51 protein-coding genes, 1 other RNA gene, 2 pseudogenes and 1 riboswitch are annotated in these 48,765 nt (G+C 32.1%); of the genes and pseudogenes, 24 read left to right on the forward strand and 30 right to left on the reverse strand.

Annotated elements, in window-relative coordinates; genetic code table 11:
* Positions 1-177: 177 nt before the first annotated feature.
* The 6 genes and pseudogenes from minC (at position 178) to tnpA (EV697_RS03620) (ending at position 4,497) form a co-directional block, all read left to right on the forward strand.
* The gene (gene minC, locus EV697_RS03595) at positions 178-849 is read left to right on the forward strand and encodes a septum site-determining protein MinC (protein ID WP_132022739.1); all 672 of its coding nucleotides are present in this window, start codon (positions 178-180) and stop codon (positions 847-849) included.
* A gap of 41 nt (positions 850-890) precedes the next feature.
* Complete coding sequence (locus tag EV697_RS03600) at positions 891-1,214, forward strand: TenA family protein (protein WP_132022741.1); 324 nt, start codon at positions 891-893, stop codon at positions 1,212-1,214.
* Between the two features lie 76 nt (positions 1,215-1,290).
* Positions 1,291-2,355 (forward strand): DNA polymerase IV, encoded by a 1,065-nt coding sequence (dinB, locus tag EV697_RS03605; protein ID WP_132022743.1) that lies wholly within the window; start codon positions 1,291-1,293, stop codon positions 2,353-2,355.
* Between the two features lie 108 nt (positions 2,356-2,463).
* A complete protein-coding gene (gene htpX, locus EV697_RS03610) occupies positions 2,464-3,333 on the forward strand; it encodes a protease HtpX (RefSeq protein WP_132022745.1) in 870 nt (289 codons plus the stop codon).
* 68 nt (positions 3,334-3,401) lie between these two features.
* Positions 3,402-3,659, forward strand: coding sequence for a hypothetical protein (locus EV697_RS03615; protein WP_132022747.1), 258 nt, complete (start codon positions 3,402-3,404; stop codon positions 3,657-3,659).
* Between the two features lie 357 nt (positions 3,660-4,016).
* Positions 4,017-4,497, forward strand: a pseudogene (gene tnpA / locus EV697_RS03620) (IS200/IS605 family transposase).
* A gap of 110 nt (positions 4,498-4,607) precedes the next feature.
* Here the strand turns inward: tnpA (EV697_RS03620) and tpx are convergent.
* From tpx to EV697_RS03640, 4 genes are all read right to left on the reverse strand, one after another.
* Positions 4,608-5,105, reverse strand: a complete 498-nt coding sequence (tpx, locus tag EV697_RS03625; RefSeq protein WP_132022749.1) for a thiol peroxidase — start codon at positions 5,103-5,105, stop codon at positions 4,608-4,610.
* Between the two features lie 83 nt (positions 5,106-5,188).
* The gene (gene ppnN, locus EV697_RS03630; protein WP_132022751.1) at positions 5,189-6,556 is read right to left on the reverse strand and encodes a nucleotide 5'-monophosphate nucleosidase PpnN; all 1,368 of its coding nucleotides are present in this window, start codon (positions 6,554-6,556) and stop codon (positions 5,189-5,191) included.
* Positions 6,557-6,577: 21 nt separating this feature from the next.
* Positions 6,578-7,420 carry an NADPH-dependent 7-cyano-7-deazaguanine reductase QueF gene (queF, locus tag EV697_RS03635; RefSeq protein ID WP_132022753.1) on the reverse strand — a complete coding sequence of 281 codons (843 nt, stop codon included), beginning with the start codon at positions 7,418-7,420 and terminating at the stop codon, positions 6,578-6,580.
* Positions 7,421-7,498: 78 nt separating this feature from the next.
* Entirely contained in the window at positions 7,499-8,287 is a 789-nt protein-coding gene (locus EV697_RS03640) for a Zn-ribbon-containing protein (protein ID WP_132022755.1), read from the reverse strand.
* A gap of 89 nt (positions 8,288-8,376) precedes the next feature.
* Between EV697_RS03640 and EV697_RS03645 the strand changes: the two genes are divergently transcribed.
* Positions 8,377-8,697 carry a YqcC family protein gene (locus EV697_RS03645; protein WP_132022757.1) on the forward strand — a complete coding sequence of 107 codons (321 nt, stop codon included), beginning with the start codon at positions 8,377-8,379 and terminating at the stop codon, positions 8,695-8,697.
* On the forward strand, positions 8,694-9,416 hold the full coding sequence (gene truC, locus EV697_RS03650) for a tRNA pseudouridine(65) synthase TruC (protein ID WP_132022759.1): 723 nt from the start codon (positions 8,694-8,696) through the stop codon (positions 9,414-9,416). The genes EV697_RS03645 and truC overlap by 4 nt, the downstream gene beginning before the upstream one ends.
* 42 nt (positions 9,417-9,458) lie before the next feature.
* Here truC and EV697_RS03655 read toward each other — a convergent pair whose 3' ends face one another.
* Positions 9,459-10,400: a gluconeogenesis factor YvcK family protein gene (locus tag EV697_RS03655; RefSeq protein WP_132022761.1), complete on the reverse strand. Its 942-nt coding sequence runs from the start codon at positions 10,398-10,400 to the stop codon at positions 9,459-9,461.
* A gap of 175 nt (positions 10,401-10,575) precedes the next feature.
* Positions 10,576-10,723: riboswitch (molybdenum cofactor riboswitch) on the forward strand.
* Here EV697_RS03655 and moaA point away from each other — a divergent pair.
* The gene (gene moaA, locus EV697_RS03660) at positions 10,712-11,728 is read left to right on the forward strand and encodes a GTP 3',8-cyclase MoaA (protein WP_132022763.1); all 1,017 of its coding nucleotides are present in this window, start codon (positions 10,712-10,714) and stop codon (positions 11,726-11,728) included. Its footprint overlaps the riboswitch before it by 12 nt.
* Before the next feature lie 14 nt (positions 11,729-11,742).
* On the forward strand, positions 11,743-12,219 hold the full coding sequence (moaC, locus tag EV697_RS03665; RefSeq protein WP_132022765.1) for a cyclic pyranopterin monophosphate synthase MoaC: 477 nt from the start codon (positions 11,743-11,745) through the stop codon (positions 12,217-12,219).
* A 56-nt stretch (positions 12,220-12,275) separates the two neighbouring features.
* Here the strand turns inward: moaC and EV697_RS03670 are convergent, their stop codons facing one another.
* Positions 12,276-12,833 carry an NAD(P)H nitroreductase gene (locus tag EV697_RS03670; RefSeq protein ID WP_132022767.1) on the reverse strand — a complete coding sequence of 186 codons (558 nt, stop codon included), beginning with the start codon at positions 12,831-12,833 and terminating at the stop codon, positions 12,276-12,278.
* A 135-nt stretch (positions 12,834-12,968) separates the two neighbouring features.
* On the opposite strand from EV697_RS03670, the gene sppA reads away from it, so the two are divergent.
* Positions 12,969-14,837, forward strand: coding sequence for a signal peptide peptidase SppA (sppA, locus tag EV697_RS03675; protein WP_132023173.1), 1,869 nt, complete (start codon positions 12,969-12,971; stop codon positions 14,835-14,837).
* Positions 14,838-14,920: 83 nt separating this feature from the next.
* Here sppA and uspE read toward each other — a convergent pair whose 3' ends face one another.
* Positions 14,921-15,847 (reverse strand): universal stress protein UspE, encoded by a 927-nt coding sequence (uspE, locus tag EV697_RS03680; RefSeq protein ID WP_132022769.1) that lies wholly within the window; start codon positions 15,845-15,847, stop codon positions 14,921-14,923.
* Positions 15,848-16,071: 224 nt separating this feature from the next.
* Entirely contained in the window at positions 16,072-16,845 is a 774-nt protein-coding gene (locus EV697_RS03685) for an FNR family transcription factor (protein WP_132022771.1), read from the reverse strand.
* Positions 16,846-17,285: 440 nt separating this feature from the next.
* Here EV697_RS03685 and infC point away from each other — a divergent pair, with 440 nt between their 5' ends.
* The 3 genes from infC (at position 17,286) to rplT (ending at position 18,570) form a co-directional block, all read left to right on the forward strand.
* On the forward strand, positions 17,286-17,864 hold the full coding sequence (gene infC, locus EV697_RS03690; RefSeq protein WP_472841076.1) for a translation initiation factor IF-3: 579 nt from the start codon (positions 17,286-17,288) through the stop codon (positions 17,862-17,864).
* A 106-nt stretch (positions 17,865-17,970) separates the two neighbouring features.
* A complete protein-coding gene (rpmI, locus tag EV697_RS03695) occupies positions 17,971-18,168 on the forward strand; it encodes a 50S ribosomal protein L35 (protein WP_005596065.1) in 198 nt (65 codons plus the stop codon).
* Positions 18,169-18,216: 48 nt separating this feature from the next.
* Positions 18,217-18,570: a 50S ribosomal protein L20 gene (gene rplT / locus EV697_RS03700; protein WP_132022773.1), complete on the forward strand. Its 354-nt coding sequence runs from the start codon at positions 18,217-18,219 to the stop codon at positions 18,568-18,570.
* A 70-nt stretch (positions 18,571-18,640) separates the two neighbouring features.
* On the opposite strand, the gene EV697_RS03705 is transcribed toward rplT, so the two are convergent.
* The 3 genes from EV697_RS03705 to purE all read right to left on the reverse strand — a co-directional run bounded on the left by EV697_RS03705 (position 18,641) and on the right by purE (position 21,600).
* Positions 18,641-19,909 carry an O-acetylhomoserine aminocarboxypropyltransferase/cysteine synthase family protein gene (locus EV697_RS03705; RefSeq protein ID WP_132022775.1) on the reverse strand — a complete coding sequence of 423 codons (1,269 nt, stop codon included), beginning with the start codon at positions 19,907-19,909 and terminating at the stop codon, positions 18,641-18,643.
* Between the two features lie 21 nt (positions 19,910-19,930).
* On the reverse strand, positions 19,931-20,839 hold the full coding sequence (locus tag EV697_RS03710) for a LysO family transporter (protein WP_132022777.1): 909 nt from the start codon (positions 20,837-20,839) through the stop codon (positions 19,931-19,933).
* Positions 20,840-21,102: 263 nt separating this feature from the next.
* Positions 21,103-21,600, reverse strand: a complete 498-nt coding sequence (purE, locus tag EV697_RS03715; protein WP_132022779.1) for a 5-(carboxyamino)imidazole ribonucleotide mutase — start codon at positions 21,598-21,600, stop codon at positions 21,103-21,105.
* Between the two features lie 224 nt (positions 21,601-21,824).
* Between purE and EV697_RS03720 the strand changes: the two genes are divergently transcribed.
* The 3 genes from EV697_RS03720 (at position 21,825) to EV697_RS03730 (ending at position 25,662) form a co-directional block, all read left to right on the forward strand.
* A complete protein-coding gene (locus EV697_RS03720) occupies positions 21,825-22,889 on the forward strand; it encodes a 3-deoxy-7-phosphoheptulonate synthase (protein WP_132022781.1) in 1,065 nt (354 codons plus the stop codon).
* A 76-nt stretch (positions 22,890-22,965) separates the two neighbouring features.
* Positions 22,966-24,090: a bifunctional chorismate mutase/prephenate dehydrogenase gene (tyrA, locus tag EV697_RS03725; RefSeq protein WP_132022783.1), complete on the forward strand. Its 1,125-nt coding sequence runs from the start codon at positions 22,966-22,968 to the stop codon at positions 24,088-24,090.
* Between the two features lie 24 nt (positions 24,091-24,114).
* On the forward strand, positions 24,115-25,662 hold the full coding sequence (locus EV697_RS03730; RefSeq protein WP_132022785.1) for a DUF2813 domain-containing protein: 1,548 nt from the start codon (positions 24,115-24,117) through the stop codon (positions 25,660-25,662).
* 154 nt (positions 25,663-25,816) lie between these two features.
* On the opposite strand, the pseudogene tnpA (EV697_RS03735) reads toward EV697_RS03730, so the two are convergent.
* Both tnpA (EV697_RS03735) and EV697_RS03740 read right to left on the reverse strand, forming a co-directional pair.
* Positions 25,817-26,210, reverse strand: a pseudogene (gene tnpA / locus EV697_RS03735) (IS200/IS605 family transposase).
* Between the two features lie 257 nt (positions 26,211-26,467).
* Complete coding sequence (locus EV697_RS03740) at positions 26,468-27,865, reverse strand: Do family serine endopeptidase (RefSeq protein WP_132022787.1); 1,398 nt, start codon at positions 27,863-27,865, stop codon at positions 26,468-26,470.
* Positions 27,866-28,067: 202 nt separating this feature from the next.
* On the opposite strand from EV697_RS03740, the gene EV697_RS03745 reads away from it, so the two are divergent.
* Positions 28,068-28,271 carry a cation transporter gene (locus EV697_RS03745; RefSeq protein WP_132022789.1) on the forward strand — a complete coding sequence of 68 codons (204 nt, stop codon included), beginning with the start codon at positions 28,068-28,070 and terminating at the stop codon, positions 28,269-28,271.
* 29 nt (positions 28,272-28,300) lie between these two features.
* The gene (locus EV697_RS03750; RefSeq protein ID WP_236824051.1) at positions 28,301-30,565 is read left to right on the forward strand and encodes a copper-translocating P-type ATPase; all 2,265 of its coding nucleotides are present in this window, start codon (positions 28,301-28,303) and stop codon (positions 30,563-30,565) included.
* Positions 30,566-30,660: 95 nt separating this feature from the next.
* Here the strand turns inward: EV697_RS03750 and purR are convergent, their stop codons facing one another.
* On the reverse strand, positions 30,661-31,668 hold the full coding sequence (gene purR, locus EV697_RS03755; RefSeq protein WP_132022791.1) for an HTH-type transcriptional repressor PurR: 1,008 nt from the start codon (positions 31,666-31,668) through the stop codon (positions 30,661-30,663).
* 336 nt (positions 31,669-32,004) lie between these two features.
* On the opposite strand from purR, the gene rnpB reads away from it, so the two are divergent.
* An RNA gene (rnpB, locus tag EV697_RS03760) (RNase P RNA component class A) lies at positions 32,005-32,406 on the forward strand.
* A 118-nt stretch (positions 32,407-32,524) separates the two neighbouring features.
* Here rnpB and tnpA (EV697_RS03765) read toward each other — a convergent pair.
* The 14 genes from tnpA (EV697_RS03765) to moeA all read right to left on the reverse strand — a co-directional run bounded on the left by tnpA (EV697_RS03765) (position 32,525) and on the right by moeA (position 42,797).
* Positions 32,525-32,989, reverse strand: a complete 465-nt coding sequence (gene tnpA / locus EV697_RS03765) for an IS200/IS605 family transposase (RefSeq protein WP_132022793.1) — start codon at positions 32,987-32,989, stop codon at positions 32,525-32,527.
* A 202-nt stretch (positions 32,990-33,191) separates the two neighbouring features.
* Positions 33,192-33,689 carry a non-heme ferritin gene (ftnA, locus tag EV697_RS03770; RefSeq protein WP_132022795.1) on the reverse strand — a complete coding sequence of 166 codons (498 nt, stop codon included), beginning with the start codon at positions 33,687-33,689 and terminating at the stop codon, positions 33,192-33,194.
* A gap of 18 nt (positions 33,690-33,707) precedes the next feature.
* Positions 33,708-34,193 (reverse strand): non-heme ferritin, encoded by a 486-nt coding sequence (ftnA, locus tag EV697_RS03775; RefSeq protein WP_132022797.1) that lies wholly within the window; start codon positions 34,191-34,193, stop codon positions 33,708-33,710.
* Positions 34,194-34,357: 164 nt separating this feature from the next.
* Complete coding sequence (gene acuI, locus EV697_RS03780; protein ID WP_132022799.1) at positions 34,358-35,338, reverse strand: acrylyl-CoA reductase (NADPH); 981 nt, start codon at positions 35,336-35,338, stop codon at positions 34,358-34,360.
* A gap of 124 nt (positions 35,339-35,462) precedes the next feature.
* A complete protein-coding gene (nfsB, locus tag EV697_RS03785) occupies positions 35,463-36,125 on the reverse strand; it encodes an oxygen-insensitive NAD(P)H nitroreductase (protein WP_132022801.1) in 663 nt (220 codons plus the stop codon).
* Between the two features lie 24 nt (positions 36,126-36,149).
* Positions 36,150-37,202 carry a Gfo/Idh/MocA family oxidoreductase gene (locus tag EV697_RS03790; protein WP_165906465.1) on the reverse strand — a complete coding sequence of 351 codons (1,053 nt, stop codon included), beginning with the start codon at positions 37,200-37,202 and terminating at the stop codon, positions 36,150-36,152.
* A gap of 79 nt (positions 37,203-37,281) precedes the next feature.
* Positions 37,282-37,458, reverse strand: coding sequence for a zf-HC2 domain-containing protein (locus EV697_RS03795; protein WP_132022805.1), 177 nt, complete (start codon positions 37,456-37,458; stop codon positions 37,282-37,284).
* A complete protein-coding gene (locus EV697_RS03800) occupies positions 37,459-38,040 on the reverse strand; it encodes a sigma-70 family RNA polymerase sigma factor (RefSeq protein WP_132022807.1) in 582 nt (193 codons plus the stop codon).
* Positions 38,041-38,060: 20 nt separating this feature from the next.
* A complete protein-coding gene (locus EV697_RS03805) occupies positions 38,061-38,786 on the reverse strand; it encodes an HvfC family RiPP maturation protein (protein WP_132022809.1) in 726 nt (241 codons plus the stop codon).
* Positions 38,776-39,699, reverse strand: coding sequence for an HvfB family MNIO-type RiPP peptide maturase (locus EV697_RS03810; RefSeq protein ID WP_132022811.1), 924 nt, complete (start codon positions 39,697-39,699; stop codon positions 38,776-38,778). The genes EV697_RS03805 and EV697_RS03810 overlap by 11 nt, the downstream gene beginning before the upstream one ends.
* Before the next feature lie 75 nt (positions 39,700-39,774).
* Positions 39,775-40,140: an HvfA family oxazolone/thioamide-modified RiPP metallophore gene (locus EV697_RS03815; RefSeq protein ID WP_132022813.1), complete on the reverse strand. Its 366-nt coding sequence runs from the start codon at positions 40,138-40,140 to the stop codon at positions 39,775-39,777.
* Between the two features lie 30 nt (positions 40,141-40,170).
* On the reverse strand, positions 40,171-40,650 hold the full coding sequence (locus EV697_RS03820) for an HvfX family Cu-binding RiPP maturation protein (protein WP_132022815.1): 480 nt from the start codon (positions 40,648-40,650) through the stop codon (positions 40,171-40,173).
* 208 nt (positions 40,651-40,858) lie between these two features.
* Positions 40,859-41,578 carry a molybdopterin-synthase adenylyltransferase MoeB gene (moeB, locus tag EV697_RS03825; RefSeq protein ID WP_418883939.1) on the reverse strand — a complete coding sequence of 240 codons (720 nt, stop codon included), beginning with the start codon at positions 41,576-41,578 and terminating at the stop codon, positions 40,859-40,861.
* Positions 41,579-41,582: 4 nt separating this feature from the next.
* Positions 41,583-42,797 (reverse strand): molybdopterin molybdotransferase MoeA, encoded by a 1,215-nt coding sequence (gene moeA / locus EV697_RS03830; RefSeq protein ID WP_132022817.1) that lies wholly within the window; start codon positions 42,795-42,797, stop codon positions 41,583-41,585.
* A 174-nt stretch (positions 42,798-42,971) separates the two neighbouring features.
* On the opposite strand from moeA, the gene folE reads away from it, so the two are divergent.
* Genes folE through moaE form a run of 3 tightly spaced genes read left to right on the forward strand, consistent with a single transcriptional unit; the run spans position 42,972 to position 44,389 of the window.
* Complete coding sequence (gene folE, locus EV697_RS03835; RefSeq protein WP_132022819.1) at positions 42,972-43,628, forward strand: GTP cyclohydrolase I FolE; 657 nt, start codon at positions 42,972-42,974, stop codon at positions 43,626-43,628.
* A 56-nt stretch (positions 43,629-43,684) separates the two neighbouring features.
* Positions 43,685-43,930, forward strand: a complete 246-nt coding sequence (gene moaD / locus EV697_RS03840; RefSeq protein WP_132022831.1) for a molybdopterin synthase sulfur carrier subunit — start codon at positions 43,685-43,687, stop codon at positions 43,928-43,930.
* A 6-nt stretch (positions 43,931-43,936) separates the two neighbouring features.
* Positions 43,937-44,389 carry a molybdopterin synthase catalytic subunit MoaE gene (moaE, locus tag EV697_RS03845; RefSeq protein WP_132022832.1) on the forward strand — a complete coding sequence of 151 codons (453 nt, stop codon included), beginning with the start codon at positions 43,937-43,939 and terminating at the stop codon, positions 44,387-44,389.
* Positions 44,390-44,460: 71 nt separating this feature from the next.
* On the opposite strand, the gene EV697_RS03850 is transcribed toward moaE, so the two are convergent.
* Both EV697_RS03850 and tdeA read right to left on the reverse strand, forming a co-directional pair.
* Positions 44,461-45,192, reverse strand: coding sequence for a cyclase family protein (locus tag EV697_RS03850; protein ID WP_132022834.1), 732 nt, complete (start codon positions 45,190-45,192; stop codon positions 44,461-44,463).
* A 125-nt stretch (positions 45,193-45,317) separates the two neighbouring features.
* Positions 45,318-46,691, reverse strand: coding sequence for a toxin/drug exporter TdeA (gene tdeA, locus EV697_RS03855; RefSeq protein WP_132022836.1), 1,374 nt, complete (start codon positions 46,689-46,691; stop codon positions 45,318-45,320).
* A gap of 213 nt (positions 46,692-46,904) precedes the next feature.
* On the opposite strand from tdeA, the gene glnS reads away from it, so the two are divergent.
* A complete protein-coding gene (gene glnS / locus EV697_RS03860; RefSeq protein ID WP_132022838.1) occupies positions 46,905-48,572 on the forward strand; it encodes a glutamine--tRNA ligase in 1,668 nt (555 codons plus the stop codon).
* Positions 48,573-48,765: the final 193 nt, after the last annotated feature.

Genomic DNA, 48,765 nt, shown 5'->3' on the forward strand with positions numbered 1-48,765 from the left:
TTCTCTATTCTCTATTCTCTATTCTCTATTCTCTATTCTCTATTCTCTATTCTCTATTCTCTATTCTCTATTCTCTATTCTCTATTCTCTATTCTCTATTCTCTTATAAAAAAGTTTGATGATTTTAACGTAATTCTTTATCATCTTACCAGTATAATTTTTATTTAGGGTGATGTTATGTCGCAAGATATTATTGAATTAAGAACTGGGCAGTTTTCATCAATTTTTTTAGTATTTAAAAGTGCAAATTTGACGATAATTAAACGGGCTTTGGCAAGAAAGGTAAAAAAATCACCCACTTTTTTTCATAATATTTCTGTTATTTTAAAATTTGATGATATTTTACAGAAAATAGATCTTGTAGCTTTAAAAAAACTTTTAGCTGAATTTAATATACAAGTAGTCGGTATCAGTGATTGGCAGAATAGTTTACAAAAAGAACTGATTTTATCATCTGGATTCTTATTACTTGGCAAAAGCGAAGAGCTAGGTGAGGTTATTCCTGAACCCAATTATTTACCAACAAAAGTTATTGAGGGTAATGTGGTAAAAGGTCAAGTTATTTTTGCGAAAAATAGCGATTTAATTATTCATGGAAATGTGGAAAGTGGGGCTGAAGTTGCAGCAACAGGTAATATTCATATTTATGGAAAATTAAAAGGACGGGCTATGTCTGGTGTGAATACTAATATTGGTTGTCTTTATGTTCAGCATTTAGATGCTGAATTTATTTCTGTTAATAGTCGCTGTTTGTATAAAGATAACATTCCCACAGAATTTTTAAAAAGAGCAGTAAGAATTTTTGCAGAAAAAAATCAATTAGAAATAAGGATATTAGGGGAGTATTGAGTGTTGTATAAATAGAATTTTAGAATCATATTTTTAATTCTATGAGGCAAGGTTTTGCTGAAACCATAAAAAAGGCAACAGAAACAGGATACTATGATTGTATTGTGGTATTAGCTTGTGCAGAATGGACTTATTGGACATGGGGAAATGCTTGTCGAAATGCCAAGCCAAAGAAATTTCATTTTGATGAATGGATTACGTTGCATAATAATCCTGAATTTGAGCAATTTGTCATATGGTTACGTAGTGAGCTTGATTCAATTGTTCAACTTCCAGAAGCTGAACAACAACGATTAAAATTATTATTCAGACATTGCTGTCAGTTAGAACGAGATTTCTTTACTTATGCGTATCAACAATCTTAATTAAATTATTAATATGCCACTTTTTTGTACTATATTCTTTATAAACAATAAAGTGGCTATTTTTTATATAAATGCGATGACATTAAAAAAGATCATACATATTGATATGGATTGTTTTTATGCTTCTATTGAGATGCGAGATAATCCAAGTTTAAAGGATAAACCGCTTGCTGTGGGGGGAAATTCAAGGCAACGTGGGGTATTGACTACTTGCAATTATCTTGCTCGTCAATTTGGATTGCATAGTGCTATGCCTACGGCTCAAGCAGTAAAACTTTGTCCTAATCTTATTTTAGTACCAGTAAATATGCCCTTATATAAACAGATTTCTAAACAAATTCACTCAATTTTTCATCGTTATACGGATCTAGTTGAGCCACTTTCTCTTGATGAGGCCTATTTAGATGTTACGCATTGTCATCAATGTTCTGGCTCTGCAACTTGGATTGCTGAAGAAATAAGAAAAACTATTTTTAAGGAAACTGGATTAACGGCTTCTGCAGGCGTTGCTCCGGTAAAATTTTTGGCGAAGATTGCTTCTGATTGTAATAAGCCTAATGGTAGCTTTGTTATTAATCCTCAAGATGTTGATGATTTTGTCAAAAAATTACCCTTAAAGAAAATCCCAGGAGTAGGGAAAGTAACCACAGAACGTTTATTGAAAATGGGGCTTAAAACTTGTGAAGATGTGCAGAATTTTGATCAAAGTGTTCTTTTAAATCAATTTGGAAAAATGGGAATGAGATTATGGTATTTCGCTCACGGTGTAGATGAACGAGATGTGCAGCCTAATCGAGAACGTAAATCCGTTACGGTGGAAAAAACTTTATTAAAAAATATTACTCATATTGAACAAGGATTGGCTATATTAGAAAAATTATATCCAATTTTGATTACAAGAATAAAAAATACTTGTCCAAATATAGCGTTGAGTGATTTTCATAAAGTGGGGGTAAAATTAAAATTTGATGATTTTACGGTAACAACTTTAGAAAAAAGTGCGGTTGAATTTTCAAAAGATATTTTTAAACAATTATTAATCAAAATCTGGCAACGATCTAATGGTAGAGAAATTAGACTGATTGGAATACAGGTTACTATTCCAGAACAATGCCCACAAAAACAAATGACTTTATGGTAAGTATTTTACATTCATACTTGAATTTTAACAATTTTGTTACCATTATAAGAAATAGTTTTACGAACAACTACCTATACTAATTTATTCTACTGTAAAGAGGACTATTTTATGATGCGAATTTTGCTATTTTTAGCAACAAATATGGCAGTTTTATTTGTATTTAATATTATTTTAAGCCTAACAGGTATTCAATCTCAAGATACTATGGGATTACTGATTATGGCTGCTTTATTTGGTTTCAGTGGCTCGTTAATTTCGTTATTTTTATCAAAAACAATGGCATTACGCTCAGTGAATGGTCAAATTATTGAGCAACCACGTAATGAGATAGAGCATTGGTTGGTGAATACTATCCGTTCTCAAGCTGAGCGTGCGGGATTACCAATGCCAGATGTAGCAATTTATCATTCTTCTGATGTGAATGCTTTTGCAACAGGGGCTAGTCAGAAAAACTCATTAGTGGCAGTAAGTACTGGGTTATTAAATGCGATGACAAAAGATGAAGCTGAAGCTGTTTTAGCTCACGAAATGAGTCATATTAAAAATGGTGATATGATTACAATGACTTTATTGCAAGGTGTGCTAAATACTTTCGTCATTTTTATATCAAGAATGATTGCAAAAGTGGTAGCAAGTAATCGTGATGGTGAAACTAGTCAAGGTATGTATTTTATGATTTCAATGGTACTTGAAATTGTCTTTGGTTTTCTTGCTAGTATTATAGCGATGTGGTTCTCTCGTTATCGAGAATTTCGAGCAGATGCGGGATCAGCGGAGCTAGTAGGTAAACAAAAAATGATCGCCGCATTACAACGTTTACAGAGTTTACACGAACCACAAGAAATGGAAGGACAATTAGCCGCTTTTGCTATTAATGGTAAACGGGGAGGATTAGCCGCCTTATTTTTAAGCCACCCACCATTAGAAAAACGTATTGAGGCATTAAGAAATTTAGATAGTTTAAATTCTTATAAATAGCATATTTTATAGCTTAATTTAAATAAAATATGCTATAGCCCATACATATCATTATAATTCGGTAATGATTGTTGACCCAAAATGGAGGGAAAAATGAGCAAATTAAAGTAAAATTCAACTTACAAATTAATAGTGTAAAGTCGAAAATAAGAGAAGTAAAAGAAAGTGTAGACAATAAAGCAGAGTTAGTGAAAGCTGATGCTCGTGCAAAAAAAGAAATACTTGAAAAGAGAATTGATGAGAAAAAAGCTAAGATCAAAGATTTAGAAAAATCATTAGCTGATAAAAAAACATCAATTAAGAATGCTGTTGAAGAATTTAAGTAAAAAGCTGATTTAGCATCAGCTCAAAAATATGCAGAGATAGCAGAAGCTTATGCCGAAGACTACGTAGAATATACAATTTCTGCAATTGAAGAAGCAGATTATGCTATTTCAGAATCTATTTTGGCAATAATGGAAGTAGAAGATCTTTCTAAATAAGTTTCTAATATAAGCACAATATTAAACGGCAGAAAAACGACTGATTTTTCTGTCGTTTTTCTTTTGATTATAGATAGACATCGTCTATCTATAAAAACCATACGCTATGCGTATGGTATAAAAGAGCTTTAGCGATGAAAAAATCCTCCGATATAATGAAGAAGGCTGACAACCAAATTCAAAATATAGGAGGATGTGCCAATGGCAAATAAATCCAATGACGATTCAAGTCTATCACACACAAGATGGAACTGTAAGTATCATATAGTCTTTATTCCAAAATTCAGACGAAAGGCAATTTATGAAAAATTGCGTATGGATATAAGGAGTATATTAAGGCAGTTATATAATTACAAAAATGTAGAAATAATCGAAGCACATGCTATGAAAAATCATATTCATATGATATTAAAAATTTCGCCTAAGATAGTCGTCTCAAGTTTTATGGGATATTTAAAAGGGAAATCTTTACTAATGATTTTTGAAAGGCATACCAACTTAAAATACAAGTATGGAAACAGAAATTTCTGGTCTAAAGGTTATTACGTAAGTACAGTAGGTTTAAATACTAAAGTAGTAGAAAAATATATTAAGGAATCAAGAAAAGGAAGACCTGATTCAGGATAATTTATCGAAGAAGGAATATATAGACCCCTTTAAGGGGGGAGCCATAGAGTTATAGTACGCTTGTCAGTTTTCACATGCCTCTTGAGAGGCATGTGAAGTACTAAGCCCTTATAGGGTAGCTGAAAAAAACACACGTTTTACGTGCGAATTGTTATTAATATTCTATTATAAAACAGCTAATGCTGCATCATAATTTGGCTCTTGAGCGATTTCAGGTACGAGTTCTGAGTGTAATACGTTATTATTTTCATCTAATACAATCACTGCTCGGGTAGTTAATCCAGCAATTTTTCCAGAAACAACATCTACACCTAATGTGGTATGCAATGCTTTATTCCGAAATGTTGATAATGTTTGAACATTTTCAATTCCTTCTGCACCACAAAAACGGGCTTGAGCAAAAGGTAAATCGGCAGAAATACAAAGAACAACCGTATTTTCTAAATTGGCAGCTTGTTGGTTAAATTTGCGAACAGATGTTGCACAAATACCTGTATCAATACTTGGAAAAATATTTAATATCTTACGTTTACCATTAAAATCAGATAAAGAAACTGTTTCTAATTTATTATTAATAAGCGTAAAGTCTGCAATATTTTCAGATTTTTGTGGAAAACGACCTGCAATTTCAATAGGGTTTCCTAATTGGGTTACTTGATTCATAATTTTTCCTTCTATAATGTTAGCGGTTAATTTAAATAAAATAGATTCATACTTGGGTTAATTAGTAATTAACTTATTAATTACTAAGTTTTTTTTATCTCATAACAAGGTTCATAAGCATCACCACCAGGTAATTTCATTCTATGTTGTACAATAAAATCTTGTAGTACCTGATCCACTTTTTCCATCAATACTACATCACCGTGTAATTGGAATTTTCCTTCTTTTTCGATTAGATCTTTCGTATCAGGTTTAATGTTACCTGCAACAATACCAGAGAATACTCGACGTAAATTAGCGGCTAATTCTACTTTAGATTGTTCAAAGTGTAGGTCTAAATTCGCCATATTTTCGTGAGTCGGAATAAAAGGTTGTTGAAAATCAGAAGATATATCTAGTGACCAATTAAAACAGTAGGCTTCATTATTTTCTCGACGAGTTTTTTCAATATCATTCATCGCATTACGCATATATCGAGCAACGGCACTTGGATCATCAATAATTATTTCATAGAGATCTTGAGCTTCCTTACCTAAGGTTTCGCCAATAAAACGATCAATAGTAGAAAAATAATCTGCACTTTCTTTAGGACCAGTTAAAATTAAAGGTAGCTGTTGATCTTTATTTTTAGGATTAAGTTTGATACCTAAAATATATAATAATTCTTCGAAGGTGCCAGGACCACCAGGAAAGATAATTATACCGTGCCCTAATCTGACGAATGCTTCTAAACGTTTTTCAATGTCAGGCATAATAATTAATTCATTCACAATAGGATTAGGTGGCTCAGAAGCGATAATTGATGGCTCTGTAATTCCAATAAAACGGCTATCTTTATAGCGTTGATTTGCATGGCCAATAGTTGCCCCTTTCATTGGTGCTTCCATTACCCCTGGTCCACAACCTGTAACAATATTTAATTCACGATGACCTAATTCTAGACCAACAGAACGGCAATATTGGTATTCAGTATTATTTATTGAATGCCCTCCCCAACATACGACTAAATTAGGTTTCTCGCCAAATTTTAATGCTTTTGCATTACGTAAAATAGAGAAAACTTGATTCGTTATATGTGCATTATCTTGAATATCACAAGGATTAATACGTTGGTTGAGTACATTGACAAATAAAATATCTCGTAATACAGCAAATAAGTGATATTGAATATTACGAATAATTTTATCATCAACAAAAGCATTTTCTGGTGGGTTATGTAATTTTATTGCAATACCACGTTCTGTTTCTACAAGATGAATATCAAAATCAGCATATTTATTGAGTAAAGCACGACTGTCATCTGTAACCGCACCAGAATTTAATACGGCTAATGAGGAATTACGGTAAAGCGAGTAGAGTTTACTCTTTGCTTTCTTGGTCAAAATTTTTACTTCTAACTGAGAAAGTTGATCCATACTTCCTCTAGGTGTTACATTATAAATGTGGGTCATTTTTATCCTTCTATTTGTTAATTATTGTCTTGCAAGACGTAAATTATTAGGTATTTCTTCGAAATTAGAGCGAAATGGATTAATATCAAGTCCACCACGACGTGTATAGCGAGCATAAACTGTTAATTTTTCAGGTTTTGCAAATCGCATTAAATCACAAAATATACGTTCGACACATTGTTCATGAAATTCATTATGTTGTCTAAATGACACGATATAACGTAGCAATTTTTCTTGATTAATCTTTTTCCCAATATAGTGAATTTGTATACTTCCCCAATCTGGTTGATTGGTAATTAGACAATTTGATTTTAATAAATGACTAATTAATGTTTCCTCTATAACATCTTCTGAATCAATGCAATTTTTTAAAATGTCAGTATTAAACGTATAATCATTGATTTCTATATCTTGATTGTCAATACAAAATCCTTGTAGTGTTGCAATAGTTTGGTTTTTATATTTATCTAAAGTATTTAACGCTACTTTTACTTTACCTTTGGCACAATTTGTTAAATCTTCTTTAATAATACTTTCGATTTCTTGTAAATTTGTAAAACGAGTTTGGTTAAAACTATTTAAATAAAGTTTAAAACTTTTTGATTCAATTAAATTTTCTGAGCGGAAATCTATTGTTATATCTGCAATAGCAACTTGTGGTAAGCCTTTATTGTTTAACCAAGATACTTCATATGCCGTCCAAATATCTGAGCCTATGGTAAATGGTTGTGACGTTGTCACTCCTAATGTATCACGATTTAATTTGCGTGGTACTGCTTGTAATAAAGTGCGGTCATAATTTGTAGCATATTCTGTTTTTTGACCTAATTTCAATGATTTTAAACTATTATCATCATAATTCATTGCATAAACTCTCTGATTGCTAAGTGATTGTAATGGTTATTTTCAGTATTATAAAGCTATAATAGCTATAAATTTAAACTATTGCCAATGCCAAGATAAATTTGATACAAGGCGACAATGATCACATTTAAAGTGGAATAAATCAAATAATGGTTTGTTTAATATCCATTCTTCGTGACAAATTGGGCATCGACGTTGTTTTTCTGTTATTAGATTCTCTCCACCAATTCGATATAAATAATAATAGGTGGGAATACCAGTATTACGTTCAATATCTTGAGCGAGATAATAACCGTGCTTGAATAAATTACTTTGGGTATCAGAGATTTCATATAATGCTTGTTTTTCTAAAACCGCACCATTCATTTGTAATTGATCACAAGCTTGCCAATTTTCTTGCCATTTTATTATATCCATGGATAAGTGCGGTGTTTTTTGAAGTTGTTTATACAATGGAATAGGTAATAAATCTTCTCCACTATGTAATGGCGAGCAAGACTGTAAATAAGTGGTATAAAGAATTTGCCAGCTTGGTTTGATCCCTGTATGCGTAGTATCAGAATTGAGATCTTCAGCAATAATATGAAAACTATCTAGAAATATGCCCGCACTTTCAGCTTGCTCGATCGCATTATTTACTTCTTGGTTATTAAATTCGGGTAATAGGCTTTGTTGTTCAGGACAAACTACTCTCACTGCAAATCCTTGCTCATTTTCTTGATTAGCGACAAAAAGGGGAATTTCACGACCAATAATTTGACCATTGTAACGCCATTGTTCAATAATTTGATTGACTAAATAGCTCAAATTTTCCAAATTGTTGTGATTATTATACTGATAGGAAAAGAAGGTTTCGATTAGATACATAGTATTTGTCCAATAATTTAAAGGATAGTGGATAAATTGTATTAAATTTCATAAAATACCTCCTTATTCTACGCTATCTAGGAGTAATAATGCGAGAAAAAACCAAACTTAAATTAGAAGAATTACAGCAAATAATGCAAGAATTAGATCTTTGGGCAACGGTTGCCCCGAATCCACAAGCGCTATTGAGTACTGAGCCTTTTGCTATTGATACGATGACTGCTAATGAATGGCTACAATGGATTTTTATTCCTAGAATGTGTGCATTGTTAGAAGCAGATTTGCCATTACCAAATAATATATCCATAACTCCTTATATAGAAGAAGCATTAAAAGAATTAGATGGGCTAGAAAAATTACTATGTCCGATCAATGAAATTGAAAATTTACTGAAGAATCAATCACAATGATATTAGATATTATCTATCAAGATGAGTACATTATTGCGGTAAATAAACCTTCGGGAATGTTAGTTCATCGTAGTTGGTTAGATCGCCACGAAACTGTCTTTGTTATGCAAACGTTACGAGATCAAATAGGTCAATATGTATTTCCTATTCATCGTTTGGATCGTCCTACATCAGGTGTGTTGTTATTTGCTTTAAATTCAGAAATTGCTAATTTACTTTGTCAACAATTTGAAGCAAAGTCAGTAGATAAAAGTTATCTTGCTATTGTTCGAGGTTATTTAACGGGGAAAGCTGTGATTGATTACCCTTTAAAAGTTAAATTAGATAAAATTGCTGATAAATTTTCTCAACAAAATAAAGATGCACAAGAGGCAGTTACTGAATATATTGGTTTAGGAACGGTCGAAATGCCTTATTCAGCAGGAAAATATTTAACGACACGTTATTCTTTAGTCCGTTTAATTCCACATACAGGGCGTAAACATCAACTACGCCGTCATATGAAACATATTTTTCATCCAATATTAGGTGACACACAATATGGTGATTTACGTCAAAATAGAGCGATGACTGAAAATACAGGGGTACAACGTTTAATGCTACATGCTGAAAAACTAACTTTTTATCATCCTATTACAAATGAATTAATTGAACTAAATGCACAATTAGATAGTCAATGGAAAACTTTATTTGACATTTTTAATTGGTCATATAAGTAATTACTTATTTTTAATAGCTAATTAACTTAATTTTGTAGCCTTTTAATATAATTCAGCCAATAGCTCATCAATTGCCTTGCATAGTAAAGTCCGATCATGACGATAACTAATATCATCAGCACTTAATCGTTTAGCCATTATTTTAATATTGGGATTATTCATTTTCATCTCAGGGGTATATTGGGTTATTGCACCATCAATAATAGGCTTCCCAATAACTTGATGAATCCAATTAATTCTATCTTCTAAGGTTAGTTGTGCAGCAGGACTGTGTTCAAGCCCAAGATTGTCAATGAAGATTTTTTTAGCATTAGTTTGTTTAAGGATATCAATAATATCTGGTAGTAATAGTGGAGGAAGAATACTTGTAAAGAAACTTCCAGGACCAAGTAGAATTACATCAGCTTTTTTTAGTGCGGTTATTGCTTCAGGTGTAGCTGGAACAAGAGGAACAACAAAAATAGACGTGGGTATTTCGGTTAATTGATCGATAGTTACTTCACCGACAATACTTGATCCACAATTAAGTGAAGCAGCAAGATGAACCGATTGTTCAGACATGGGAATAATAAAAGATTTAACATTTAGCAGATCTCTTATTAGGTTGACCGCTTCAGTTGGTCTAATTTTCATATTTTCTAACGCTTTTAGCATTAGATTTCCTAGATTATGTCCAGCAAGTTCACCAGAACCAGAAAAACGATATTCAAAAAGGGCAGAAGCGGTACTTGGTGTAGTAATTATCTGGTTTAAACAATTTCGTAGATCTCCCCAAGCTATGCCACCTTGATCCAAACGAATACGTCCCGTTGAGCCACCATTATCTGTGGTTGTAACAATTCCAGTTAGTCTTTCTTCCATAAAACTTAATGCAGACATTATCCGCCCTAATCCATGCCCACCACCAATAGCAACAATATTTTGGATATTATCTAAATTTTCATGCTGACAGTAAGATAGGCCTTTTGAAATAAAATTAGACATTATTTTCCCATTTAATTAACGATTTTCTTTTGTATATTAGCAAATATCTTTATTCTATGGTATAAATTACATGTACCTAATATAGCGATAGGAAAATAAATTGTTTTTTATCGTTAATAACGTAATCATTTTAAGAGACTGTAACTGTCCTCTTAATTTTTTAATATATTGAAAATTAAACGCATAACTCCGAGCTTGTTTACCTAAGTTTATGATAAATAATAAATAGGGTAGCAATGCCAGTAACCTTAAGTTACTCAGGGATAATATTGGAAACGGTTTATCCTATCGTTGTTTTACAAAGGTGTCCGATGCAAAAAACTATTCCTATCAAAAATGTTGGAATGTCGAATCTAGTCGATAATTTTCAACGAGAGTATTACTATTTACGTCTATCTATTACAGATATATGTAATTTTCGTTGCAACTATTGCTTACCAAACGGTTATCAACCAGAAAAAAATAAACCCAGTTTTCTCACATTAAGTGAAATAGAAAATCTTATTGCTGCCTTTGCAACTTTGGGTGCAGAAAAAGTACGTATTACAGGCGGTGAGCCGACTTTGCGTAAAGATTTTTTATCTATTGTTGAGTCGATTAATCAAGTTGAAAATATTAAGCAAATAGCTTTAACCACTAATGGCTATCGTATGCTGAAAGATGTAGATGATTGGAAAAAAGCAGGGATTACCAGTATCAATGTGAGTGTAGATAGTCTTGATCCACGTATGTTTTATTCTATTACTGGTGTTAATAAATTTGATGAGATTATGCGTGGTATTGATCGTGCATTTGATATTGGTTATCAAAAAATTAAAGTAAATTCTGTTTTGATGAAAAGTATTAATGATCACGAATTTAACCAATTCTTACTTTGGATTAAAAATAAACCAATTCAAATGCGTTTTATCGAATTAATGCAAACGGGCGAAATGGATAATTTCTTTAATAAATATCATTTATCTGGAAAAGTATTAGAAGAAAAATTATTACGTTCTGGTTGGAAATTATTACCTAAGTCTTATTTAGATGGCCCAGCAAAAGTATTTAAACACCCTGATTATCAAGGGGAAATTGGCTTAATTATGCCTTATGAAAAGAATTTTTGTGCTAGTTGTAATCGCTTGAGAGTTTCTTCCAATGGAAAATTACATTTATGTTTATTTGGAGAAGAGGGCATTGATTTACGAGATCTATTGCAATCTCACGAACAAAGTACATTATTACAAGCTAGAATTTTTTCAGCATTACAGGGTAAAAGAGAACATCATTTTTTACATAATGGTGATTCAGGTATTCGTCAGCATTTAGCGAGTATCGGTGGATAATTAAAGGATTTAAAATGACAACATTTACACATATTAATAGTCAAGGTGAAGCCAATATGGTGGACGTTTCCAGTAAACAAGAAACAGTAAGAGAAGCTCGAGCAGAAGTCATTGTGACAATGTCACAAAAAACCTTAGAAATGATCTTATCGGGACAACACCATAAAGGTGATGTTTTCGCTACAGCTAGAATTGCAGGGATTCAAGCTGCAAAAAGAACATGGGAACTTATCCCCTTATGTCATCCATTGCTTTTATCAAAAGTAGAAGTAAATTTGACCGCACTTCCAGAAACTAATCAAGTAAGAATTGAGAGTTTTTGTAAATTAACAGGGAAAACGGGCGTAGAAATGGAAGCATTGACCGCCGCAAGTGTTGCCGCTTTAACTATTTACGATATGTGTAAAGCAATCCAAAAGGATATGGTTATAGAACAAGTCAGATTACTTGAAAAGTGCGGTGGTAAATCTGGGCATTTTTTAGCGAAATAATTAAAAAGTAACGCCTACATATTGGTTGTGCGTTACTTTTCAGTTCTATCTCTAAATCATTCCAAATAACTAATAAAACTGTCTGTATCTAATATTTTCTTGTCTCTTTCTAATTTTTCTCCTGCTGTCCCAATGAGTAATAATGCTACAACTTTATCTTGTTGTTCACATTTAAAAGCTTTTCTTAGTTCTGAGCCATTTACCCAAGGGCCTGTTATCCATACATTATCAAAACCTTGTGCTTTTGCGGCGAGTTGCATTGCATAAGTAGCACAACCTGCGGTTAATTCTTGTTCCCAAGTAGGGACTTTTTTTATTTCCTCATTCAGTTTTGCAATAACTGCAATGACCATTGGTGCACGATAGGCGATACTTTTGGCTTTTCTTAATCGTTCTTCACCAAGATCAAATTCATCAACTACACTTTCTAATAATTTCTCAAATTTTGCTAACCCTTCTTTTTCAATAACAATGAAGTGATAAGGATTTAATTTACCATGATCTGGAACGTGTAATGCAGATTGAAAAAGGTATTCTAGCTGTTGTTTATTAGGAGCCGGTTCTGCTAGTTTTTTTTCTGAACGGCGGGAAGTGAGTAATTCTAAAGCATCCATTTTAAAATTTGACCTTACTTAATAATACATTGTTAAAATTATAGCAATAAATTTTAGTTAAGTAATCTAATGATTTTTGATATTATCTTGCTTCACAACGTTTAGATAATATTAGGTAATAGATTTATGCAAGTAATTTTAAAGGTACTTAAGTTTTTTTGGCGAGTAATTAATTGTATTCGTAATCTTGTTATGAACTTGGTTTTTCTTTTATTTGTTATGTTATTGATGACGATATTTACCCTATCGTCTATTGGTAATAATTCGATAAAATCAGATGTTGATTTAACTCAGCCAAATGCACTATTAATTTCATTAGATGGTTTTTTAGCTGATAATCGAGAAGAGGATTTTTCTTGGCATACCGCATTAAGAGAGCTTAATAGCCCTGATGCACCAACGCAGATTTCAACCTTTGATGTAGTGTACGCCATTAGAAAAGCAATAGATGATCCAATGATTAATGGATTAGTTTTGGATTTGAATCACTTTCAAGGCGCAGATATACCGGCGTTAAATTACGTAGGCAAAGCAATTTTAGATTTCAAAATGGCTAAAAAAACTGTTATTGCTTACTCCGATTATTACAGTCAAAAACAATATTTATTAGCAAGTTATGCCGATGAAATCTATTTAAATCCAAACGGTCAAGTATCAATTGAAGGTATGGTTATTGAGAGTGTTTATTTTAAATCTTTACTTGATAAATTAAAAATTACTCCTCACGTATTTCGAGTCGGTACTTATAAAGCTGCTGTAGAGCCTTTTTTAAGAGATAATATGTCTGATGAGGCAAAAGAAAATACACAACGCTGGTTAAATAAAATGTGGCAAGGATATAAAAATACTATTTCAGAGAATAGACATATTTCGTTATCAGAAGTATTGCCAGAAGCTGATATTTATTTAAATGAGCTAAAAGAACTAAAAGGGGATACTACGGCTTATTCAATAAAACGACATTTAGTAACTAAATTAGCCGATAGATTTACATTACAACAAGATTTAATTAAGCAATTTGGTAAAAATAAAATTGGCGAAGCAAATTTGTTTCCATTTGAGGAATATTTAGCTCAATATCCTGATCCAATGATTGGACAAACAAAATCGAAAATTGCAGTTATTAATGTAGAGGGTGCAATTATTGATGGGGAAAGTTATGAGAGCGATGTTGGTGGTGATACTATTGCTAGATTACTTCGTCAAGCATATGATAATACTGATATTAAAGCAGTTATATTAAGGGTAAATAGTCCAGGTGGTAGTGCTTTTGCATCAGAAATTATTCGTCAAGAAATTGATCATTTACAGGAAGTAGGTAAACCTGTTGTTGTGTCTATGGGGGGAATGGCTGCATCAGGAGGATATTGGATCTCCAGCACTGCAGATTATATCGTAGCAGACCCAATGACAATTACGGGATCGATTGGTATTTTTGCGATTATTCCAACCTATGAGCAAGGACTAAAAGAAATTGGCGTAACAGCTGATTCTGTTGATACGACCAAGCTTGTGAATAAATCACCAATGAGTGCTTTATCTAAGAAAACAGAGGATATCTTTCAACAAGAGATTGAGTTTGGTTATGAACGTTTTCTTGATGTAGTTAGTCGTGGACGACACCTTTCTAAAGACGCTGTGGATAAATTAGCACAGGGACAAGTATGGTTAGGCTCAGAGGCTTATAAATATAAATTAGTTGATGAATTAGGAACTTTTGATGAAGCAATTTCTAAAGCAACAGAATTAGTTAATAATAAAGGTAATAAAGATATTGGAGAGCTTTCAGTTGAATGGTTAACTGATACAGATGATTCTTTATTAGGCTCATTAATAAAAGACGTCAAAAAGGGGGGAAGTAGCCTCATTAAAACAAGTTTATTCGATATGATAGGATTACCTAAAGGTTATCATCAACTCAAGAAACAATTAGGGATATTAACTAAATTAAATGATCCTAAAGGACAATATTTGTATTGTATTAATTGCGGTGAAATTAATTAGATTAATATAAAAGAAGTAGAAGTGAAACAGTATAATAGGTGCATAAAATTATTTATATGCACCTATTTTTTAGGAAAAGATTATTATTCTGGAATATTTGGCTTTATTGCTAATAAATTACATTCAAGTTTACTAATAACGTGTTCTGCGGTATTTCCTAGTAGTGCTGCTGAGAGTCCTTGTCGACCAATCGTTCCTAATACAACAGTTTCTGCTGAGATTTGTTTAGCTATTTTAGGAATAACATCTTCTGGAAATCCTTCAATCACATGAGTGTGATCTTCATCAATTAAAAATTTTTGGCGTAACTCTTTCATATTGAGAAGATATTGCCCACGAATATTATTATCATATTCAGTGGATGAATAATTAGGAAAATCAATGGTAAGGTTAATTGGTGTCGGTGGATAAGCGGCAACAAGATGAACATTACCTCGTTCTAAATTATCAGCGAGATCTAGCCCAAAAGAAACTAATTGTTCATTAAAGCTATTATCATCATTTTCTTGATCAGATACATCGACTGCAATTAATATTCTACGTTGATGTTTCCAGTCTCCATCTCTTACCATCATTGTTGGAATTGATGATTTTCTTAATAATTGCCAATCTTGGGGAGTAAATAATAAAGAGGTAAAGGTTTCTTGTTCTTGAGTATATTTTACGACGAGATCATAGTTTTTATTTTCAAGCTCATCTTTTATTGCATCTGATTCATTATTTGTCCATAAAACAGTTGAGTCAAATTCAATATGAGGATCCATATATTTTTCTAAATAAGGAGCTATATTACGTTGCTGTTGTTGAATTAACTGCTGATGCATATTTTCCCTTTCTTCAGAAGATAGTAATGCTGACATTTCATAGGAAAAGTTGTAGATAGACATTAACGTTGTGATCTTAACTTTCTTTGTACTTTTTTGTTCTTTGACAAGTCTTACTGCTCGAGCTAGTGCATATTGTTTTTCTGTTTCTGGATTTAAGATTACCAGTATATTATTGAATTGCATAATAGCCTCCATATTTTGAATATCATTATTAATAATAAACTGATTTTGAATGTATGCCAATTTCAAACTAATTTTTCAATTTAAGAATAATTGTATAGAAAATGCTAAAAGAGGTATTATTGTAACTAGAATTACAAAGATTGTAAAAATAACAAGGTAATAAGTTTAATCTTAGGATTAGCTAATTTTGCTTAATCCTAAGATTGTATAAGATAAATTAATATTTAAAATACTATTTTCGCTTTATTTTTAGTTGTTCCAGCAAGTTTTACTAAGGAAGGCATATCATTAATAGTGATATATTTACCTTGAACAGAGAGCATATTAATTTTCTGAAAACGTCCTAATAGTCGACTAATAGTTTCAACAGTTAATCCAAGATAATTACCAATATCACCACGAGTCATAGTTAAACGAAATTCTCTGGCGGAAAAACCTCTGGCTGAATAACGAGTTGATAAGTTATGAATAAATGCCGCTAATCGTTCCTCTGCATTCATTTTTGAAAGTAATAAAATCATTTCTTGATCACTTTTAATCTCATTACTCATTAAACGCATAATTTGTTGCCTAAGTTTTGGTAATTTTCCTGAAAGATCGTCTAAAATATCAAAAGGAATCTCACATACCATAGAGGTTTCTAATGCTTGAGCAAAACTAGGATGTTGCATATTGGTAATGGCATCAAATCCGACAAGATCACCAGGTAAATGAAAAGAGGTTATTTGTTCCTCTCCAGATTCACTAATCGTATAAGTTTTTATTGTCCCAGATCTTATCGCATACAATGAAGTAAGCCCATCACCTGCTTTAAACAGAATTTGTGATTTTTGAATTGGTTTTTTTCTTTCAATAATATTATCAAGCTGATTAAGCTCATGTTCATTTAATGTGAAGGGAATACAAAGTTGGCTGATACTACAATCTTGGCAGTGTATTGCACAGCCACCAGATTGAATACGGCATCCAATTTTCGGTTCATTCGTCAAAACTTTCATTTGTTCCTCAAATAAATAGACAAACCAAGAAAAAAATAAGATAAAATTGATCTAACTCAACAAATAATAGCATTAAATGTTAAATTTAAGAAGTCTTAAATAACGAATTAAAAATATTAATTGATTAAATATAAGGTATGGTGAGAATATGGCAGCAGAAAAGTTAACAAAAAAGCGACTATTTCAAATAGTTTTTATGTTATGTATATTACTTGGTGCATTTTTTTATAAAACTTATCAATATTACTCAACAACTACGTGAATATTATAAATAATAGGCTATATTCGTTTAATATAGCTAGTAATAAATAATACTTGTTGCATAGTCTTGTAAAATCTTATAGAATTCGCACGTTTTACCTTAAAAGAAATTATTAAGGTAATGATTTTGATCTTTTGCTTATGTTCTACGGATATTTTATCTGTGTATAAATAGCAGTTTGATTGTAGTTAAAATTTGTAAGAGGAATGTAATTATTAAAACCGTAAGAAAAGCCCCAGCTGTAAATCGCCCTAATCGTATCAATGATGAAATTAGAGTGAAAGAAGTTCGCTTGATTGACCAAGATGGTGAGCAAGCGGGAATCGTGTCGATTCAACAAGCCTTAGATATGGCTGAAAGTGTTGCATTAGACTTAGTTGAGATTAGTCCAAATGCGGAACCACCAGTTTGTCGTATTATGAACTACGGTAAATTCCTTTACGAAAAAAGCAAAACTGCAAAAGAGCAGAAGAAAAAGCAGAAAGTTGTACAAGTGAAGGAAATTAAATTCCGTCCTGGTACAGACGAAGGCGACTATCAGGTAAAACTACGCAGCCTGATTCGCTTTTTAGAAGAAGGGGATAAAGCTAAAATTACTGTTCGTTTTCGCGGACGTGAAATGGCTCACCAAAATCTTGGTTTAGAAGTATTGGATCGCGTTAAAAATGATCTCTCAGAAATTGCTGTTGTAGAATCTGCACCAGGAAGACTGGAAGGTCGTCAAGCGATTATGATACTTGCCCCTAAGAAGAAATAATTAGAGCATCACAAGTAATAAAGTGCGGTAAAATTTTATAGTTTTTCACATTTTATTCGCCTAATTATTGTAATATTAACTTAAACAATGCGGAGTTATTTTAACAATGCCTAAAATTAAAACAGTACGTGGTGCTGCAAAGCGTTTCAAAAAAACAGCTTCTGGCGGTTTCAAACGTAAACAATCTCACTTACGTCATATTTTGACTAAGAAAACCACTAAACGTAAACGTCATCTACGTCATAAATCAATGGTTGCAAAAGCAGACCAAGTTTTAGTTGTAGCATGTTTACCATACGCATAAGCGTTTTTAGTATATTTTAGTTAGATTAGACAAATAGGAGATTAAATAATGGCTCGTGTAAAACGTGGTGTTATTGCAAGAGCACGCCATAAGAAAGTTCTTAAGGCTGCTAAAGGTTATTATGGAGCACGTTCACGTGTTTATCGTGTTGCGTTCCAAGCTGTAATTAAAGCTGGTCAATATGCTTATCGTGACCGTCGTCAACGTAAACGTCAATTCCGTCAATTATGGATTGCACGTATTAATGCGGCAGCTCGTCAAAATGGTTTATCTTACAGTAAATTCATCAATGGTTTGAAAAAAGCATCTGTTGAAATCGATCGTAAGATCCTAGCTGATATCGCAGTATTCGATAAAGTTGCTTTCGTAGCACTTGTTGAAAAAGCAAAATCTGCACTTTAATTTTAAAGTAATGATCAATAAGGACGCTAAATAGCGTCCTTTTGTTTTTCATAATTTAATTAATTTTTGATTAATTTAGTGAATCAAATGCTTGTTGAATATCGGCTAAAATATCGTTTACATTTTCAATACCGCAAGAAATACGAATTAATCCACCTGAAATTTTCATTGCTTCTAATTGCTCTTCTGTTAATTGTCTATGACTAGAGGTTGCAGGGTGTAATGCACAAGTACGAATATCTGCAACATGTACTTCTCGAGATACAAGTTTTAAAGCATTGAGCCATTTTGTTGCTGCTTCTTTTCCTCCTTTTATTTCAAAGGAAATTACGCCACATAATCCATTTGGAAGATATTTTTGTTTTAATGCATAGTCAGGATGATTTGCTAGCGCAGGGTAACTAACTGTATTTACTGCTGAATGAGTTGATAAAAATTCAGCAATTTTTAAGGCATTATTATAATGTGCTTCCATACGTAATGGTAAGGTTTCTAAACCTAAATTTAACAAAAAGCTATTTTGAGGAGCTGGTGTCGCACCAAGATCACGCATTAATTGGACACGAGCTTTAATAATATAAGCAAGATTACCAAAATTTTCTGTATAAACTAAACCATGATAGCTTTCATCTGGTTGAGTGAATTGTGGGAATTTACCATTTTTCCAGTTGAAATTACCTGCATCAACAATAATACCGCCTAAAGCAACTGCATGTCCATCAAGATATTTAGTCGTACTATGAACAACAATATTTGCACCAAATTCAATAGGGCGACAGAAATATGGTGTTGCAAAAGTATTGTCAATTACTAGTGGGATTTCTGCCTGTTGAGCCAATTTAGCAAATTTTTCAATATCTAGAACTACAAGCTCTGGATTAGCAATAGTTTCTGCAAAAATTGCTTTTGTATTTGGTTGAATTGACTTTTGTAATTCTTCTAATGGAAGACGTGGATCGACAAAAGTCACAGAAATTCCCATTTTTTTAAATGTTTGGGCAAATAAATTAAATGCACCGCCATAAATTGAACTTGATGAAATAAAATGATCACCCGATTCAAGAATATTTAATAATGCATAGAAAATAGCTGCTTGTCCAGATGACGTTGCCAAAGCTGCTGCACCGCCTTCAAGTGCGGTAATTTTTTCTTCAATTACATTAGTTGTTGGATTAGAAAGACGGCTATAGAAAAAGCCAGCCGCTTTTAAATCAAACAAATCACCAATTTGTTCTGCTGAATCATAAGTAAAAGTTGTGCTTTGTACTATTGGTTGAACTCTTGGTTCACCACTTTTAGGGCTGTAGCCAGCATGTAAACATTTAGTTTCAAATTGCATATAGTTCTCCTGTTTTATTTTTTATATTGGTATAGATGAAAAAAATACTAACAAAATAGGGGGTAATATATTTGTAATAAATCCAAAGCTAATTGCCAAAGGAACAATTTCTATTCCCCCAGATCGTTGTATTATTGGTAAAGAGCAATCTAAAGCGGTTGCTCCTGATATACCTACGGCTGTTGAACGATAGTTATTCATTAACATAGGTATAATAAAAAGACTAACAATTTCACGAGAAAGATCATTCAAAAATGCAATACTACTAAAGATTGGTCCCCACGCATTATTAATCACGACACTTGATAAAGAATACCACCCAAATCCAGATGATATAGCTAAACCTTGTGTTATTGGAAGATCTAATATACTGGCAGAAATACCCCCTCCTAATAGGGATGTAATCGAGAATATTATGCCTGTATTTATCCCCCTTTTATTAAATATCACTGTTTTTAGAGATATTCCATTATTACGTAATTGAATACCAATAAAAAATATCAGTGCTATTAATATATAAGTACTTGCAGAAAAATATAATATAAACCAAGGTTTTATAATAAGACCAATAACAAATCCGATTAAAACCATAGAAGCAAGTTTCATACTATCAAAAAGCATTTTCCACCTAGATGGAATTACCTTTCTTAAATTCTTAATTGGTTCAGGAGACAATTTATCATAAATGATCAATGCTATGATATTGCAAGACTGAATTACAATAGCAAAAGTAAAGGCTGAAATGCCAATAATGGGTATTTGTTTTGCTAAATTATCTAATTGACCTAATTTAAATCCCATTACAAATAAAATTAAAAATAGTAATATCATTACAATTTTATTTATATTGAGTAAAAAGCTCGTATTTTTTGTTTTAATTAAATAACCTAAAAACATAGGTCCAAGAACAATAAGTAACCCCTCATACATAATGATCTTTCCCTAATTAAGTTACATTTTTGTTACAACACGTTTAATATATCTATCATGAAAAAATATCTTAAGCAAGAAATTATTGATGGAATATTAAATTTATTTAAATAAATTTAATGAGTATAAATTAGAAAATTGAGAATGATATTGAGCAAAATGATAAAATTTTGTTCTGTAAGATGTGAATAAAGCAAATGGATACATAAAAGTATCCATTATTTTTAATATTAGATTTTATAATGAAAATAATTTATTCAAAATTATAATCTTGGATCAGGATTTTCCAGTACAACTTGAGTTTGTTCATTTCTGAATTGATGTAGTTTTTTAGCTATTTCTGAATTAAAAGCCGCTAAAATTTGCGCAGCAAGTAAAGCAGCATTAGCAGCCCCAGCAGGTCCAATTGCTAATGTTCCCACAGGAATGCCTTTTGGCATTTGAACAATAGAGTAGAGACTATCAACACCACTTAGCATAGAACTTTTTACTGGAACACCCAGTACAGGTACTATTGTTTTTGCTGCAATCATACCAGGAAGATGAGCTGCGCCGCCTGCTCCAGCGATAATAACTTTATAACCTTTTTGTTCTGCTGTTTCTGCAAAACTAAATAATTTATCAGGGGTACGATGAGCAGAAACTACTTCTACATCATAATTAATACCAAAATTATCTAGGATATTTGTTGCTTCTTGCATCGTTGCCCAATCACTTTTTGATCCCATAACAATAGCAACTTGAGACGAATTATTTGACATGATTTATATAACCTATGCTATTAAAGATAGCTTATTAGCATACCATAAAGTAGTATTTTCAAGCAAACGGTTGCTATTTTAATTAATGGTTTGTTATTTTTTATATTATAGTTATAAATAAAGTTGAAAATCTCATTATAAGTGTGTAATCTAATGTTTACATTTATTGTAATTTATTTTTTACATAAATTATACTGTGGATTTTTATAAAATGAGGAAAGAAAATGGCAAATGTAATAAATAAAGATAGTATTCATAATGTTAATATTGTTGATGAAAGCATATTAATTACGCCAGCAGAATTAAAAGTAAAATTACCGTTAGCAACGCATTTACGTTTACAAATAGAGAAGTCAAGAAAAGAAATTGCTGATATTATTCATAAAAAAGATCCTAGATTATTAGTAGTAATTGGTCCTTGTTCTATTCACGATCCTAAATCAGCAATAGAATATGCACATAAATTAAAAGCACTGTCAGAAAAAGTGAAAAACGAACTCTATATTATAATGAGAGTATATTTTGAAAAACCAAGAACAACGGTTGGTTGGAAAGGACTAATAAATGATCCAAGAATAGATGGATCTTTTCGAGTTGAAGAAGGATTGCATATTGCACGTCAATTATTATTAGATTTAGTTACTTTAGGTTTACCTTTGGCAACAGAAGCACTAGATCCTATTAGTCCACAATACCTTGCTGATTTATTTAGTTGGTCTGCTATTGGTGCGAGAACCACCGAATCACAAACCCATCGTGAACTTGCTTCTGGCTTATCTATGGCAGTTGGTTTTAAGAATGGTACTGATGGTAATTTAGCTACAGCAATTAATGCAATGAAAGCAGCTGCACAACAACATCATTTTATGGGGATTAATCAACAAGGACAAATTAACTTATTGAAAACGGCGGGTAATCCTGATGGCCATATTATTTTAAGAGGGGGAAAATCACCAAATTATCAACCAGAATTTGTCAAGGAATGTGAGTTTGAATTAGAAAAATCAGGATTAGAAAAAGCTATTATGATAGATTGTAGCCATGCTAATTCAAATAAAGATTATCATTATCAACCTATTGTGGCGGAAAATGCTGTAAACCAAATTGTACAGGGAAATAAATCTATAATAGGTCTAATGTTAGAAAGTCATTTATATGAAGGTAATCAAAGTGCGGATCAATCTATTGATACAATGAAATATGGTGTTTCTATTACAGATGCTTGCATTGGTTGGGAAACCTCAGAGCGTTTATTAATAGATATATCTCAAAAATTAAGAAATAGATAGATTTTCTATCTAATCACTCAAATTTGTTATAATCAACCCTAAAAATTATTGTATATTTATTAAGGAATATTGGTAAATGGAAGCATTAAATGCGTTAAGAGCAGAAATTGATACTTTAGATCATGAATTATTGAATATTATTGCTAAACGTTTAGAACTCGTAAAGAAAGTTGGTGAAGTAAAACATCAATATGGGTTACCTATTTACGTGCCTGATAGAGAATTAACGATGATAAAGGATCGTCAAAAAGAAGCGAAAAAAAAAGGAATACCTACTGATTTGATTGAGGATATATTGCGTCGTTTAATGCGAGAATCTTATACAAGAGAAAATCAGTTTGGTTTTAAAAGAGTTAACCCCGATATAGAAAAAATTGTAATCGTTGGAGGAAAAGGAAAACTTGGATCATTATTTTCCCATTATTTAACCATTTCAGGCTATCATACAATTACATTGGATAAAAATGATTGGCAAAATGCATCGCAGATTTTAGAGAATGCGAATGTCGTGATCGTTTCTGTACCTATTAATCAAACAGTTAATATCATAGAAAAATTAGAACCTTATTTAACAAAAGAAATGCTTTTAGCTGATCTAACATCTGTAAAACAAAAACCGTTAGAGAAAATGTTAGCGATTCATAAAGGAGCTGTTTTAGGACTACACCCTATGTTTGGACCCGATATAATGAGTATGGCAAAACAAGTAATTGTACGTTGTGATGGACGTTTTTCAGAAAAATACCAATGGTTTATTGAGCAAATACAAATTTGGGGAGCAACAATTTATCCTGTTGATGCAGAAGAACACGATAAAAGTATGACTTATATTCAAGCACTTCGCCATTTTGCTACTTTTACAAATGGCTTACATTTATCAAAACAGCCAGTTAATTTAGCGAATTTATTAGCTTTGTCATCGCCTATTTATCGTTTAGAATTAGCAATGATAGGGCGTTTATTTGCACAAGATGCAGAATTGTATGCTGATATTATTATGGATAAACCTGAAAATTTAGCCGTAATAGAAAGCTTAAAAGAAAGTTATGAAGAAAGTCTAAGATTTTTCAAAAATAATGATAAACAAGGATTTATTAATAGTTTTAATCAAGTTAAATCGTGGTTTGGAGAATATTCCGAACAATTTTTAAAAGAAAGCCGTCAATTATTACAACAAGCAAATGATAATCGTCATTTGTAATTAACCGTTTAAGTAGGTGAACTAATGTTTTTACGCCAAGTTGAGATTGTAGGGTTTAGAGGAATAAAACGTCTATCCTTACCTTTATCTTCTAATACTGTATTAATTGGAGAGAATGCTTGGGGAAAATCAAGTTTATTATCTGCATTAAGTATTATTTTTAATACAAATAAAAAACTCTATCAATTTACTGAAAGTGATTTTTATAGAACAAAAGGTGACTCGATAGCTGATACTATTACTATTTTATGTACATTTTGTGAAAATAATTTAAATGAAAAAAAAGAGAAATATAATCAACATTTCTTGCCATTCTTTATACCTCATCAAGATGGCTATGAACGTATTTATTTTAGAATAATAGGCGAAAAACAAGAAAATGGTAATATTACAACCAAATATTCTTTTTTAGATCAAAATGGTAATACGATTGATAATGAAAATGTAGAGCAAACCGCTTTATTTCTTATAGCAAGACACCCAGTATATCGTTTTCGAGATGCTCGTTTAAATAAAAAATCAATTTTAAATTCTAAATCATTAGATATCTTGCAGCAAAAAGAAATACAAGCCGTTGCCTTATTATTACAATATTATTTTATTGATAATAGTCAGCATAATGAATTATTACAAGATCCTGCAACTCTATGGACATTAGTAAAAAATTTATGTTCTCAGTTACAGCAAGATCAAACTAATAAATTAAAAAAAATTGTATTTAAACAGCTTGTCTCTCTTTTTGTGATAAAAGAACAAATTCAAATAACCAAAGCGATCAAACCTATTATTTTATTTGAAGATCCAGAAGCAAGACTACATCCTAGAATGGTTAGTATTGCTTGGGAACTTGCAAGCTACTTGCCTATTCAACGAATTACAACCACTAATTCTGCAGAATTAATATCACAAGTTGATTTACATGATATTTGTCGTTTAGAAAGAATAGCAGAAGAGCATACTCAAACTTTTCGATTATCCTCTAAGGATTTAAATCGGACTGATTTACGTCGTCTCACTTTTCATATTCACCATAATAGAAGCCTCGCATTATATGCTCGAGTTTGGTTACTTGTTGAAGGTGAAACAGAAGTTTGGATTTTAAATGAATTGGCTGAATTGTCAGGAATTAACTTGGCAATGGAAGGCATACGTATCGTTGAATTTGCTCAATGTGGCTTACGACCTTTAATCAAATATGCTCGTTCAATGGGGATTGAGTGGTATGTATTGGCGGACGGAGATGATGCGGGTAAAAGATATGTAGATATAGCTAAAAGTATGCTAACAGATGATCAAAACACTTTTTCCCGAATTACCTTATTACCAAAAAAAGATATAGAACACTTTTTCTATCATTCAGGATTTGAAGAAGTCTTTATCAACTTAGCTCATTGGAAATCAAATCAAAACTATTTTCCTACCACAAAAATTATTAAAAAAGCGATTCAAAGAACCTCAAAACCTGATTTAGCTATTGCACTATCCGCTGAAATTGAAAAAAGAGGCAAGCAATCCATTCCATTATTATTTAAAAAACTCTTTTTAAGGGTATTAAATTTATCAAAGAATTAATGTGTTATATTTTGTAAAGATATATTAAAAAACAACAATTCGCACGTAAAATATGCGGTTTTTCGGCAACTATCTATAATGGACTAGAATTTCACATCCCCCTCAAGGAGCATGTGAAAACTGATAAATGCACTATAATTCTATTGCTTTTCCCTTAAAGGAGGAGTACATATTCTTTCTTCGATAAATTATCTTGAATCATATTTTCTTTTCCTAATTTTAATATATTCTTCTACAACTTTCGTATTTAAACTTACCATGCTTACGTAATATCCTTTCGACCAAAAATTTCAGTTTCCATACTTATATTTCAGATTGTCATGCCTTTCAAAAATCATGAGTTAGGATTTTCCCTTTAAATATCTTATAAAACTTGACACCAATAGTTCCGGTGGGATTTTTAATAGCATATGAATATGCTCTTTCATTGCGTGGGCTTTTATTATTTCAACATTTTTGTAATTACATAATTGTTTTAATATACTACTCATATTTATTATCAATTTTCCGTAAATTACCTTTCGTCTGAATTTAGGGATAAAGAGTATATGATACTTACAGTTCTATCTTGTGTGTGATAGACTCAAATCGTCATTGGATTTACTTGTCATTGACATATCCTCCTATATTTTGAATTTTGATTGTCAGCCTTGTTCATTATATCAGAGGATTTTTCATCGCTAAAGTTCTTTGATTTCAGACATATGACGTATAGTTGTTATAGATAGATAACATCTATCTATAACAAAAGGTTTGAAAAATAATATTTTTCAAACCTTTATGAATTATTCTCTAATTTAAATAGTTATTTAATTAATAGATAGAAATTGCTGTCACCACGTAAGATATTAAGGGCAATCGCTGAAGGTTCTTTATCTAGAGCTTTACGCAATTCACCTAAATTTTCTATTGCTTGGCGATTAACACCAATAATAATATCCCCTTCTTCTAAACCACGTTTTGCAGCCATAGATTTTGGTTTAATTGAGGTGATTTCTACGCCTTTAATTGATTTCTTACTATAATTGCTTAATTCTGCACCTTCTAAATTTGGAATTAAACTTCTTGCGGATGTTTTGCTTTGTTCGTCTGATTGTAAAGTAACTTTAACTTCTTTTTCTTTGCCATCGCGAACATAAGTTAAATCAATGGCTTTGCCAGCTCCAGTAGTCGCTATTTTCGCACGTAATTCTGCAAAACTTTTTAGTTTTTGACCATTGATAGATATAATTACATCGCCTGCTTTAATTCCGGCTTTGTCCGCGGCTGAATTTGGTATGACTTCACTTACAAATGCACCTTGTTGTGTATCAGTACCAAATGCTTTTGCTAAATCCGCATTTAATTCGCCACCTTTGATTCCAAGTAAACCACGGCGAACTTCACCAAATTCTAAAATTTGTTGAACGAGACTATTTGCCATATTGCTTGGAATAGCAAAGGCAATACCCGCATTTCCACCACTTGGCGAGATAATCGCGGTATTAATACCGATTAATTCACCTTTTAAATTAATTAATGGGCCACCTGAATTACCACGATTTACTGCCGCATCGGTTTGGATATAGTTTTCATAAGTCCCACTATCTGATCCAGTTGAACGACCAAGAGCAGAAACAATCCCCGAAGTTGTGGTTTGTCCTAGCCCAAATGGATTACCTATTGCAACAGTAAAATCACCCACTCTTAATTTATCGGAATCTGCGAGTTTTATTTCAGTTAAGTTTTTTGGATTTTCAAGTTGAACGAGTGCAATATCGGACATTTCGTCTTTACCGACAATCTTTCCTTTAAATTCACGTCCATCTTGTAACATAACCGTAATTTTATCAGCTTGATCTACGACGTGATTATTAGTTAATACATAGCCTTTTTGAGCATTAATAATGACACCAGAACCTAAGCCACGAAAACTACGAGGGGAGTTATCCATTCCACCAAAGCTAAAACCAAAACCATCTTCAAAGAAACGGCGAAATTCTTCGGGAATAGCATCTTCGCTATTTTGGCGAGATGATTTTTGTTTTCCTTCTACATTAATGGATACAACCGTTGGTAATACTTTTTCTAACATTGGTGCTAGACTTGGAATTTGTTGACCATCGGCATCAATAAATGGAAAAGATGCTTGGGCTACAAATGATGTACTTAAAACACTTAAACCTAGTGCTATACTTGTTAGAATAAAACTTTTTTTCTTCATTTATTTTCTCCTTTAAATAAATTGTTTCTATCGGCTATGACAAAAAAAATAAGCTAACGTTCAAGAATTTTTAACCAGTTGTGTTTAATGCTTGAAATTTATACTATTAAAGTTAATATTGAGAGCAATATATCAAATTTAGCTTTATACTAGATCCAAATGGGGTTAGAGAAATAAATAATCAAGATAACGGGAGGAAAATATGTCTATTGTGCTTAAATTAGCTGATTTATCTTGTCAACATTGTGTTAAATCGGTAAAGAAAACAGTTGATGCTATTGAAGGTGTTGAGCATTCTGAAGTAAGTTTAACAGAGGCAATTATTACAGGGAATGTTGATGCTCAAGTATTAATTAAGGCGATTGTTGAGGCAGGCTATCAAGCGGAACTTGCTGATTCAAAGTAGATCTACTACCCAAAACAACCACTGAACCAGTGATAAAAACTGATCCTGTGGTAGTAGAGCCTTTAAAGGATCAGATTGTTTTATTACTTGGGGGATTAAGTTGTTCTGCTTGTGTGATGAAAGTGCAAAAAGCATTGGAATCGGTAGAAAAAGTTAATCTTGTACAAATTAATCTTGCAGAAAGTACCGCTCTTATTGATGGTAATAATGTAGAAGCAGATAAATTAATTCAAGCTGTAATTGATTCTGGCTATCAAGCGGAATTAATTGAGAATGAACAAACTCGCCGAGAAAAGCAACAAATATTAATCAAAAATGAAATAGATAAACGTAAATGGCAAGGCATTATTGCTCTTGTTGCGGGGGCAGCTTTGATGTTTTGGGGATTGTTTATTGACACAATGGAGGTCAATACAAATAATCAACTAAACTGGGGATTTATCGGGATAGTCATTCTTATTGTTATGATTATAACAGGTGGGCATTTTTATCAAAAAGCGTTACAAAATATTCGCCATAAAACAACTACAATGGATACGCTTGTTTCTTTAGGTACGGGAACTGCTTGGCTATATTCTATGTTTGTGGTGATTAATCCTGATTTTTTTCCTGAAAATACGAGACATTTATATTTTGAGGCTGGTGTAATGATTATTGGCTTAATTAATATTGGGAAAATGCTCGAATTAAAAGGAAAGCAACAATCCTCTAGAGCATTAGAACATTTAATTGATCTTGTGCCTAAAAAAGCACGCATTGTCGAACAAGGAGTAGAACGAGAAATCGCTTTGTCAGAGGTTCAGCAAGGTATGCTATTACGTTTACAAACAGGTGATAGAGTTTCGGTTGATGGGCGATTAACAGAAGGACATCTCTGGATTGATGAAAGTATGTTGACAGGCGAGCCCTTGCCAGTAGAAAAAAATATAGGTGATAGGATTAGTGCAGGAACGTTAATTAGTGATGGAACAGGGGTATTTATCGCTGAAAAAATTGGTAGTCAAACACATCTTGCTAATATTATTAAATTAGTTCGTCAAGCGCAGGGAACAAAGCCACAAATTAGTAAATTAGTTGATCGTGTTACGCTTATTTTTGTACCTGCGATTATTGCTATTGCTATATTAGCTTGCCTTATTTGGTATTTTATTGGTCCAGAGCCTAAAATATCTTATGCGTTAGTTACGTTTACGACTGTTTTAATCATCGCTTGCCCTTGTGCATTAGGGCTTGCTACGCCCATGTCAATTATTGCTGGTGTAGGGCGAGCAGCTGAATTAGGTGTTTTGGTTCGTGATGCCGATGCTCTAGAAAAAGCAGCGACTGCGGATACTATTGTGTTTGATAAAACAGGTACATTAACAAAATCTATACCAAAAATAACCGCACTTTATTGTTTTAATGGCTTTACAGAGGAACAAGTTTTACAACTTTCTGCAAGTTTAGAGCAAGGGGCGAATCATCCTTTAGCAAAAGCAATGTTGGATTGTGCAAAGGATAAAGATATTCCATTATTACCATTATCACAATTACATATATTAAAAGGACTAGGTGTATCAGGAGTAATAGCGGAAAAATCGTTGTTATTAGGTAATCCCATTTTAATGCAGAAAAATGCGGTGCCAATAAACTTAGCTGAAGCTGATTTTATAAGAGAAAGCGAACAAGGGGCAACAGTTGTATTTCTTGCGGTGGAGCAACAATTAGCGGCTGTTTTTGTTATTCGAGATCCTTTAAAAGATGATACGGTGGTGGCATTACAGCGTTTAAGAAAACAAGGTTATCAATTAGTGATGTTAACTGGTGATCAGCAAAAAACAGCTAAGGCAATCGCTAGAGAAGCGGGGATTGATCAGGTTATTGCTGGTGTATTGCCAGAAGGTAAGGCTGCTGCCATTAAAGCATTACAACTTAAAGGACACAAAGTGGTAATGGTTGGTGATGGTATTAATGATTCTCCAGCTCTTGCACAAGCTGATGTAGGGATTGCAATGGGATCTGGTTCAGACATTGCTATTGAAACAGCAGAATTGACTTTAATGCGATCCAGTATTCATTCTGTTGCTGATGCTTTATTATTATCAAAAGGTATTTTAAACAATATTCGCCAAAATTTATTTGGGGCATTTATTTATAATATTTTAGGTATTCCTATTGCTGCAGGGGTATTATACCCACTATTAAATATTTTACTCAATCCTATGATTGGAGCAGCAGCAATGGCATTATCTTCAATAACCGTAGTGCTTAATGCAAATCGGTTACTCACTTTTTCAGTAAAAGAAAAGGTGTGATTATTGATAATATTGAATTGATCATTTTATGAGAAAATCTGCACCTTAATGGCTTAACTATTTAAGTTTTAGGTGCGAATTATTTTCTGCTATTTTTAATTATTTATTTTTTTTACCGATTTTCTAATTACTAATTCAGGATGAATTTCAATAATTTTTCTTTTTTTCAGTTGCTGGCTGATTCGTTCAAAAAGAAGATTCATTGCTTGTGTTGCTAATCTTGATTTTGATTGATGAATCGTTGTCAGAGGGGGAGAATAAAATCGAGATGAATGAATATTATCATAACCAATAACAGATATATCATCCGGTACTGTTAATCCTTTTTCGCCAATGGCAGAGATCGCACCTAGTGCCATAATATCGTTACAGCAAAAAATTGCAGTAGGGTAGTGATCTAGACTAAGAATTTTATTCATACATTCGTAACCATCTTCAGGTTCAAAAAATCCTTCTAAAATCCAATCAGGGTTAATTGGTAGGTTTGCTTCATTCATTGCTTTTTTAAAGCCTTCAAAACGAGCAAATGCAATTGTTTTTGTTAGTTCGCCACAGATAATACCAATTTTAGTATGCCCATTATCAATGAGATATTTTGTTGCCATATAACCGCCTTCAAGGCTGTTATCTTGGATAATATCGGTTTTTTCGTTATTCGGTCCCCAATCCATTACTATCATCGGAATATGGGAAAAATCATTAACTAAATCAAGAGAGTCAGCTTGATATTCAGAACACATAATGACAATACCATCGACACGTTTTTTTACTAACATTTCTAAATGATTTCTAATTTTTTCTGGATGATTTTGGGTATTACATAAAAAAAGTGAATATCCTTGTCGATAACAATGTTCTTCTACTGAATGTATTACTTCTGCAAAATAAGGCGGTTCACTGCTAGTAACTATCATACCAATGGATTTGGTGGTATTGATCTTCAAGCTACGGGCTACCGCACTAGGTGAATAATTAAGATCTTTAATTGCTTGAATAACAAGTAATTCTGTTTCCTTAGCAACGAAACGAGTTTTATTGATTACGTGAGATACCGTTGTTGTTGATACACCTGCCATTTTTGCAACATCTTTTATTGTAGCCATAATTATTCTCCATTGTATTTATAACTATTATAAAGAGCAAAATGAGATAGGTTAAGCTATTAATAATAATTTTTCTTAAAATATTTATTTTGCTCATATAATGCTTTGTTTTACATCGTAGAAATATTGATATACAATCAGGCAATGTATTGGAAAGAGGAGAAAGTTATGGGAACTTGGGGATATTCACTATTAGTGGTGACATTAGCATTAACTGTCATTATTGTATTAGCCTCATCAATTTTTTAAAAAAATTAATTTAGTATATTTCATATTATAATTCTAAAAAATTTGGTATCTGTATTTTTATAATTATTTAAGGTATACTTAGTACTATGAGTTGGTCAGACAATCGCTGGTTTATTGAAGCCCTTAACCGTTTAAAATGAAAATGGAGAACGATCTAGTGGGACAAGTAAATGAGAGGAAAGTCCGGGCTACATAGGGCAGAGTGCCAGATAACGTCTGGGAAGCGTGAGCTTACGACAAGTGCAGCAGAGAGCAAACCGCCGATGGCTTGTAAAAAAGCACAGGTAAGGGTGAAAGGGTGTGGTAAGAGCACACCGCGTATATGGTAACATTTTACGGCAGGGTAAACTCCACTCGTAGCAAGACCAAATAGGAACTCAATGAGCGGCCCGTTCAGAGTTCGGGTAGGTTGCTTGAGCGTTTGTGCGAATAAACGCCTAGAGGAATGATTGTCCACGACAGAACCCGGCTTATCGACCAACTCTTTATTTCAATAACAATCCGCACGTAAAACGTGCGGTTTTTCAGCTACCCTATAAGGGCTTAGTACTTCACATGCCCCTCAAGGGGCATGTGAAAACTGACAACCGTACTATAACTCTATGGCTCACCCCTTAAAGGGGTCTATATATTCCTTCTTCGATAAATTATCCTGAAGCATGTCTTCCTTTTCTTGGTTCCTTATATATTCTTCTACTACCTTAGTATTTAAACCTACTGTACTTACGTAATAACCTTTAGACCAAAAATTCCTATTCCCATACTTATATTTTAAGTTCGCATGCCTTTCAAAAATCATTAACGAAGATTTCCCTTTTAAATATCCCATAAAACTTGAGACGGCTATCTTAGGCAGAATTTTTAATAACATATGAATATGATCTTTCATTGCATGTGCTTCGATTATTTCTACATTTTTGTAATTACATAACTGCCTTAATATACTCCCTATATCCATACGCAATTTTCCATAAATTGCCTTTCGTCTGAATTTCGGAATAAAGACTATATGATACTTACAGTTCCATCTTGTGTGTGATAGACTTGAATCGTCATTGGATTTATTTGCCATTGGCACATCCTCCTATATTTTGAATTTGGTTGTCAGCCTTCTTCATTATATCGGAGGATTTTTTCATCGCTAAAGCTCTTTTATACCATACGCATAGCGTATGGTTTTTATAGATAGACACCGTCTATCTATAATAAAAAACTCGCTTACTAAAAATAAGCGAGTTTTTTGATATAGAATTTATGATAAGTAAATCAAATAATTAAGCCGCACCGATTAGTTTAGCGATTTCTTCATCAACAAAGTATAAAGATTTACCATCTTCACCAATTAATTTAAATTTATCTAGAATACCACTAAATAACTTTTCTTCTTCATGTTGTTCAGCAACATACCATTGTAGGAAATTAAATGCTGAATAATCTTTTTCTTCAAAAGTTGTACCAACAAGTTCGTTAATTTTACTTGTTATCAATTTTTCATGTTCATAAGTGAGTTCAATAACTTGTTTTAATGAAGTATATTCATGCGGTGGTGCATCAATAGCTTCTATAATGGCTTGTGATCCTGTTTCATTTAAATAAGTAAATAATTTACGCATGTGTTGCATTTCTTCACTAGCATGGATTGATAAGAATTTTGCTGTTCCTTCATAACCATTTTGTTCACACCATGCACTCATTTGTAGATATAAGTTAGAAGAATAGAACTCAAGGTTCATTTGATCATTGAGTAGTTTAACTACTTTTTTAGCTAACATTTTTATTACCTCTTTATTTTATAAACTTAATAAATCACGATCGATAAGATACAGTGCGTGACCGTTTTCACCTACTAAGTTAAATTTATCAATAATACTATTGAATAATTTTTCTTCTTCATGTTGTTCAGCAACATACCATTGTAAAAAATTAAATGTTGCATAATCTTTGGTTTCAAAAGTAACTTCAACAAGCGCATTAATTTTTGATGTAACTAATTTTTCATGCTCTAATGTAATTTCAAATACTTCTTTTAATGATTTGTAATCACTCTTAGGTGCATCAATTTTTCCCAATAATGGCATACCTGCTGTTTCATTGACATAAGTAAATAGTTTTTGCATATGCTCCATTTCTTCATCTGCGTGGCGTAATAAAAATGCAGCTGCACCTTCATAACCATGTTGTGAACACCAAGCACTCATTTGTAAATATACATTTGATGAATAAAATTCTAGATTAATTTGATCATTTAATTTATCAATAATTTTTTTATTTAGCATATAAAATTCTCCTTTTTGCCATAAATAACGATTAATTATTATTCTATACCTTTTAAAATAAAAAGCAATGAGAATTCCCATAACTTATTAATTTTAAATGAGTTTTTAATGATAATTATTGTTATTTAACAATTCTATATACGAATAGTTCACAATTAGATACATTAATTTAATTTAACGATAATACGCCCTGTTATATTACCTTTTATTAAATTATTTGCTTTAATAATCACATCATTTAGTGATATTTCTTCAATCATTGGCGCTAATTCATTTTCTTTGATTAATTGGCTTAGCTTATTCCAAGCTTCAATCCTAAATGCATGAGATGCCATTACGCTATCAATACCTTTTAAGGTGATTCCTCGTAAAATAAATGGGGCAACAGTGGCTGGAAAGTCCATTGCTTGAGCTAGACCGCAAGCAATGACCATACCTCCATAGCTTGTACTTGCACAGACATTTGCAAGCGTTGAGCCTCCCAATGAATCTATTGCAGCTACCCAGCGCTCTTTCATTAATGGTTTTCCTTTTTCTGATAATGTATTGCGATCAATAATTTCATTAGCTCCAAGTGCGGTTAAATAATTACTGTTTTCTAAACGTCCCGTTGATGCAATAACATCATAGCCAAGTTTTGATAAGATATTAATAGCAAAGCTACCGACTCCGCCAGATGCCCCAGTAACTAAAATTTTTCCAGAATCTGGGATAATGTTTTCTTTTTGTAAGGCGAGTACTGCAAGCATTGCGGTGTAGCCAGCAGTACCAATAGACATAGCTTGTTTGAATGTCATATTTTGGGGTAGTGGTATTAACCAATCGCTTTTTACTCTTGCTTTTTCTGCTAATCCGCCCCAGTGTTTTTCTCCAACTCCCCAACCATTGAGAATAACTTTATCGCCAATATTAAAATTTTTATTATTCGTTTCAAGAACAGAACCCGCAAAATCAATTCCAGGTATCATAGGAAATTTTCTAACAATCGGTGCTTTCCCCGTAATAGCTAAAGCATCTTTATAGTTAATTGTAGAGTAGTAAACTTTTACAAGTACATCACCTTCAGGTAAATCTTTTTCATTAATATTTTCTAGTTTTGTTTCATAATCATTATCTAGATTATTGATTATTATCCCTTTAAACATTATATACTCCATTTAATTGATAAAATAAAACCGATGCTAATTGGTATGAACCCCAAAATTTCATCGGTTTTATCATATTTAATGCAATAAACTTAAAAATTTAACCGCACTTTAATCACAGAATTTATGCTTTACTAATAATTTGAGATTTAGGTAATCTTGATTTTGGTAATGTTGCATTGAAATCATTTTCATCTCGATAACCCAAGGTAATCACAGTATGAGCAGTATAGCCTTTTTCTATTAGATTAAATTCTTCATTTAAAATATTAATATCAACACCTTCGATTGGAGTCGCATCAATACCAAGCATTGCTGCACCTAATAGTACTTCACCAAAAGCGATATAAGATTGTTTACTGTGCCAAACGGCCTCATCTTTTAATATTGAACGATGAATGTTTAAATAGGCACGGCGAGCATTATCCATAATTTCTTTGGTTAGTTCAGGTCTGACAAAACGCCCATCTTTATCTTCTTGTGCAATGACATCATTAAGATGTTTGTCATCAATTTCTGTTTTACTACAAAATACAATAACGTGAGAGGCATTTAAAATTTTATTTTTATTTGCGGAAAAAGGTTGTTCAGATGCTGCTTTGGCAATACGATTTTTTCCTGCTTCATCATCTGCAATAATAAAATGTAAAGGTTGAAGGTTAGTGCTTGTTGGGCTTAAAAGTAAAATATTTTCAATGTGAGAAAAATCTTCTTTTGAAATTTTTTTACTTGGATTAAATCGTTTTGTAGAATACCGCCAATTTACTGCTTCTGTAATATTCTTCATTATAAACTCCTTATATGTTTAATATTAAATAAGTGTATTAATCTTTAATTTTTGTCCTATTTTTGCACTTTCAAATGCTTTTTCGATAAGCGTAAGTACATAATATGCTTGTTCTGGCTTGATTGCTAAAGGAATATTTTTTGTGAGAGCAAAATAAAGATTATCATAGAACGCATTATAACTTGTCTTTACGTTAGGATAAAATTGACGAATAACTTGCCTATTCATTTCAGTATGTAATATACCTAAATTATTAGGGGGTTCAGCATTCCAATCATTAATAGGTTTAATGCCTTTTTTCAGTAAATTTTCTTGATTATCAATAGCTTTTTTTATATAGCTACCTTTTGTTCCTTGCAAAATAAAATGAGGTGCGGGTTCTCTTGCATATTTAGAGGCATTTAGCGTTACTTTTAATCCAGTATGATAATAAAGATGAATAGTAAAATTATCATCAACCAGAGTATCTTTATGTTGATAGCGAATATCAGCAAAGAGTTCATCAGGTTGACCAAATAAATAAACACTTTGATCGAGTAAATGCACACCAAGATCATAAACTAGACCAGTTCCAAGATCGCCTGTTTCTTTCCAAACTTTAGGATTTTTTTCTTCGGTATAACGGTCCATACGGATTTCACAATCAACAGGTGTGCCTATTAAGTTTTTGTATAAAATATCTTTTGCGGTAGCAATAGGAGAGTCCCAGCGACGATTTTGATAAACGGTTAAAATAACTTTATGTTGATTAGCTAATTGAATAAGTTCTTGAGCTTGTTTTGAGGTAGTGACTAAGGGTTTTTCTACTAAAACATTTTTGCCCGCAGAAATGGCTTGTTTCGCCATTTCATAATGTATTTGATTTGGTGTTGTGATAATAACAAGATCAATTTCTTGAGTAAGTAATTCTTGAAAATTTCTTACTATTTGTACATATGGCAGAAATTTAAGGGACTTACTTGTTGTTCGTTCATAGATTTTTTTGATGATAAATTGAGAATGATTTAGTAAAAAAGGAAGATGAAATACTTGTGATGAATAACCAAAACCAGCGATCGCAACATTAATTTTTTTCATAATAAATTATATTTTATAAAATAAGTGCGGTAATAAAAAGATGACTTTATCACATCATCTTTTTAACTATTTGTTTAAATTAATCTTTATTACAAAAAGCATTTAAAATATTATCTAATTGTTGATTATTCTTATTAAATGCTCTACAACGTGAACACATCATTAAGTGTAATTTTATTTGTAACTTCTGTGATAAAACTAAAGGTTTCTCTTTCTCTAAAGAGACTAATTGTGCAACCTGTTTGCATTTTAACATTTAACCACCAAACCATTTTTGAGATAAACATACTTGAAGTTGTAATCTAGCTCTATATAAATTAGTATATAAATTCGTAGTGGATATGTCGCATTCTCTACAAATATGCTCTGTATCAAGTTCTAAATAGCTTCTCATCATAAATACTCTTGCTTGCAAAGGAGGTAAATTATTTAAACAGAAATCAAAAATTCTCCAAAATTCTTCACTATAAGCAGTATTTTCTGTTGATTGCCATTCACTTGGAGAAAACATACTCTGATCCCATTCTCCTCGTTGATCAAAAACCTTTTCTGTTAAATCTTGATCATCATCTTGCTCTAATTCAGAAAGAGCAACGGTTTTTTTATTACTTCTTAGGAAATCAACAATTTTATTTTTTAAAATGGCAAACATCCAAGTTTTAAGAGATGATTCACCACGAAAAGATTGAGTATATTTACAAGCATTTACGAAAGCATCCTGTACAAGATCCTCAGCAATATGAGGATCTCGTATTTGTAATATAGTAAAATGCAACATTTGTTTACGAATTATTTCTATCGTATCAAAAGAAATACAATTTAAAGTTTCTTGTTTCATACTTCATGGTTTGTAATGGACTATTGCGGTATTATGACACCATTATTTATCCATTTAAACCAATTTTTTTCTAACAATAGAAAATATTGTTGATCATTTGAAGTTATGACTTCTTCAAGTGATTTTAAAATCATATTCAAAGAGCTAGGTTGTTCTTGTATATAAGAAAGTAACCAATAATCTAATTCATCAATTTTTTGATAATATACATCAAAGCGGCTGTCCCGCCATATAATGACTTGTTGCTGCTTATTAATAAATTCAGCGAAATCACTTGAAATAAAATCAACAGGGTAGTCTTTTAAATAAGTGGTTCCTGATAATTGCATTATCGTATCATTATTTGAATCAAATTCTTCTGGTACTTTTTCTTCTGATACTTCTGAGAGTAATTGTGTACATTCAAAATCCATCAAATGTAAAATATTTTCGTTAAGTGATTGATGTTTTTTACAAAAATCAAGAAATTCACCAGCAATATCTTGGAAATAAGGCGAATGTGCTTTTCCTTCCCTCACAAAAAATTCTTTTACATCATCCCATTCTTCTTTTGTACAATGCTTTTGAGCTTCTGTAAAACAGCGATCAATAAAACCAAAAGCATTATTTCTTACTAAGCGAACATAAACAGATAAACGATCAGCCTTATCTTTATAATTATCTGATACTGTTTTTGTACGAACAGCATCAACTAAGCTTTTTTGTGTTTCTGCTAATGTTGGTTTTTTTATTACTTTAAGCGACATGAGCTAGACTTCCTTGAGTTTTCGCATGTTTTTTCTGTAAATTAGCAATATGTTCCACCTCTGCATATAGTTCAGCAAAAGGAGGGAAATTAAAATCACGCTCTAATAATGTTGGTGGAATAGAAGGTAAACGTTCATAAGTATATTCAAGTAAATCCCACACATTACCTTTTACTTTTTCACCATGTGTATCAATTAATAATTGTGGTAAATGGCGAAATTCACCTTTTACTTTATTAAATGAATCACCAGACTCATCAACTTGTACTGTTGCAGCAGGATGTTCTTCATCATGACCCGCAATATGAATATAATTCACTCGTTTTACATCTACATTATCAATAAAGACATAAGGATCAAGCAATCCATGATTAACACCATTAACATAAATATTATTCACATCTAAATGAATTCCACAGTCAGCTTCTGCAGCAATAGCATTCAAAAACTCAACTTCATTCATTGTACTTGTTGGTGAATGTAAATAATAAGAGGTATTTTCAAGTGATATTCTCACACCAAGAAAATCTTGTACTTCTTTTATTCGGTTTGCTGTATGTTTTACTGCTTCTTCAGTAAATGGCATTGGTAATAAATCATATAAGTGGCCTTCACATTCACAATAACTCAAATGTTCAGAGAAAAAATCTGATCCATATTGCTTCATCATTTGTTTAATACCAGATAACAATTCTCTATCCAAAGGAGCTTGTCCACCTAAAGAAAGCGATAAGCCATGTACTGCAAGAGGAATACGCTCTGCGGCTTTATCAAATTGGTAACGAGCTAATCCACCCATCTTTAACCAATTCTCTGGCGCCACTTCAATAAATTGAATAGCACTATTTTCTGGTAAATCTAAAAAGCCTTCAGCAATATCTCTACGATAACCTAAACCTGCACCTATTAACATAACGACTCCTTTTTATTGTTATTATAGTCGGTAGGATTTGTAAAATAAATTACGCCTCCTACCATTTTATTTTAATTAATGGCTACCACATTTACCTTCGCCACATTTGCCTTCTTTAGCTTTCACCGGTGCTTTTTTTGCATCTGCACCGCATTTACCTTCGCCACATTTACCTTCAGCTGCTTTCATAGGTGCTTTTTTCATATCTGCACCACATTTACCTTCGCCACATTTACCTTCAGCAGCTTTCATTTCTTTTACTGCGTGAGCACCACATTTACCTTCGCCACATTTACCTTCCATGCCTTTGTGAGACGTGCATTTTTCAGCATTTTTGTCTTTACAATCCATGTTTTTATCGTGTTTATGTTCATCAGCCATTGTTTGAACTGAAGTTGCCATAGTTAATGCACCTGCTAACGCTAATAGTGATTTTTTCATTGAGATTTCTCCTAAATTTTTAAGTTAAAGTTAAAGATATTTTAACCAAGTTCTTTTGGCTAAAAAGTTTTTCTGTAAAAAATAATCTACAGATAAACGACCAGCACCTTGCGCAATAATTGGTAGCAAGATAACTAGATAGATAAGTGCCATTTTGTAACCGTTATCACAAACATTATAGCCATTACCTTGGTGTACAGAGACCCAAGCAACTACAGTTAGGATAGCGAGTGAAATAGCACTAAATCGAGTGAATAAACCTAACACAAGCAATACTGGGAGTAATAATTCAGCTCCCATTGCTAAGTTCCAATTTAATTCAGCTGGAATTAGGTTGAAGGGAAAAGGAAACGCATCTTGTATTTGCGTGAACCAATTTTCACCATTAAATTTTTGTAACCCTGCTTCAAAAAATTCATAAGCAAGTAGTAGGCGTAATGCAAGTAATCCAATACCCGCAATGACTCCTGTTGATGCCGCATTTTGTGCTGTTACATAATTTTTTTGCATAATTTAAACTCCTATTAAAATGTTTTATACTACCTTAGACGATTGAGACTGGAATTTCTTACAAAAAATTTAATCTTTTTTGTAAAAATATTTTGAATGGCTGGATATAAATAGAGAAATTTATTATTTAAATAATAAAAACCCTTATTTATCAAATAGATAATCTTTTTAATAAAAATATTAAATAATCTATATTTTTTTATTTTATTTAAGCAGATAATTTTATTTCCGTTATTTTCATATTTAGTCCATCTATCATTAATAAACGACCACATAAATTCTCACCAATTTTTAACCGCACTTTTATTGCTTCTAAAGCTTGTAATGAACCTATTACACCAACTATTGGTGCAAGTACGCCAGCTTCAACACAACTCAATGTATTTTCACCGAATAATTGACTGATAGAATGGTAGGTTGGCGTATTAGGCTCATAAGTAAACAAAGTAATAAAACCTTCCATACGAATTGCTGCCCCAGAAACTAAAGGTGTTTTGAATTTTTGACAACATAAATCAAGTTGATTTCTTGTTTGTACATTGTCAGTACAATCAAGAACAATATCCACATCTTGAATGAGTTTGGATAATTCATCATTATTTAATAGCTGATTTATTGTTGTGATTTCAATATGTGGATTCAGCTTTTGTAAAGTTAATTTAGCTGATTCAACTTTCGGCATATCCAAACGATCATCATTGTGTAAAACTTGACGTTGTAAATTAGAAAGAGAAACCGTATCAAAATCTAAGAGAATTAAATGACCAATCCCAGCGGTCGCTAAATATTGACTGGCGGCACAACCTAGTCCACCTAATCCAACAATTAACATTTTACTCTCTTTTAATTTCTCTTGACCTTCAAAGTCTACTGATTTTAGGCTAATTTGACGGTGATAACGCATTTCTTCTGCAAAAGAAAGATTCATTATATTACCCCATAATAAAATTAAATGGTTCGATAAAAACGGTTTCACCAGCAAAAACATTCCCTCGTTCTGCTTCTAAAACGATAAAGCAATTACTTTCAACAAAAGAACTAAATATATGAGAGCCTTGAAAACCGATAGGCTTAACTTGTATTTCACCTTTTTCATTAATTTCATAATATCCACGTTGGAAATCTTGGCGACCAATCGCTTTTTTTAAATTAACTGTGGTAATTGCTGGGATTTTTTTAGGTAATTGCCATTGAGTATAGCCGCTTAACTTTGCAATAGCTGGTTGTACTAATTGATAAAATGTAACTAATGCTGATACAGGATTTCCAGGTAATCCACAGAACCACGCATTTTCTAGTTTGCCAAATGCGAAGGGTTTGCCTGGTTTCATAGCGATTTTCCAGAAATTAACTTGTCCTAATTTTTCTAACACTGTTTTTGTAAAATCAGCTTCACCAACTGATACGCCACCGCTCGTTATTACAAGATCAGCTTGCTGTTGTGCTTGAATAAATTTTTCTTCAAAGATTTTTTCATCATCAGGTAAAATACCAAAATCAATAATTTCACAGTTTAATTGTTCTAACAGTAACTTTATTGTAAAGCTGTTTGTATCATAAATCTGACCTTGTTGTAATGATTGACCAATAGCAACAAGTTCATCGCCAGTAGAAAGTATAGCGACTTTTAATCTTGGAAATACATTAATTTCTTCAATACCTAGAGAGGCTATTAAAGGAAGCGAAAGTGCGGTTAATTTTGAGCCAGTTTTTAATACAACCTCACCTTGTTTAATATCTTCACCTTGACGACGAATATTTTGCCCTAATTTAGGTATTTCAGAAAAAGTAACAGTTCCATCATTATTAACGATCACTTGTTCCTGCATCACTACCGCATCTGCTCCATCAGGCAGCATCGCACCTGTCATAATTCTGATTACTGATTTTTCTTGCCAATCATTAGTAAAAGGATTCCCTGCAAAAGATTTACCAGCAACGGGCAAAGTTAATGATTGTTGTAAATCAGACAAACGAACAGCATAACCATCCATTGCTGAATTATCAAAAGCGGGAACATTAATTGGTGAAATAATATCTTCTGCACAAATACGTTTAAATGCTGTATTAAGAAGTAATTTTTCTTTTTGAGAAGGGGAAGGAAGTTGTTCCAACATATTATTTACAGCTTGTTCTAAGGGTAACATATTCATTCCTTAATATTGTTTAATAAAGTAAGTTTCTTTATTCTACGTTAAATTTTATCGAATTGTTATACTTAGATAACTTATTTTATTACTTTTCTACTAGGATAAAATAGAGATTTTATTTATTCTCTGTTAGAATGCCAAATCTCAGTTTTTTAGGAGAATAATATATAAATGAGTAATCTTTTGCCTGAAGCAATAAAAGTTCGTAATGCATTAGTTGAAAAAGGAATTGAAACACCTATGCTTTCACTAATGGAAAATAAAGAACAACGAAAAATTAGCATTGAAAAACATATGCGTGAAGTGATGAAATTAATAGGTCTGGATTTAAAAGATGACAGTCTTGAAGAAACGCCATTTCGTTTAGCAAAAATGTTTATTGATGAAATTTTTAGTGGCTTAGATTATGCAAACTTTCCCAAAATCACGAATATCGAAAACCGAATGAAAGTCAGTGAAATGGTGCTTGTAAATGATATAACATTAACAAGTACTTGTGAGCATCATTTTGTTACTATTGATGGTATGGTTTCAGTGGCTTATTATCCTAAAAAATGGGTCATAGGCTTATCTAAAATTAATCGAGTGGTATCTTTTTTTGCACAACGTCCTCAAGTACAAGAACGTTTGACAGAGCAGATTTTATTGGCATTTCAAACAATTTTAGAAACAGAAGATGTAGCGGTTTATGTTAAAGCCACTCATTTTTGTGTTAAATGTCGTGGAATTAAAGACACAAATAGTTACACTGTCACATCTGCTTTTGGTGGAGTATTCCTTGATGATAGAGAAACAAGAAAAGAATTTTTATCATTAATCAATAAGTAAGAATATCGTTATTAATAATCTTGCTGACAATCAACTTTAATTTATAAAAAACAATTATGTTAAAAATATTATTTTTTGCACAAACAAGAGAAATTATCGGAATCGAAAAATTAGAACTTGAAGCTAAGTTTGATACCGCAGAACAACTTCGACAGCATTTAGCTACAAATGGTGATAAATGGGCTTTAGCTTTAGAAAAAGGAAAACTTTTAGTAGCTATTAATCAAACTTTAATGCCTTTAGAAAGCACGATAAAATCAGGCGATGAGATTGCCTTTTTCCCACCTGTTACAGGGGGATAGGATTTTATGAAAAATGTGAGTATTACTGTTCAAGAAAAGCCTTTTAATCAAAATGACATTTATCGTTGGTTATCTGAAGATCATTCTGTTGGGGCTACAGTTGTTTTTGTTGGAAAGGTAAGGGATTTAAATTTAGGTGATAAAGTATCTAGTTTATACCTTGAACATTATCCCGCAATGACAGAAAAAGCATTAATTGAGATCGTTGATGAAGCTAAATCTCGTTGGGATATCCAAAAAGTTTCTGTTATTCATCGTATCGGTTTATTGGAAACAGGTGATGAAATTGTGCTAGTTGGTGTCAGTTCGGCACATCGTAAAGACGCTTATGCGGCTAATGAATTTATTATGGACTATTTAAAAACAAAAGCACCTTTTTGGAAAAAAGAACAAACCAAAGCAGGAGAGCGTTGGATAGAAAGTAGAGATTGCGATCAGCAAGCTTTAGAGAAGTGGTAGAATATAAGTAAAGTCTTCTCGATCAAAAAATATAAGGGCTAAAGTATTAGTCCTTATATTTGTGTTTTAATTTAATCTATTGGACATAAAGCGATACACCTTGCAGGAAAACCAGGACCATCTTTATATTTAGGGAATCCACAAAAAATTAATGCTCCTTTAGGTGGGATTTGATCTAAATTTTTCATTAACTCAATTTGATAAATATCTTGTTCTAAAACATAATATTCCATAATTAATCCATTTTTAGCACCCTCAATAGCAGGATCGGTATCTGATGTTTCATGTCCAACAGCGGTTACATTTCTATCTTCAATTAAAATTTTTAATACATCCATAGACCATCCAGGATAGTGCTTATTTCCATTACTATCACGATTATCTAAATCTTTTTTGAGATACCAGTCTGTTCTTAATGCTACAAAGCTATTTTCAGGAATTTTTCCATATTTATTTTCCCAATCTTCAAGATCTTTTACTGTAATTGAATAATCTGAATTATTTTTTACTTTTTCTGAAATATCAAGAATACAAAGAGGAAGTATCATTTCTTTTGGTTCAATTTTATCTAAAAATCTTTTTCCTTCAACAAAATGTGCTGGAGCATCAATATGTGTTCCATATTGAGTTACAACTTTTACTTCATGAACATTAAAGCCATCATTATAGTTAAAAATATTTTTACTATCCATAGGCATAAAACCTGACCAATGAGGTGTTTCTGGTGAGAGTGTATGCGTTAAATCAACAAATTTACATTCTTGAGTCCATATTTTATATTCTTTCCATAAATTTAAATTCATTTTTATTATCTCCTAAAAAATCATATTTATATATTTAAAATACTATGTAATAAAAGTTAGTTTAAGCATACTATTAATATTGTATTCACACTCCTTAAATTAATTTATTATGATAACTAAATCAACTATTTTTTAACTGAATAATACCCACCCATTGCACTATAAACGGCAGTTTCACTTTGAATTAATTTATATTTTGCATCTAAAATAGCAAGTTGGGAGGTATTTTCCATATTTGCTGCATTCAGCCAATCTCTTAACTCCGCAATGCCTGCATCATAACGATTCTTATAATATTGTGTAATACGTTCGTTATAACGATGTGTTTCTTGTAAATTAGCTAAAGTTTGTTTTGCCTGTCCGTAGTTAAAATAATTGGTATCAATTTCATTTAAACTTTTGGTAATAGATTGCTCAAAGTTTAGTTTAGCGATTTCATAGGCTGATTCAGAAATTTTTACGTTCCATTTCACTGTATTCCAACTTAAAAATGGTAGGTTAATTGCCAATGTTCCTGTTGCAATAGGCGTATTTAAGGCATTATTTACTTTATTGCCAGAAGAAGATAAACCAGCACCTAATGTGATAGAAGGGAACCAGCTTTTTTGCATCGCTTTTGCATCTTTAAAGGCACTATTTAAACGATATTGACTACTTTTAATATCAGGGCGGTTAGCAATAGTTGAAAAAGGAACATTAAGATCTACGCCAATATTTTTTACTTTTAAAATATTTTGATAATGAATATTAATATTTTCATTTGGTTTGAGATTAAGTAAATTACGTAAGGCAGTTTCAACACCTTTCTTTTGTGTTTCATAAGCAATTAATTTACTTTTTGCTGCAAGAACTGCTTGTTTTGATTGATCGACTATTGAGCGATTCGCCACCCCTAATTTAAATTTATTATTCATAATATTGCTAATTTTAGAATAATAATTAATCATCTGATTAGTGACATTGATTGCATCATTTAAATAAGACAGCTGATAATAAGTAGCTACAACCGCATTGATTAAAGATAATTTAGCTGACTCTAAATCTTGTTGAGTTGCAGAGTGTTGCCATTCTGCTGCGGATTTAGCCTCTTTTAAACGGTTCCAAAGATCAATTGTATAACTTACATCAAATGTACCCGTGTGAGAAATAAGTGAGTTTTCCCCTTTATCAATATTTTTTGCCGCTTTAGAAATTGTAGAACTCCTAAAATTAGGGACTAGATTTGCACCTAATAAATTTGCTTTATAAAGGGCAATATTGACAGAGAGCGCCGCTTTAGCGAGGTCTTTGTTATTATTTAAAGCTTGGGTAACTAATTCATTTAATTGCTTATCGTTATATAATGTCCACCAATTTTCTTGAATATGATACTGATTGGTTAATTCTTGATATTGTTGAAAATCTTCTTGAACCGTTTTATATGAGTCATCAATATTGGCACAGCCTATTAACATGGTTGATAAAATTATGCTAAAGGTGAGTTTTGAAAGTTTAAACATTATTTTTTCCTTTCTTTCTATAATCCACCGCTTAAAGTGCGGCCTTTTTTTAGTTAATTTTTATCAGTGAATTGTAACAAAATTTTTATTTCCTAGCGAGAAGATAAAATTACGATAAAGTGGCAATTATTAAACTGCAAAGCGTTTTGTATTATTAGAGTAAACATTGTAGAATAGCTAAAATTTTTATGAAATGATTTTATGAGGTCAATAATGAGCGACGTTGAAGTAGTCGAAAATGTAGAAAATCGCCCAAGTAATTTTATTCGTCAAATTATTGATGAAGATCTTGCTTCAGGAAAGCACAATAATGTACAAACACGTTTCCCTCCAGAGCCAAATGGTTATTTACATATTGGACACGCTAAATCAATTTGCTTAAATTTTGGTTTGGCAAAAGATTATCAAGGATTGTGTAATTTACGTTTTGATGATACCAATCCGACAAAAGAAGATGTGGAATATGTAGATTCTATTAAACAAGATGTCGAATGGCTTGGCTTTAAATGGGCTGGTGAGCCTCGTTATGCCTCTGATTATTTTGATCAACTTTATGCTTATGCTTTAGAGCTTATCCATAAAGGATTAGCTTATGTCGATGAGTTATCGCCAGAAGAAATGCGTGAATATCGTGGCACGTTGACGGAGGCAGGTAAAAATAGCCCTTATCGTGATCGCCCAATTGAAGAAAACTTAGCCTTATTTGAAAAAATGAAAAATGGCGAAATTGAAGAAGGCAAAATGAGTTTACGAGCGAAAATTGATATGGCTTCACCATTTATGGTAATGCGTGATCCTGTTATTTATCGCATAAAATTTGCTACTCATCATCAAACAGGGGACAAGTGGTGCATTTATCCAATGTATGATTTTACCCATTGTATTTCTGATGCGATTGAGCGTATTACCCATTCATTATGTACCTTAGAATTCCAAGATAACCGCCGCCTATATGATTGGGTATTGGAAAATATTTCTATTGAGCGTCCATTACCGCATCAGTATGAATTTTCTCGTTTAAACTTAGAATATACCTTAACTTCTAAACGTAAACTATTAAAACTAGTAGAAGATAAAATCGTTGACGGTTGGAATGACCCGCGTATGCCTACAATTTCAGGTTTACGTCGTCGAGGTTATACGCCAGCTTCATTAAGAGAGTTTTGTCGTCGCATTGGCGTAACAAAACAAGATAACGTAGTTGAATTTAGTGCATTGGAAAGTTGTATTCGTGATGATCTAAACGTAAATGCCCCTCGAGCAATGGCAGTAATTAATCCTTTACGTGTGGTGATTGAAAATTTTGGGGAAGATGAAAAATTAATCGCACCAAATCATCCAAATCGTGAAGAATTAGGTTCGCGTCAAGTAACTTTTTCAAAAGAGATTTATATTGATCAAGAAGATTTCCGTGAAGAAGCTAATAAAAAATATAAACGTTTAGTATTAGGTAAAGAAGTGCGTTTACGTAATGCTTATGTAATTAAAGCGGAACGAGTAGAAAAAGATGAGAATGGTAATATCACCACCTTATATTGTACCTATGATCCAGAAACCTTAGGTAAAAATCCTGCGGATGGACGTAAAGTAAAAGGGGTAATCCATTGGGTATCCGCAACAGATAATGCTCCAGCAGAGTTTCGTATTTACGACAAATTATTTACAGTCGCTAATCCGGGAGCAGCAGAAGATATTAATGAAGTAATAAACCCAAATTCACTTGTTATAAAACACGGATTTGTCGAAACCAATCTTGTTTCAGCAAAACCAGAACAAGCATACCAATTTGAACGTGAAGGTTACTACTGTGCTGATAGCAAAGATAGCACACCTGAACATTTAGTATTCAATTTAACGGTGAGTTTAAAAGAAGGGTTTTAGTTAATACTTAAGTTACATAAAGTGCGGTTGAATTTTTTATTGAATTTAATCGCACTTTTTTGTAGATTTATCACGAATGATTAATTAATGTAAAGATATTTAAAAAATATTTTTATTTTTTTAGAAAATAAAAAAAAGTGAAATAAGTTATTGTTTTAGATATTAAGGAAAATATAATGCTGCCTACAAGCCT

Source organism: Bisgaardia hudsonensis (assembly GCF_004345785.1).
Taxonomy (GTDB): Bacteria; Pseudomonadota; Gammaproteobacteria; order Enterobacterales; family Pasteurellaceae; genus Bisgaardia; species Bisgaardia hudsonensis.

Bases quoted from the DNA above. Each gene is read 5' to 3' on its own strand.
- minC (WP_132022739.1), top strand. From the start codon at position 178: ATGTCGCAAGATATTATTGAATTAAGAACTGGGCAGTTTTCATCAATT.
- EV697_RS03600 (WP_132022741.1), top strand. From the start codon at position 891: ATGAGGCAAGGTTTTGCTGAAACCATAAAAAAGGCAACAGAAACAGGA.
- dinB (WP_132022743.1), top strand. From the start codon at position 1,291: ATGACATTAAAAAAGATCATACATATTGATATGGATTGTTTTTATGCT.
- htpX (WP_132022745.1), top strand. From the start codon at position 2,464: ATGATGCGAATTTTGCTATTTTTAGCAACAAATATGGCAGTTTTATTT.
- tpx (WP_132022749.1), bottom strand. From the start codon at position 5,105: ATGAATCAAGTAACCCAATTAGGAAACCCTATTGAAATTGCAGGTCGT.
- ppnN (WP_132022751.1), bottom strand. From the start codon at position 6,556: ATGACCCACATTTATAATGTAACACCTAGAGGAAGTATGGATCAACTT.
- queF (WP_132022753.1), bottom strand. From the start codon at position 7,420: ATGAATTATGATGATAATAGTTTAAAATCATTGAAATTAGGTCAAAAA.
- EV697_RS03640 (WP_132022755.1), bottom strand. From the start codon at position 8,287: ATGTATCTAATCGAAACCTTCTTTTCCTATCAGTATAATAATCACAAC.
- EV697_RS03645 (WP_132022757.1), top strand. From the start codon at position 8,377: ATGCGAGAAAAAACCAAACTTAAATTAGAAGAATTACAGCAAATAATG.
- truC (WP_132022759.1), top strand. From the start codon at position 8,694: ATGATATTAGATATTATCTATCAAGATGAGTACATTATTGCGGTAAAT.
- EV697_RS03655 (WP_132022761.1), bottom strand. From the start codon at position 10,400: ATGTCTAATTTTATTTCAAAAGGCCTATCTTACTGTCAGCATGAAAAT.
- moaA (WP_132022763.1), top strand. From the start codon at position 10,712: ATGCAAAAAACTATTCCTATCAAAAATGTTGGAATGTCGAATCTAGTC.
- moaC (WP_132022765.1), top strand. From the start codon at position 11,743: ATGACAACATTTACACATATTAATAGTCAAGGTGAAGCCAATATGGTG.
- EV697_RS03670 (WP_132022767.1), bottom strand. From the start codon at position 12,833: ATGGATGCTTTAGAATTACTCACTTCCCGCCGTTCAGAAAAAAAACTA.
- uspE (WP_132022769.1), bottom strand. From the start codon at position 15,847: ATGCAATTCAATAATATACTGGTAATCTTAAATCCAGAAACAGAAAAA.
- EV697_RS03685 (WP_132022771.1), bottom strand. From the start codon at position 16,845: ATGAAAGTTTTGACGAATGAACCGAAAATTGGATGCCGTATTCAATCT.
- rpmI (WP_005596065.1), top strand. From the start codon at position 17,971: ATGCCTAAAATTAAAACAGTACGTGGTGCTGCAAAGCGTTTCAAAAAA.
- rplT (WP_132022773.1), top strand. From the start codon at position 18,217: ATGGCTCGTGTAAAACGTGGTGTTATTGCAAGAGCACGCCATAAGAAA.
- EV697_RS03705 (WP_132022775.1), bottom strand. From the start codon at position 19,909: ATGCAATTTGAAACTAAATGTTTACATGCTGGCTACAGCCCTAAAAGT.
- EV697_RS03710 (WP_132022777.1), bottom strand. From the start codon at position 20,839: ATGTATGAGGGGTTACTTATTGTTCTTGGACCTATGTTTTTAGGTTAT.
- purE (WP_132022779.1), bottom strand. From the start codon at position 21,600: ATGTCAAATAATTCGTCTCAAGTTGCTATTGTTATGGGATCAAAAAGT.
- EV697_RS03720 (WP_132022781.1), top strand. From the start codon at position 21,825: ATGGCAAATGTAATAAATAAAGATAGTATTCATAATGTTAATATTGTT.
- tyrA (WP_132022783.1), top strand. From the start codon at position 22,966: ATGGAAGCATTAAATGCGTTAAGAGCAGAAATTGATACTTTAGATCAT.
- EV697_RS03730 (WP_132022785.1), top strand. From the start codon at position 24,115: ATGTTTTTACGCCAAGTTGAGATTGTAGGGTTTAGAGGAATAAAACGT.
- EV697_RS03740 (WP_132022787.1), bottom strand. From the start codon at position 27,865: ATGAAGAAAAAAAGTTTTATTCTAACAAGTATAGCACTAGGTTTAAGT.
- EV697_RS03745 (WP_132022789.1), top strand. From the start codon at position 28,068: ATGTCTATTGTGCTTAAATTAGCTGATTTATCTTGTCAACATTGTGTT.
- purR (WP_132022791.1), bottom strand. From the start codon at position 31,668: ATGGCTACAATAAAAGATGTTGCAAAAATGGCAGGTGTATCAACAACA.
- tnpA (WP_132022793.1), bottom strand. From the start codon at position 32,989: ATGGCAAATAAATCCAATGACGATTCAAGTCTATCACACACAAGATGG.
- ftnA (WP_132022795.1), bottom strand. From the start codon at position 33,689: ATGTTAGCTAAAAAAGTAGTTAAACTACTCAATGATCAAATGAACCTT.
- ftnA (WP_132022797.1), bottom strand. From the start codon at position 34,193: ATGCTAAATAAAAAAATTATTGATAAATTAAATGATCAAATTAATCTA.
- acuI (WP_132022799.1), bottom strand. From the start codon at position 35,338: ATGTTTAAAGGGATAATAATCAATAATCTAGATAATGATTATGAAACA.
- nfsB (WP_132022801.1), bottom strand. From the start codon at position 36,125: ATGAAGAATATTACAGAAGCAGTAAATTGGCGGTATTCTACAAAACGA.
- EV697_RS03790 (WP_165906465.1), bottom strand. From the start codon at position 37,202: ATGAAAAAAATTAATGTTGCGATCGCTGGTTTTGGTTATTCATCACAA.
- EV697_RS03795 (WP_132022805.1), bottom strand. From the start codon at position 37,458: ATGTTAAAATGCAAACAGGTTGCACAATTAGTCTCTTTAGAGAAAGAG.
- EV697_RS03800 (WP_132022807.1), bottom strand. From the start codon at position 38,040: ATGAAACAAGAAACTTTAAATTGTATTTCTTTTGATACGATAGAAATA.
- EV697_RS03805 (WP_132022809.1), bottom strand. From the start codon at position 38,786: ATGTCGCTTAAAGTAATAAAAAAACCAACATTAGCAGAAACACAAAAA.
- EV697_RS03810 (WP_132022811.1), bottom strand. From the start codon at position 39,699: ATGTTAATAGGTGCAGGTTTAGGTTATCGTAGAGATATTGCTGAAGGC.
- EV697_RS03815 (WP_132022813.1), bottom strand. From the start codon at position 40,140: ATGAAAAAATCACTATTAGCGTTAGCAGGTGCATTAACTATGGCAACT.
- EV697_RS03820 (WP_132022815.1), bottom strand. From the start codon at position 40,650: ATGCAAAAAAATTATGTAACAGCACAAAATGCGGCATCAACAGGAGTC.
- moeB (WP_418883939.1), bottom strand. From the start codon at position 41,578: ATGAATCTTTCTTTTGCAGAAGAAATGCGTTATCACCGTCAAATTAGC.
- moeA (WP_132022817.1), bottom strand. From the start codon at position 42,797: ATGTTACCCTTAGAACAAGCTGTAAATAATATGTTGGAACAACTTCCT.
- folE (WP_132022819.1), top strand. From the start codon at position 42,972: ATGAGTAATCTTTTGCCTGAAGCAATAAAAGTTCGTAATGCATTAGTT.
- moaD (WP_132022831.1), top strand. From the start codon at position 43,685: ATGTTAAAAATATTATTTTTTGCACAAACAAGAGAAATTATCGGAATC.
- moaE (WP_132022832.1), top strand. From the start codon at position 43,937: ATGAAAAATGTGAGTATTACTGTTCAAGAAAAGCCTTTTAATCAAAAT.
- EV697_RS03850 (WP_132022834.1), bottom strand. From the start codon at position 45,192: ATGAATTTAAATTTATGGAAAGAATATAAAATATGGACTCAAGAATGT.
- tdeA (WP_132022836.1), bottom strand. From the start codon at position 46,691: ATGTTTAAACTTTCAAAACTCACCTTTAGCATAATTTTATCAACCATG.
- glnS (WP_132022838.1), top strand. From the start codon at position 46,905: ATGAGCGACGTTGAAGTAGTCGAAAATGTAGAAAATCGCCCAAGTAAT.